Raw genomic sequence first — 57,671 nt, forward strand, 5'->3', positions numbered from 1 at the left:
ATAGGAGATTACCGGGATATTGAAACCCTTAATTATTTCCGTGAAGCGACAGAAGCGGGAGTGCCGGCAGGGAAAGCAATGGAAAGCATATACGCAAAAGGAAGGGATAACGCCAGAACCCCTATGCAATGGGATTCCTCGGAAAATGCCGGTTTTACAAAAGGAACTCCCTGGATTGGCATGAACCCGAACTATAGTGATATAAATGCGGCGGAAGCCCTGGAAGATAAAAATTCCATTTTTTATTATTATCAGAGCCTGATCAGGCTAAGAAAAGAGCATGACATTATTGTCCATGGAAAATATGAACTGATATTGGAAGAAGATCCGGAAATTTATGCATACACACGGACCCTGGGCAGCCAGGTGCTTGTAGTTCTGTGTAATTTTTACGATAATACGCGGAGACTGGTATTGCCCGAGGAGCTCAAAGAACTGAAATATTCCTGGCTGACAGGAAACTATAGCCCGGAAGGCAGGGAGGACATAGTGCCTCAACAGCTTAAGCCGTATGAGGCGCTAGTCTTGATTGGCGAAAAATAAGCAGACCAAACGAAAAAATATATGGCAGGTGGCAAAGATGAAACAACCTTGGTGGAAAAAAGCGACAGTATATCAAATCTATCCGAAAAGCTTTAATGATACAACCGGCAGCGGTGTTGGCGACCTGCAGGGCATCATTGAAAAGCTCGATTATTTAAAGGAACTTGGCATTGATGTCATCTGGCTTACGCCGATCTACCGTTCTCCCCAGCGGGATAACGGCTATGATATCAGTGATTACTTCAGCATCCATGAAGAATATGGAACTATGGAGGAATTCGATTCACTGCTTAATGAAGCACACAGCAGAGGGATCAAGGTCATCATGGATATTGTAGTAAACCATACCTCCACAGATCATCACTGGTTCCAGGAGGCCAGAAAATCAAAAGATAGTCCTTATCGGGATTTTTACATCTGGAAGGACGCAAAAGAGGATGGAAGCGCCCCGACTAACTGGGAATCCAAGTTCGGCGGTAATGCATGGGAGCTTGATGAGAAGACCGGCCAGTATTATCTCCATCTATTTGACGTTACCCAGGCAGATCTTAATTGGGAAAATGAAAAGCTCCGCCAGGAAGTATATAGTATGATGGACTACTGGTTTGACAAAGGAGTAGACGGGTTCCGCCTGGATGTCATCAACTTGATATCCAAAGATCAGCGGTTCCCGGATGATGACGGATCGGTCCCGCCGGGAGACGGCAGAAAGTTTTATACTGATGGGCCGAGAGTACATGAATACATGCATGAAATGAACCAGGAGGTATTTTCAAAGCATGACAGCATGACTGTAGGAGAGATGTCTTCTACAAGCATCGGCCATTGCGTTAAATATTCTAATCCGGAGCGGGAAGAGCTGAGCATGACGTTCAACTTCCATCACTTGAAGGTAGACTACCCTGGCGGCGAAAAATGGGCGCTTGCAGACTTCAATTTTCTGGCTCTGAAGGAGATCTTGTCAAAATGGCAGGTGGAAATGCACAAAGGCGGCGGCTGGAATGCCCTGTTCTGGTGCAATCATGACCAGCCCCGAATTGTTTCGAGGTACGGAGATGATGGGGAATACCACAATAAATCAGCCAAGATGCTTGCCTCTGCCATCCATATGATGCAAGGCACCCCTTATATTTATCAAGGTGAAGAGTTTGGGATGACCAACCCTTATTTTGAAAAAATCAGCCAATACCGGGATGTTGAATCCTTGAACATTTTTGAAATCAAGAAGAAGGAAGGCATGCCTGAGGAAGAAATCCTTAAGATCCTCCAAAGCAAATCAAGAGATAATTCGAGGACGCCTGTCCAATGGAATGACAGCAGAAATGCCGGCTTTACAGATGGAACTCCATGGATCGGCATCTCCGGCAATTATCAGGAAATAAATGCAGAAAATGCGGTGAAAGATCCATATTCAATTTTTCATCACTATAAAAGGCTGATTGCCCTCCGCAAAGAATATGATATCGTCACTTACGGGAATTATGAGCTTCTTCTGGAAGATCATTCTGAGATTTTTGCATACCTCCGGAATGGGGAGGACGAAAAGCTCCTTGTCATTAATAACTTTTATGGAAGAGAAACGGTCTTTAATCTTCCTGACAGCAAGATTGCCGATGAATTCAATGCAGAGCTCTTGCTTTCGAACTATGAAGAAGGACCGGCTGACATCAGGGAAATCACCTTAAGGCCATATGAATCGCTCATTTTCCATTTGACTAAATAAGGGAAAAGACAGGCTGCCGGCCTGTCTTTTTCCCGTTCTAGAAAAGCATCCCTGCAATGGCAGCGCTGAGGAGCGATGCGAGTGCTCCTGCAATGACGGATCTAATCCCAAGCCTTGCGATATCTGCCCGTCGATTCGGAGCAAGGTTTCCCAGGCCGCCAAGCAGTATGGCAAGGGATGAAATATTGGCAAATCCGCAGAGAGCAAAACTGATGATGGCAACGGTCTTATCCGTCAGCTCCGGGATTTCCGGGGCGAAGGAGGAATAGGCAACAAATTCATTCAGAATCAGCTTTTGTCCGATAAAGTTTCCTGCCTCCACAGCCTCTGCCCAGGGGACCCCGATAGCAAAAGCAAGCGGGGAGAATATATAGCCGAGAATGAGCTGAAGTGTCAGATCCCCAAATCCGAACCAGCTGCCGATCCAGCCAAGCAAGCCATTCAGCAGTGCAACGAGCGCGATGAACGCGAGAAGCATGGCACCGATATTGAGCGCCAGCTGCAGGCCGACACTGGCGCCTTTTGCGGCTGCATCAATAACATTTGTCGAATCGCTGTCATTTTCCATTTCCAATTCTTTTGGCTCTTCCTTCTGCTCTGTTTCCGGAAAAATGATCTTAGCCATGATCAGCCCTGCCGGAGCAGCCATGAAACTGGCGGCGAGAAGGTATTCAAGCGGGACGCCCAAAAGAGAATAGCCGACCAGGACAGATCCTGCTACAGAAGCAAGCCCTCCTGTCATGACGGCAAACAGTTCAGAATTTGTCATTTGGCCGATATAAGGCCGGATAACTAGGGGAGCCTCTGTCTGTCCTACAAAAATATTTGCCGCCGCCGACATGGATTCCGCCTTTCGGGTGCCGAGAAGCCAGGACAAACCCCCGCCAAGGATTTTGATGATGAACTGCATGATCCTCAAGTAGTACAGAACAGATATAAGCGCCGAGAAGAAGATGACAATCGGCAATACCTGAAAAGCGAAAACATATGTAACACCGGATCCTTCAGCAAAGAGTCCGCCAAATAAAAAGTTTATTCCTTCGTTGGCATAATTGATGATGTTGTTGACTCCCATAGTCAGCCAGTTCAGCGCCTTGCGCCCTGCTTCCCATTTGAGGACAGCAAAAGCGAACAGGATCTGGATGGCCAGGCCTCCCAGGATTGTACGCGGATTGATTGCCCGCCTGTTGTTGGAAAGCAGCAAAGCGATGACCAGTACGGTCAATATTCCGGCAATTCCCCAGATAAAATTCATAATAGCACTCCATTCTATGTTAATAGACGAATCCAATTTAGTGCTATTTTGCCCGACAATAAAAAAAGTATGGGCTCTATTTTCTCTGCCCATACTTTTTTGCCTATTGTCCTGCTTCTTTTTTTATCGCTTCAAATAAAAAGGATTGGCCATTAATGTAGAATCGGGGATCGTAAAGCCCCAGCTGTTCGTCATCATCTACTATCACAACAAATGGAGACCATTCGTAAAGAGTCTTTGCTTTCGGGTTTTCTTGGAAAAGCCTGTCCATGTCTGCATCCTCCGCAGATTGGAGTGTATAAGTTTTTTCCCTGCCGGTGAAGACTCCATCTTTATAAATGGAGACCTCAGGGCCATTTTTCGCAATAACAGTAAAATGCCATGGCACAAAATCGGCTGAGAGGGCAACCTCGCTGTATTCGCTGCTGTATTCCTCATAAAGTATATACCCCTGGATGCTTTGGCTGGCCAGATGAAGGAGCATCAGCACCCATGCCGCCCTGAAATAAATATGCTTCCTCCATCTTTTTCTTTTCCGGACAGAGAGGAGAAAAGCTGCAAGCATGATTGCCCAAAAGACAAGATCTACAATCGGGATGGTTCCGAATGTGATCCTTCTGTCAGAAAAAGGTTCAAGGTAACCGGTTCCCCATGCATTGAACAGGTCACTCGTATCATGGATAATGACGGCAATCCAGCTTAAGAAAAAGAGTTTGGGATCTTTTGTCATGAAAACCCAGCGGCATGCCATGTAAATCAGCAGGGCCCATAGCGGCGTAAGGAAAACAGAATGAGTGATGCCCCGGTGCCACATCTGATAGAGTCCCTGTGTATCCCATAGCTGTGAGATCACATCGATATCAGGTATTTGGCTCGCCGCAACAGCAGCTGTCAAATAGGCGGCCTTTTCTTTTTTCTCAAGCAGGCCTTTATCAACTGAAGCATAAAGGGCAAGCCCGAATAATGTATGTGTAATGGTATCCATTTTTCCCCCGTTCCTGTCCTGGCTGTCTGAAGCCCAGCCTGGCAGTTTGTGCTTTTAATAAATCGTAGCAAAATTTGTTCAGAAGAGCCATTCTGAATGCTGGAAGTTGATTTCACTGATTGCAAACTTTCCTGCAGGAAGATAAGATAGATGTTATGATAATAAACGAAGTTAATTAAGAGAGGAATACAACATGTCTAACAATTTTTTAGATGAAGTTCTTTCACGGCGCACGTTTGCGATCATTTCCCACCCGGATGCCGGAAAGACTACGTTAACAGAAAAGCTGCTCCTGTTTGGCGGAGCGATACGCGATGCCGGTACCGTTAAAGGAAAGAAAACCGGCAAATTTGCCACGAGCGACTGGATGGAAATCGAAAAGCAGCGCGGCATCTCCGTTACATCAAGTGTTATGCAATTTGACTATAAAGGCGCCCGTGTAAACATTCTGGATACACCGGGGCACCAGGATTTCAGTGAAGACACCTATCGTACCCTGACTGCGGTTGACAGTGCAGTCATGATTATCGATTCGGCCAAAGGTATAGAAGCCCAGACATTGAAACTGTTCAAGGTCTGCCGGATGAGGGGCATACCGATCTTCACATTCATGAACAAGCTGGACCGCCAGGGGAAAAGCCCATTGGAGCTTCTTGCCGAGCTGGAAGAAGTTATGGAAATCGAATCATATCCGATGAATTGGCCGATCGGGATGGGCAAGGAATTCCTCGGCATCTATGACCGCCATCATAACCGGATTGAACAGTTCCGTGTAGATGATTCCGAGCGTTTCCTCGATCTGAATGAAGATGGGGAAATAGATGGGGACCACCCTATGAAGCAGTCTTCCCTGTACGACCAGACGCTTGAGGAAATCATGCTCCTGAATGAAGCTGGAAATGAATTCTCACGCGAAAAGGTGGCAAATGGGACACTGACGCCTGTTTTCTTCGGCAGTGCCCTGGCCAATTTCGGTGTACAGACCTTCCTTGAATCTTATCTTGAATTTGCGCCGTCTCCACAGGCCCGCAATTCCACTGAAGGTAAAATCGATCCGCTTTCCGAGGATTTCTCTGGCTTTATCTTCAAGATTCAGGCAAACATGAATCCTGCCCACCGTGACCGGATAGCGTTCCTCAGGATCTGCTCCGGTAAATTCGAGCGCGGGATGACCATCAATATCCCTCGTACAGGCAAGCAGCTGAAGCTGAGCCAGTCGACACAATTCATGGCAGATGACCGCAGTACGGTCGATGAGGCAGTAAGCGGCGATATTATAGGCCTGTATGATCCGGGCCTCTATCAGATTGGAGATACCCTGACCGTTGGGAAAAACAAGTTCCAATATGAGAAGCTGCCTCAGTTCACTCCCGAGCTGTTTGTAAGGGTCACTGCAAAGAACGTGATGAAGCAGAAGCACTTCCATAAAGGGGTCCAGCAGCTCGTCCAGGAGGGCGCCATCCAGCTGTACAAGACAGTTAAAACAGATGAATACCTTCTTGGTGCAGTCGGGCAGCTTCAATTCGAAGTTTTTGAGCACCGCATGAAGAATGAGTACAATGCGGAAGTCAGGATGGAAGGGCAGGGAAGCAAGATTGCCCGCTGGATTGAGGGAGAAGTGGATGAGAGTCTATCAAGCTCCCGGAGCCTTCTGGTAACTGACCGTTATGATAAAAAAGTATTCTTATTTGAAAATGATTTTGCCCTGAGATGGTTCCAGGACAAAAACCCGGATGTAAAACTTTATAATCCGATGGACATGGAACAATAAGATGTAGAAAGCGATTCCTGTACAGGAATCGTTTTTTTTGCTCTTTTCTAGGTGGAAAGGACTAGCATATGAAGTGACGAAATTGTATTAGTTTGCTAAAATAGGAAAAAAAGACGAGGAAGAAGGGATCTGCTATTCGACACCTATGCGCACAGTGCGGCCTGCCTTTCCAGCTGGCAGAAGAGGGCTTCCTCTTTCATCAGAACGAAAATGCAGGGCAAAAACAAGAGAGCTGGATTAAAGCTCCCTACCAAAGCCTTGATGAACTTGAAACAAAGCTAGAAGCCATATGCAGGCAATTAGGGGAAAGAGCCAAAAAATTAAAAGCCGGCATTTCACAATATGGCACCAAGCCAGCACAGCTACTGAATGCATCTGAGCTTTTTTCCAGGGTCAGCCATCGGGAAATGGTCCATACCATCCAGCATGGCGAGTTCCACAGCTATCAGCAGCCGATCATAAACCTGAAAGAGGGCGACAGGATTTATGCTTTTGAATCTTTGCTGAGAACAGCAGGCCGCAATCAAATACCGCCTGGCGTCCTTTTCAAGACAGCCGAGGAAACAGGCCTGATGTCCATGCTTGACCAAAAGGCGAGGGAAGCGGCAATCAAAGCAAGAAAAAATATCATCCCGCCGGGCATCAAAAGCTTTATCAACTTCCTTCCTTCCACGATTTACAATCCGGATTTCTGTCTTCAGCATACTTTCCAGATTGTCGAGAAATATGAAATTGATCCGGCGGATCTTGTTTTTGAAGTAGTAGAGACAGAAAAAATCAGTGATGTCGACCATTTAAAAAAGGTATTGAATACATATAAGAAAAGGGGTATGAAAGTGGCGCTGGATGATGTCGGGGCCGGTTTCTCAACCCTCGAAATGCTTGAAGCGCTCCAGCCCGACTATTTAAAAATAGACAGGAGCTTCATAGATCACTGCGACCAAAAGCCTGAAAGCCAGCAGTTCCTGTCCAAGGTCATGAATATTGCAGACGGGCTTGGAATCATTGTCCTTGCAGAAGGAATTGAGAGGAAGGAAGAGCTGGAATTTTGCAGATCGATTGGCGCCGATCTTGCCCAAGGCTATTATATTGGGCGCCCAGCCAAGGATGTAGAGGCAGCCTTGCTTGTGAATTCTTAATGAAGATCATCCGCATCGATCAGCTTAACAAAGAAAAGGCAGCAGCCTATTTTCAAGAAAACTGGGGCAGCCCGCAGATGGTCATTTCTACTGGCATATATCATTGTGATGAGCTCCCCGGATTCGCGGCCATAGACTGGAATAATAATATAGTTGGCCTTATCACTTTTGTAGACCGGCCGGGTGAACGGGAAATCATTTCCCTGGATGCAAGCATCGAAGGACAGGGTGCCGGATCAGGTCTGCTGAATGCCGCTGAAGCCGATGCAAAAGAAAAAGGCATCAGCAGAATGGCACTGATAACGACCAATGATAATTTGCATGCTTTGAGATTTTATCAGAAAAGGGGATATCAGTTAACGAAAGTCCTTCGGAACGCCGTGGAAGAGGCGCGAAAAATAAAACCGGAGATTCCTTTATTAGGATATGATGGCATACCGATCAGGGATGAACTGATTCTGGAGAAAGAAATCTAAATTTGTGGCAGGTCCTGAGGTCTTCAGGGCCTGTTTTTTAGTGAAATGATAATTTTTGCTGTTAATTGGTGCTTTATCTGAACGGATTGTATCCATAACGGTGTTTTACGGTGAGGGAGGCAGCCGCATTAAGGGGCTGTGTCAGCATGATTTTTCGTTTATTAGCAAATCGGGATATTAGCAACTTTTTCATTTTATTAGCAACTTTTCAATTTTATTGATGGTGTATAAAAGTATGTGTAAGACCTTTTTCTAGACAAATAAAAAAGGACAAAGTACCCTCTGAGTTATCACCACAATAACCTTAGGAGAGGAGCACTTTATCCATGCCCCATTTTAACATAGACGACCTTGATTTTGCCAATATCCTTAAACTTTCTATGCAGGACCTCCTTAAAGAGAAAGCAGAAAATATTTTGCGTGAAGAGATAAAGAATGTCCTAGAAAATGAACCTGTCGGCGAAGAAAACTCCCGTAATGGGTACTATTCCCGGACTCTTGACACCATTTATGGCCGGATTGAGGATCTGGCAGTCCCCCGTGATCGTAAGGGCGATTTTACTACCCAAATGTTCGAACCCTACCAAAGACGTATGGTGGCCGTAGATGAACTCGTTGTCCAGCTCTATCAACATGGGGTTGGTGTTCGGCAGGTTGGGCTGATCATGAAAAGTCTGCTTGGTGAACAATATTCCCCAGGGACAATCTCCAATATCACTTCGGCTGTTATGGAGGACGTCATTAAATGGCAGAATCGGCCTCTAAAGAAACGTTATTGTGCTTTGTTTCTTGATGCGCTATTCGTAAAAGTCCGCAGGGATACTGTAGGCAAAGAGGCTGTTTATATCGTTTTGGGTATTACTCCAGAAGGACATCGGGAAATCCTTGGATTTTATGTGGGTGGAGTGGAATCATCCAACGGCTGGCAGGAAATCCTTCTGGATTTGCGTAAAAGAGGCGTCCAGGAAGTGTTAGTTGGCGTATTTGACGGACTTCCAGGTCTTGAAGATGCCTTTAAATCCATTTTTCCAAAGGCTGATGTTCAACGCTGCGTTGTTCATAAGGTACGTTCCACCATGAATAAAGCACGAAAAAAGGACCAGGCAGAGCTAAGCTTGGATTTAAAAAGAGTATACACTTCAAGCACATTCGAAGAAGCAGAAAAAGTGTTGAAAGAGCTTAAGGAGAAATGGAAAAAGACGTATAGCCGGGAACTGGCTTCATGGGAAGAGGACCTCCCAGTCCTCCTAACTTTTTTACACTACCCTGAAGAAATACGAAAATATATATACACGACAAACCTAATTGAGCGTACCAATAAGGAAGTGCGTAAGAGGTTAAAGACTATGAACAGCTTACCTAATATTGAAGCAGCCGAGAAGATTATATACCTTACTTCTATCGATTATAATGAGCGATGGGCAAGAAGGAAGCTGGGTGGGTTTGGCTTGGCCTATGAAACAATATTGAATATGTTTGATAAGCGATATCCAAAGTCGTAAAAAGCATAGTCAGGGAGTCAGGCAGCCTAGGCTGCCTGACTCCCCCTAAACTAAATAACGATAACTCATGAAGTGCGTATGCTTACACATAATTCTTGACGGAACCATTTTATTAGCAACTTTTCAATTTTATTAGCAACTTTCCAATTATATTAGTAACTTTCCAATTATATTAGTAACTTTCCAATTATATTAGCAACTTCCTGGATATATTAGCAACTTCGACTTCCCAATTATATTTGCAACCCTCTCCAATGAGCAGCCCCATATCCTGCCGCATCAAAAAGATATTTGACAAAAATCCTGATTGAGATTATAGTAATATTACAAATAGACGCTTTAACGCTAAAAAGCGTTTAAGTATAATAGTTTTGCCGGATAGACAAAAGTAGAATCGACAGATGCAGCATGAAGAGACTGGGTGGCTGGTGTAAGCCCAGGCGGTGACGGTTTGAATTACAGCTATCGATACCAGGGCAAATGTGTTAAGAGAGGGAAGGCCGTGTGCCTTTCAATTAGGGTGGTACCGCGGAGCTCCTCCGTCCCTAGCCGGCGAGAGGGCTTTTTGTGCTGTCTGAAAGTCTCAAAACATTCCCGCCGACCGGAGCCAGTCATACAACAGGAGGAAGTAAAATGCATCAGGATCAAGCGGTTATCAAAATCAGTACAGCGGAGGCTGTGATTATATCCCTTCTTTTGCTCGGGGGGATCAGTTTCACAATCATAGGCGCAGGGGCGGTTCCCCATGTTCCGATCATAGGGGCGGTCATTGCCCTGCTAGTATATGGACTATTAAAAAAGGTGCGGATGAAGGATCTGGAGGAAGGTATGGCAGAGGGTGCCAGATCAGGATTGGGCGCTGTATTCATCTTCTTTTTTATCGGCATGCTGATCAGCAGCTGGATGGCCAGCGGTACGATTCCGACATTTATCCATTTGGCCCTGACGGCAGTCAGCGGAAAGTATTTTTTCGCAATTGCTTTTGCAGTCACCGCAGTCATCGGAATCAGCATCGGCAGCTCGCTGACGACAGCGGCAACGCTTGGAGCGGCCTTTGTCAGCGCAGCCGCTGCACTCGATCTCAGCACAGCCGCTGCAGCAGGTGCCGTTATCTCAGGGGCGTTCTTCGGCGACAAAATGTCCCCTTTGTCAGATACAACCAATCTCGCTTCTATGACAGTGAAAGTCGATCTGTTTGACCATATTAAAAATATGGCTTGGACGACCATTCCGGCTTTTGTCATTTCTATCATTCTATTTGCCATCATTTCGCCGGCAGCAGCAGAGACTGATTTCAAAAAAATCGCTGCAATTAAAAATAGCCTTGAGGAACTTAATCTCGTCAGCTGGCAGTCTTTAATCCCATTTGCAGTGCTCGCTGTCCTGGCTGTACGAAAGGTTCCAGCTATTCTCACCCTGTCTGCCAGTACAGTGTCCGCCTTGATTCTGGCTCCTTTTATTCAGAGCAGCTTTGGTTTCAATGATATGGTCAATATACTGTACTCCGGCTACAAATCCAATACCGGGATGGAGGAGCTCGACTCCCTGCTGACAAGGGGAGGGATTGAAAGCATGCTGTTTTCGGTATCACTGGTCCTCCTTGCCCTCTCAATGGGCGGACTGCTCTTCAAGCTCGGCATATTGCCGGCACTTCTGGATGGCATCAAAGGACTGATTGTAAAGGCACCTGCGCTTATAAGTGCCACAGCTGCCTCTGCCATCGGGATCAACTTCCTCCTTGGCGAGCAGTATTTGTCCATCCTGCTCACAGGAAATGCATTCGCAGAGTCTTATAAAAAGGCCGGGCTGCATCTGAAGAATCTCTCAAGAGTCCTTGAGGATGCAGGGACAGTCATCAATCCCCTTGTTCCCTGGAGCGTCTGCGGGGTATTCCTGACAGGGGTGCTGAATGTGCCGACTGCCGAATATATCCCATTCACCTTTTTTTGCCTGCTATCTCCGATCATCACTTTGCTGTTTGGATGGACAGGAATAACTATCACGAAGGCTTCAGGTAAATGATTTGAAATACGAGGAGCGGCAATTGCCGCTCCTCGTATTTTTTACAGGTGATTTCTCTTTCACTCTTCCAGCAAATGATGAAGCATCCTCTCGCGGTTTTCAAAAAACTGCTTCATAAATTGATAGTGCCCGGTATCTTCAAGCCGGACCTCCTGGACCCCTTTCTCGGTCAGCTCTATGATTTTGGCGAAAGGATACGACATGATGATGGGGGAATGGGTCGCGATAATGAATTGTGAGCGGTCTTTGGCAAGTTCATGGATACGCGAAACCATTGAAAGCTGCCTTAGTGGTGAAAGGGCTGCTTCAGGCTCGTCAAGGATATAGATCCCTTTTCCGCGAAAGCGATTCAGGAAAGTGGCAAAAAAAGCCTCGCCGTGCGACTGTTCATGGAGGGATAGACCCCCAAAGGAATCTCTCAAAGGCGGACGATCCATATTGTCCTCTTTGTCAAGATCATCAATATAAGAAGCCACATTATAAAAGCTCTCGGCTCTTAGAAAAAAACCATCTTCAGGCCGATCTGATCCCCTTGAAAGCCTGATGTACTGCTCGAGCTCCGAATGGGAGTTATGTGTAGAAAAGCTGAAATTGAGCGATCCTCCTTCCGGATTAAAGCCTGCAGCGATTGCAATAGCTTCCAGGAGAGTGGATTTTCCCATTCCATTCTCGCCGACTATAAAGGTTACATCAGGATGAAGGGGCAGGTCGCCGAGGTTCTTGACGGCAGGAAGGTTAAAGGGATACCTGGAATATGAAGGAATATCGCTTCTTCTGAGTTTAATGCTTTTAAAATAATGGCCGTTATCAAAATCCATCTTCTATGCCTCCAATTCATTCTTCTTTCTTATCATAACAGCTTTTGGGAGAACCAACACTTACATTCCAGATGTCGTTCGCTGAACCCCGGATACAGGGCTCGACTTTGAAAAAGGTAAAGATGTATCCCGACGGGAATCCGGGATACATAACACGGCTGAGAAAAGAGAGGTCATGTATCCCAACAGGCATCTGGGATACATAACCATGCTGAGAAAAGAGAAGTCATGTCGCCCACCGGGCATCTGGGATACATAACACGGCTGAGAAAAGAGAGGTCATGTATCCCAACAGGCATCTGGGATACATAACCATGCTGAGAAAAGAGAAGTCATGTCGCCCACCGGGCATCTGGGATACATAACACGGCTGAGAAAAGAGAGGTCATGTATCCCAACAAGCATCTGGGATACATAACACGGCTGAGAAAAGAGAAGTCATGTCGCCCACCGGGCATCTGGGATACATAACCAGGCGTGAAAAATGGCAGTCACACAGCCTATGTTAAGGGAGCATATTCACAGACTCCTCCACACTTGCATCCCGTTTTTGCCTCTTATATAGTTAAACTATTGCACAATGTTGAATGCCGGCACGGGTCCGGCTCTGCAGATGAAAGGAGCAGCATAAGTGAAGATAAGCAATTTTTCGATCCGAAGGCCGATTTTTACACTTGTTACGATGGTTCTGGTTCTCGTTTTAGGGGTGGTTTCCCTTTTGAATATCCCTTTGAAGCTGATACCGGACATTAATCCGCCGGTCGGTGTTGTAGTAACGAATTACCAGGGAGCAAGCCCGGAAGAGGTTTCTGAAAAGGTGACCAAACCTTTGGAGCAGAGCCTGGCCACTCTCCCTGGTTTAAAAACAATGACGGCAACGTCACAGGAAAGCGCCAACCTTGTACTGCTTGAATTTTCCTGGACGACTGATATTGACGAAGTGCAGTCGGAAATCATCCAGCGGCTGGACCAGACTCCGCTGCCGGACGATGTGGACAAACCGCGCTTCCTGAAATTTGATCCTTCCCAGTTTCCGATCATCCAGCTTTCTTTGAGCTCTGACAGTGATGAGGAATCATTAAGGAGCATTGCCGAACAGCTGGAGCTGGAGCTAACAAAGGTAGATGGTGTGGCCAGCGTCAATCTATCCGGTACAAGCGTCAAGGAAGTCAGGGTTGAACTGGATCAGGGCAAGCTGAGGGATTACCGGCTCAGCCAGTCTGATATCGTAGATACCATTCAGGCAAACGATATTTCCCTTCCGGGTGATACCATTTTAACAGGCGGCAAGGAGCTGACTACAAGGGTAATCAGCAGTATTGATTCAGTCGATATCTTAAAAAAACTTGTGGTAGCCGCAAATCCGTCTAATGGAAATGAAGTGCTCCTTCAGGATGTGGCCAGCGTCCAGCTGGTCAACCAGAACGACCGGACAATAACAAGGACGAATCAGGAGCCTTCCGTCCTCTTAAGCGTCCTGCAGCAGTCTGATTCAAACACTGCAGAGGTGTCGAAGGAGTTTATAAGTCAGCTCGATGAACTGCTTGAAAAAGATCAATATGAGGGAATTGAGTCTGATATCCTGTTTGATCAGGGAGATTATATCCAGCAGGCGATCGGAAATATCTCAACTTCCCTTCTCTTAGGCGGCCTGTTCGCCATGATCGTTTTATTTTTCTTTTTGAGGAATGTCAAAAGCCCGCTGATCATCGGGATTGCCATCCCATATTCCGTCATCTTCACCTTTGTGCTGATGTATTTTTCAAATTTCACCCTCAATATCATGACCCTTGGCGGATTGGCGCTGGGGATCGGGATGCTCGTTGATAACTCAATTGTCGTGATCGAGAATATTTACAGGCATTTATCGATGGGGAAAGAGCCAAAAGAAGCGGCAAGGGACGGTGCAGGAGAAGTAGGCGCTGCAATCACAGCCTCCACCCTCACCACTGTGGCGGTGTTCCTGCCTGTCGTCTTTATTACAGGTATCATTGGCCAGCTTTTCACTGAATTTGCTTTGACCATTTCATTCAGTCTTTTTGCTTCGCTTGTCGTTGCTTTGACTGTTGTGCCGATGCTTGCCAGCAGGCTGCTGAAAGCGCCGAAAAACAATCTGGAAGCAAAGCGCCAGGAGTCGGCCATCATGAAGGGGCTTGAGCGCTCCGTCAAATGGGCCCTGCGCAACAGGCTGGCTGTCCTGGTTATCATGCTAGTTCTTCTTGCCGGCGGGGGATATGGGATCACGACGGTCGGCACCCAGTTCCTGCCTAATTCAGACGAAGGTTTCTTCAGCGTGAGGGTCAATCTTGAGAATGGCTCTGCGCTTACAGAAACAGAAAAGGTCATGGCTGCACTTGAAGAGCAGCTGAAGGAAGAAGACGATGTCGAGACATATGTCAGCCTGATCGGTACAACGCAGGAATCTTCTTTCAGAGGCTCCGGAAATCCGAATGTGGCTGAGCTTTATGTAAAGATGAAGAATCTGGAGGAGAGGGAACGCTCGACATTTGAGTTTGTGGACGATGTGAAGCGGGATTTGGAGAGAGCGGCAGATAAGGCCAACAGCACGGCAGAGGTCTCATTCAATCTGCAGTCTTCCGCTGGATCTGCGCCGAATACCCTTTCGTTCAGCGTCCGTGATACGAACGAACAGCGGCTGAATGAGTCGGTAGACAAAATTTACAATTCACTCAAAGATCTTGATGATGTGAACGAACTCTCTACAGACCTGATGGATACGGTAGAGGAAATCCAAATTACGGTCGATCGTGAAAAAGCACGTGCAGCAGGGCTGGCGCCTGCCCAGGTTGCCATGATTGTCAATGATGTGACAAGAGGAAACCAGGCAACCCAGATCATTGATGAAAACTCCAATATTTATGGCGTTTTTGTAGAATATGATCCAGAAGTCACTCAAAACCTTGATAATCTAAAGAAACTTTTGCTGCGTAAGCCTGATGGCAGCTATACAACCCTTGACCAGGTAGCGGCTATTGAAAGAGGCGAAGGGCCGGTCAATATCCAGCGGATCAACCAGCAGGACGCTGTCCAGTTTACCCTGAAATATAAGACCTCAACAAACCTCGGGGCTATTTCTAATCTGGTTGATGATGAGATTGCTGATCTGGATCTGCCGGAAGAAACAGAAATTGTCTTCGGCGGTGACCGGGAGCTCCTGGAATCATCCATTGATGATATGCTCCTGGCATTCATCCTGGCGGTTGTCTTCATCTATCTGGTGATGGCGGCCCAATTCGAATCACTGAAATATCCGTTCGTCATTATGTTCACAGTTCCGCTGATGGTCATTGGCGTAGCTATTGCATTGACCGTGACACGCACTCCTGTCAGCCTGACCGCTATCATCGGCATCATTGTCCTTGCCGGCATAGTGGTCAATAATGCCATAGTCATTGTAGATTATATCAATCAGAAAAAGGCAAGCGGCATGAAAACCTATGACAGCATTGTCGTTTCTGTAAAAGATAGGGCAAGACCTATCCTCATGACAGCACTTACGACAATCCTCGGACTGATCCCGCTTGCGCTGGGGATTGGCGAGGGGGCTGAGATCAACCAGCCGATGGGCATCACGGTAATCGGCGGCCTGATCAGCAGCACCTTCCTGACGCTGTTCGTCATCCCTGTCGTCTACAGCTTCTTTGATAAAGATACAAGGAAGCTCAACAAGATGTATGCTACACCTGACGGCCACTTGATTCCTGCTTATCTCCTTGAAGAAAAGTACGAAGACCAAAAGAGTCAAAGCGAAGCGCCCCAGGTTCCTGCAGAAAGCAATAAAAATTACAGCCGTGAAGACATGGCTGCCATGCTTGAGGACCTGCTGAAGGCAGTAAAAGATGAGGAAAGAAAACAGCAGGACGGGGATCATAGAGACAAATAAAATTTTTAACTGCATGACTGAAAAGCCTTTCTCTCCGGAGAGAGGCTTTTTTTTTGAGGGGGTTATATTTTGAATTGTCAGAAATATGTTGTTGCAGCCGGTATGACCGGTTACAATTTGAGTAAATCTATTATAGAAAGAGGCGGTCAAATGGAAGAGAGGCATTATTTTTTCACAGGATTTCCTGGTTTCATCTGCTCCCGGCTAATCAGGGAGGTTCTCAATAAAGAGCCAGGGAATGTACATATCAGCGTTTTAAGCCTGCGGGAAATGGAAGCGGCTGCAAAGGCTGAAATCAGGCAGATCTGTGAGGAGACCGGTGCAAGCAGCGGGTGTTTTTCAATCATTACTGGAGATATCACAAGGGCTGGGCTTGATATCACGCACCAGGACTCAGCATTGCTCAGGGAAAACATTACCCATCTTTTTCATTTAGCCGCCATTTATGATTTGGCTGTGCCTATGGATATTGCGTATAAGGTGAATGTGGAAGGGACGGGGCAGGTCACAGAATTTGCAGGAACGTTAAAGAAGCTTGAACGATACGTTTACTTCAGTACTGCTTATGTGGCTGGAAAAAGGGATGGGCTGCTGAAGGAGGATGAGCTGTTAGAGCCTCCTGGATTCAAAAATCATTATGAAGAAACAAAGTATCTCGCCGAGGTCATTGTTGAAAATGCTAAGGCAGAACTGCCGGTTACCATCCTCAGGCCTGGAATTGTAAAAGGCCATTCTGTAACAGGGGAAACAATCAAGTTCGACGGGCCGTATTTTATCCTGAATTTTATGGATCGTCTAAGCAGGCTGCCATTTCTCCCCATGCTCGGGAAAGGGGAAGCCTATATCAACCTGGTGCCGGTGGATTATATCATTGAAGCAGCCGTATTTCTTGGGACATCTGCTGTTGGGCGGAATAAAACCTATCATCTTACAGATCCGAACCCATATAAAGTTTCCGATTTGTACGAACTGCTGATGGTGGAGCTCTGCGGGAAAAGGCCGGCCGGCAGCTTCCCTTTGAGTGCTGCCAAAGGGGCGCTGCGCATCAAAAAGCTGAGGAATTACCTTGGTGTGGAGAAGGAGGCGCTTGACTATTTTACCTGGCAGGGACGCTTCGATTGTTCAATAGCACAGACCGATCTGGAGGGATCAGGAATCTGCTGTCCGGATCTCAAAGAAGGCATACCGTCAATGGTTTCTTTTTTCAGGCAGCATAAATCGGACCCCCGGTTCCAGGTGCATAAGAGTTATTCTTAGCATGCATTTTGAAGCATATATAGGTATTTGTGATAAAAGAGAGATCTTTAGTGCATGATACCACTATAGAAATATAGCTGGTGATAATGAATGAAAAAAGTCGGAAAGCTAGAAGCCATTTTTTGGAGTATTGCATTGCCCGGGTTCAGCCAGCTGCTGACGGGCCAGTATGTAAAAGGTGTTCTTTTTGTGGCGCTTGAAGTTCTTATCAACGTTTTCAGCAACTTTAATCTGGCTATCATGCACAGTTTCCTGTGGGAAATCGATAAGGCGGCGGCAGTGCTCGATTATCAGTGGCTGATGTTTTACCCTTGTCTCTACATGTTTGCTATGTGGGACGCTTATAAAGAAGCAATGCCTGCAAAGGAAGAGTTATCTTTCCTGCCCTTTGTCTTTGGAGCCTATTTTGTAACCGTGGGTCTTATGTATTCTGTGAGGCTCAAACTTTTTGGCGTCTTGTTTGGCCCGGTCTTTTTGCCGATGATTTTCCTCATTCCCGGGCTTATGACGGGCTTCGCACTAAGGGCCCTGCTCTTGTTCCTGCGAAGAAAAGCAGCATAGAATGCATATAGGGCCAAACGGTCAACAAACAAACCTTTGCTGAATCGGCAAAGGTTTTCCGCCGTTCATGAGCAATCTTTAAACCACCCCCATAAGCTCCACTTTCCTGTCGAAGCTTTATGTTAGCAGTGAAAATCTTCCTTATTTCTCTCTTCAATCCTCCCCTGCCGGCTGTTAGTTGGCATATGGTATAATGAGCTGGTGAAGAGGTGAGGGGATGCTCGGTTATTTATTCATCACTAAGAAGAGACAAACATTAGAAAAAACCGTAATGAAAATCCAGCAGGGCGACAGCCAGCTGCTTAATGAACTGATAGAGTCATACAAACCTTTTATAGCCAAAACCGTATCCTCCGTCTGCAGACGCTATATCCATGAGTCTGATGATGAGTACAGCATCGGCCTGATTGCCTTTGATGAAGCGGTCCATAAGTACAGTCCCGGGAAGGGCAGTTCCCTCCTTGGCTTTGCCGAAATCATAATTAAGCGAAGGGTCATTGATTATATCCGGCAGCAGGCAAGGCACAGGAATGTCAGCTATGACGGCAGCAGTGGAAGTGCTGATGAGCAAACTTCAGCCAGTCTTGTGGAAGACAGGCTGTCGATTGAAGAGTTCGTTAAAAAAACAGAGCAGGAGCTGAGGCGGGATGAAATCATTCACTTTTCAGCTCTTCTTAAAGAATATGGACTAACCTTTGCTGAAATTGCAGACCAGTCTCCCAAACATGCAGATGCGCGGAAAAATGCGATGGAAATAGCTTCGGCACTTGTTAGCGACAAAGAGCTGGCTGCTTATTTGCAGGAAAAGAAGCGCCTTCCCATCAAGCAGCTGGAAGGCACTGCAGCAGTGAGCAGAAAAACGATTGAAAGGAACAGGAAGTATATCATTGCTGTTTCACTTATTCTAATGGGAGATTATGTGTTTTTACAGGAGTATATAAAAGGGGTGCTGAAAACGTGAAAAAAGGAGTAATCCTTGAAATTGAGGGCCGTTTTATGACGATGCTTACTCCCGAAGGCGAATTTCTTCGTGCCCTTTATACGGAAGGACGCCATCAGATAGGGGAAGAAATCTACTTCTACCCTGTTGAAACTGCAGAAAAAGTCGGGAAAGGGCTCATTTCACGCCTGGGGGCAAGGAAGAAGCTGATTGCCGCTGCCGCCCTGGCCTGCCTTCTTGTTCTGTCTCTTGTCATGCCTTTTAATAACAACAGCGAAGTTTACGCCTATATGACTATTGATGTAAACCCGAGCATCGAGTTGGCAGTCGACAAGGAACTGTCTGTAGTGGAGCTTCATTCTTATAATCAGGAGGGCAGGGAGCTGCTCAATCTGATGGAGAATTGGAAGGGAAAAAGCGCCGGCTATGTAACACGGAAGATCCTTAGTCTGGCACAGCAGCAGGGATATCTGAAAGAGCATGAAGAAATGATTATCGCTTCTGTACTGAAGAAAGAAGTCAGCAAGGATTCCTCTGAAAGCAAGAAGCTTAACAATCAGGTTGAAGCAATCAAAGAAACTGCAGAAGCAGAGAATCTTGAGGTCAAAGTAGTCGAAGCAACTGAAGGTGAACGGGAGAAGGCGAAAGAAAAAGGGCTGACTGCCGGAAAATTTAAAGAAGAGGAAATAGAAAGGAAGCAGCAGCTAGAGGAAAGGGAACGTGAAAAAGAAGAAAATGCCAGGGAGAAAGCGGAAAATATAAAAAGGAAACAAGAGCATCAGAGCAGCGGGACCGCCGATGAGGCGAAAGATAAAAAAGGAGCCGGCTATATAAAATCTTCGTCTCAGCTTCCAAAAGGTTCTGTCCAAAAGCAGGAAGGAAAGAACAGGGAAGCAGATCGGAAAAATGATGCCCGCAAAGCAAAGCCGGAAAAAAGGCAGGATGAAAACAAGGGGCGGGACAAACAGGAAAATAAAAAGGAAGAACAAAGAAAACAAGAACAAGGAAAGCAAGAAAGACACGAGAAGCACGAAAAGAAGGAGAATAATGGTAATGGCAAGAAAGGGTCCCCTTCGCCGGGCAATAACGGACAGGGAAATGGCAATAAAGGACATGATAAGGGGCAAAAAGGGAATAATGGAAAATCCGGCTGAAGGCAGCCGGATTTTTTGCCATTTATATTTTGTTTTTATTGTTCGTTCCGACCAGCAAGCTGGGATTGGGCTTGTTGTACAAGACGCTTTGTAATTTCTCCGCCAACAGAACCATTTGAACGGGAAACTGTATCTGAACCCAGATTAACGCCAAATTCCTGAGCAATTTCATATTTGACTTGATCAAGATACTGCTCAATGCCGGGAACTAGCAGTTTATTGCTGCTTCTTGCCATATTGAATTTCAGCTCCTTCCATATTGATGCAGAGCTTAAGGCCCTGTATCTGTAGTATGGAATTCTGGAGCCGTTTCATGTTTGGTAATGTTATCTTGCAGCCAGTTCTCCTGCTGAAGCATATTCAGCAGCTTCCAGGAGCAGATCTGCAATATGGACTGCCTTAACATGGTCAGATGCCCCTTCACGCTCAATCCCAAGCTTCATCTGAAGAAGGCAGCCCGGGTTTGAAGTGACAATGACTGCCGCTTCTGTTGTTCTGGCCCGGCCCATTTTGTGATCCAGAATCTGCATGGACATTTCTGATTCAACAATATTATAAATGCCCGCGGAGCCGCAGCATCTGTCTGCGTCCTTCATTTCCCGGTACTCTGCACCGGTGATGGAGCCAAGGAGCATGCGCGGGGCTGCTGCCGTCTTCATCACATTGCGGAGGTGACAGGAATCCTGGTACGTAATGATCTGATGGGGGAGGGCCATCTTATGGATTTTATGGAAATCCATTTCAAAGAGGATCTGGGTAATGTCCTTGATTTTATTTTTAAAGCTCTCAGCGCGGATTTTCCATTCTGGCTCATCTTTCAGGAGATGATCGTAATCCACAAGAAAAGCGCCGCAGCCGCCTGCATTTGTTATGATATAATCCGCTCCCGTATCCTCAAAGGCAGCGATGTTCCGTTTTGCCAGTTCCTTGGCTTTTTCTTTTTCCCCGCTGTGTCCATGGAGGGCGCCGCAGCAAGCCTGTGATTTCGGTATGACGATTTCACAGCCGGCCATTTGCAGCAGCTTCATGGTTGCGTCATTTGTCCCCATAAAAATGGTGTCCATCAGGCAGCCGGAGAAAAACGCTGCCCTTTTCACTGGCTTCCCATGAGCTGGCAGCTCTTCGGGACGGTTCTTCATGCTCTTGTAGGAAGGCACGGCTGGAAGTACTTTTTCCATTGCTGCAAGGCTGTCAGGGAAAAGCTTCATAAAACCTATTTTCCTTACAGCGGTTTGCAGTCCGGACCGCTGATACAGGGAAAGGAGGCCAGCGGCTGCTGTCATTCTTTCCTGATAGGGGAACAGTCCATGAAAAACAGTCTTCCTGATCGCCTTGACCGGGAGTGAGTATTTTTTGTTCTGGCTGATAATATCCCTTGCTTCTTCGAGAAGGTGGCCATAATTCACACCCGAGGGACAGACAGGCTCACATGCCCTGCAGCCCAGACACAGATCCAGGGACCGCTCTACATCGCTGTCCGGCTCGATCAGGCCATCCGCTACAGCTTTCATAAGCGCAATCCTGCCTCTGGGCGAATGCTCCTCCTTAAATCCCGAAGTGATGTAAGTGGGACAGGAGGGGAGGCAGAATCCGCACCGCATGCAATTCAGAAGTTCATCTTCATCCATTCTGCTGCTGAATCCATGCTGGATTTTTTCCCGTTCGGCTGCTGTACTCATTTAGATATCACCACACGTTTCCTGCTGTCTTTAGCAAATATTTTCCCGGGATTCATGATATTCTTCGGATCAAGTGCAGTTTTGACGGCCTGCATCGCCGCAATGCCTTCCTGTCCTAATTTAAGCTCAAGATACGGAGCTTTCATGACACCAACGCCATGCTCACCGGTAATGGTCCCTCCAAGCTCGATGGCTTTTGCAAAAATCTCGGCAAAAGCTTTTTCCACCCGGTCCATCTCTTCTTTATTTCTTGCATCCGTCGGACAGGTAGGATGGAGATTTCCATCTCCGGCATGGCCGAAAGTACAGATTTTCAGATCATATTTGCTGGCAATCTCATTGATGCTTCTTACCATATTGGCAATTTCAGAGCGCGGAACCGTTGCATCTTCAAGAATAGTGGTAGGCTTGAGCCTTGCAAGGGCTGAAAGGGCGGCTCTCCTTGCAGCCGTCAGCGCCTCTGCCTCGGCGGCCGTTTTGGCGACCTGGACAGAAACTGCGCGCTCTTCCCGGCAAATTTTCTCCATCTTTGCCATATCACGCTCGACAACTTCACGAGGGCCGTCCTGCTCAATCAGCAAAACTGCTTTTACATCTGTAGGCAGGCCGATTTGTGCGAACTCTTCCACGACCTCGAGTGTCGGCTGATCCAGGAATTCTAATGTTGCAGGGATGATTTTATTGGCTATGATTTTTGAAACAGTCTTCGCTGCCGCTTCAAGATCCTGGTATAGGGCAAGCATCGTCTTTTTTGTTTCCGGCATCGGGATCAGCTTCAATGTTGCTTCGGTTATAATCCCAAGCGTACCCTCTGAGCCTGTAAAAAGCCGGGTGAAGTCATAGCCTGCCACATCCTTTGCGAGCTTGCCTCCCGTCCTGATGATATCCCCATTGGCCAGGACTGCTTCCAGGCCCATGACATAATCTCTGGTCACACCATATTTCAAGCCGCGCAATCCGCCGGAGTTTTCGTTTATATTACCTCCGATGGTAGATATTTTCATCGAGCTTGGATCAGGAGGGTAAAAAAGTCCTTTTGCTTCTGCCTCGTGTATTAAGTCAAGTGTGACAAGCCCGGGCTGGACAGTTATGGTAAGATTCTCTTCATCGAGCTCGAGAATTCTGTTCATATGCTTGAATAGGATAACAAGCCCGCCCTCTGTAGGGCATGTGCCGGCGCACAAATTTGTGCCCGATCCTCTAGGGACGATGGGGATCGAATACTCGTTGCATACTTTTACTATTTCAGATACTTGACCCGTATTTCGCGGGCTGATGACTGCATCAGGGAGGGATTGGAAATTCGGGGTGGCATCGTAGGAATAAACCAGGCGCACCGCATTGGAATCATCATAATGTTGTATGCCTGTAATTGCTGTCAGTTTTTCTTTAGCAGCTATAGGTATCATAACAGGAGCCTCCAGTTGCCGCCGGCTGATGCCGGCAGAGCTTTTAGCTTCATTATAATGGTGGCGATTTTAGTTTTCTATAGATGTTAGTACGAATTTTATTCATATGAAGGGTGATTATTTGTATGTTCATCTAACAACAGGCATGCCATATAAAGGATGAACAGCTGCTGTGCATTCCCGGTGCTAAGCCCTGTAAAATCCTCAATCTTTTTAAGGCGGTAGTGGAGTGTATTGATATGTATATGCATGCTTTCTGCTGTTTTTTTTAATGAATGGTTCTGCCTGAACAGTTCTTTGAGCGTTTCAAGAACTTCAGGGTGCTCCTTAAGGGGGCCGATGGTTCTTTTTATATAATCTGATTTGGTTTCAGGCTTGATTTCATCCATCAGCATCTCCAAGGTAAGGTTTTTATCAAATCTTAATTCCCCGGCTTTGTTTGCAGCCTTCAAAGCCCTTTCCGCCTGCCTGAAGGAACGGGAAAGTGAGGATGATGCAGACGGCTGCCCAGCCCCTCCAGAAAGCGCAGAACCGGAACTCCTGCCAAGATAGCTGTAATACCGGGCTATTCTGTCCTCGAGCCTTTGTATCTGCTCTTCCGGCTGATGTGCGAAGAGCGCAACAATTCGATTATGTCCCCAGCGAATAAAAAGGTCATTCCCGTTTTTTTCCGGCCAGGAGAGAAGCCTCTGCCATATTTCTCTTGAAGGAATTTTTTCAGGTTCAAGAAATTCTGCTATAAACACCAGCCGGTCAAGCCTGGTGTCGACCTTGAGCACAAGAGCCCTGTCTATAAATGAACTTCCCTGCCCCCGCTCCTGCAGCCAATCAAAGACAAAGCCTTCAAGGGCCCTTGACTGCCAGTCGATTTGTTCGCTGTAAAAATTTTCGCTGATTAAAAGCTCTGTCATTTTCCGGATGATCTCTCCGTAAGGAGCAACCTTTTCCGGATCACCTGTGATTCCTATCACTGCGGCGACTTCTTTCTGAAAGAAAACAGGAAGATTTATCCCGGCTTTTACGCCTTTCAGCTTTTTCTCATCTTCTGTTGTGATTATTCTTTTATCCCGGTTTTTAACAGACTGGAATGCGCCTTCATGGAAGGCTCCAACTCTATCTGGAGAGGTGCTTGAAACAATGATTCCATCTGTATTGACCACGATGATTTCTTCTTTCAGGACCCCCCTGACCTCGCGAAGGATCTTTTCGGCAAGTGCAGGCAAAAGCATGGTCGAGCCTCCTAATTCTGTTGAAGTAAATTTATGTCTTTATACTTAATTATATAAAAATAAAAAAAAACCTGCTAATAGCCTCATAATCCTTTTAAATACTGCTGTTTTTCTTTATGATAGGGGATAGGCAATTTAGGAGGGAAAGATTTCAATGTGGGATGAAATAAAAGAAAGGCTGGATAGATTATCCCCTGCCCAGGTTATCACCGGCTACTATTTGCTTGCTGTCACCATTTCGGTGCTGCTGCTGCGCATTCCTGCAGTCCATCAGCCCGGGGTTGAGGTTTCCTGGCTTGATTCGGCCTTTACGGCTGTCAGTGCCGTCAGTGTAACGGGGCTTTCAGTTTTAAATATATCTGAAACTTACAGCACCTTTGGGGTCTTTATGCTGATGTTCGTCCTGCAATTCGGGGGAATCGGCATTATGACGCTGGGGACTTTTTTCTGGATGTTGCTTGGCAAGAAGATCGGCTTAAGGGGAAGAAGGCTCATCATGGTGGACCATAACCAGTCGAACCTGTCGGGTCTGGTCAATTTGATCAGGGAAATACTGAAGCTGATCCTGATTATTGAAGCGGCGGGTGCGCTTATACTTGGTGTTCATTTCCTCAGTTATTATGATACATTCCAGGAAGCCATGCTGCACGGCCTGTTCGCTTCGGTCAGTGCAACGACAAACGGTGGCTTTGATATTACGGGAGCTTCCTTGATCCCTTATGCGGATGATTATTTTGTCCAGCTTATACATATAATCCTGATCACACTTGGGGCAATCGGCTTTCCTGTTCTTATAGAAGTTAAGCATTACCTTTTTGACCGGAGAGATTATAAAAACTTCCGCTTTTCCTTGTTCACAAAGCTGACGAGCACCACCTTTGCCGTGCTGCTGGTGGTTGGGACAGTTCTAATCCTTCTCTTGGAAGGAAGACATTATTTCAGCGGAATGAGCTGGCATAAAACGTTCTTTTATGCTTTCTTCCAATCTGCCACAACAAGGAGCGGAGGCCTGTCTACGTTGAATGTCAATGATTTTGCTGAATCTACCCAGCTGCTTTTGAGCGGGCTTATGTTCATCGGAGCTTCCCCAAGCTCGGTGGGGGGAGGGATCAGGACCACGACTTTTGCCCTGAATGTCCTCTTCCTTTATCAGTTCGCCCATGGGAACAGAGATATTAAAGTGTTTAAAAGGGAAATCCATCAGGATGATGTATTAAAATCACTGGTCATCACCATCTTGGCTGTCGGCATGTGTTTCTTCGCAGTCATTGTGCTGAGTCTGACTGAGAACCACACGGTAACGGCCATCATCTTTGAAGTGTGTTCTGCTTTCGGGACGACAGGATTGTCAATGGGGATAACCTCTGATCTGTCAGCGGTCGGGAAGTGCGTGATCATCATACTGATGTTCATTGGCAGAATAGGTCTTACTTCTTTTTTATTCATCATTGGAGGCAGAGAAAAGAAATCAATATATCATTATCCAAAGGAAAGAGTCATCATTGGGTAAGAGCATATAACAGTGTGTTATATGCTTTTTTTCTGGGCAGAAGCTATAGGTGCCGGGTTTAAGCCTTCCGCACTTCGATTTGTCCAGCTCCAAAGCCAAGCCCCTCGAGTCTTAAGCCAATCAGATCAGAAGGTTAAAGAACAACCTTCCGCTCTGCTCGTCTTAAGCTTGATTTCCGCACTTCATTTAATCCGTTCCTCTGCTTACGTCTTTTTCTGGATGCATGAAGGGGGAGCTTTGGGGTTTTTGCTGTTTTTCTAGGAGTTCTCTATTTTCATCTGTGTTCCAGCCGATGTCGTTTGTCGGGTGGATCCATTGCTCCCCTGACATGACAGCAGGGTCGGTTTCATCAGTCCATTGCTCCAGAGGGGAGTTTTTAGAAGCGTAGAAGCTGTCGCCGATCGTAACCCCAAAAGAATTCTTGAATGGCTCTTCCAGCTTTAGATGCGTCCCTTTTAAGCTGGGGGCGGATATTTGATGGGGAAGTGTGCCGTCAATGCCAATCTGTTTCCCTTTTTTCATCTGTTATGTGCACATCCTTTCTTTATGAGAAATGGAAGGGGCTAGACTATAGAGCTGGACAAGTATTATTTTTTCAAGCTGGCTTCTATTTTATAAAGAAGCAGGACCTGCAAATAAAGGAAGGAGCAAGAGAGAATTCTTTCGGGGGAGAACGAAGAAAATATAGGAGAAAGAATGACTTAGGAGGAATTAAAATGGCGAAGCGAAAAGCTGAACATGATGCTGTAGAAAAATATTCTAAAACGCCGAAGAAAAATGTTGCAGAATCAGAATTCTCCGCAGAGTTCACACATGGGGAAGAGGCTGCTAAAGGAGCCAACCGGAATTCCAAGCAGGGAAGAAAGGGGAGGGGCTGATGAAAAGGAAACCTGAGGGTAACTTGAAGCAGGAGACCTCCAATGTTGAGTTCGGCCTTGAATTTGGGGACATGAACGCAAGCAAATTCTACGAACATCCAGATGCCTACAGGGAGAAGAACCAGAAGGAAAGAAACAGTAAATAAGATAAGACCGACCAGCCACTTTGGACCCGTTTTGAGGATTTGGTAGAAAAAAGCTGGAAATGATTAAAATAATCAGGGAAATAACTAAAAAAATTCTGTCTTTAAACAAAAAAAGGCTTTAATTGGTAAATAACATCTCCACGCCAGTACAAAATCCTAAATTCAGTCGGTTTTAAGGAAAGCGTACGGCTTAAACCGGTCATTTTGAGCAAAAAAGCCTGAAACTGCAGCAGTTTCAGGCTTTTTTTAGGAGTTAAGCTGGTTTAAGTGTATTTTTGGTGCAGGAAAAAATTTTAGTCTGTTCATTTGAAGCATCGAAAAAGGCGATGATACTGGAAGCTTCCGGTATAATTTCTCCTGTTTCCAGATACGCGCTGATATCAAATTCAACCTGGTCAAGAAGTGTATGTTTGTGAAGGTCCTTCTCGCTCAGGCGCAGGTTTTCAAATTGGCTGCCCAGAGAAGAGGGGTTCCTGGCGATTTCCTGATAAATAGCGGATCGCTCGCTCTTTTCATATTCCGCTTCCCACCATGGCTTTCTTGGCTTATACTTCTGGTTTGCAAGATAATCCAATTTCATAAGTCCCTCAATGACCCTCAGATCTTCCAGCTGTTTGTATTCAATGAATTGATGCAGCCTGCGGAACAGATCCTCGAGCTGATGGCCGATCCTGGACCAGCCCATATCTTCCCAATAGCCTCCAAACTCCTGGAAAAAATCAAAAGGCGTCGGAAACGAGCGGGTAGTCAAGTACTCAATTGTATGGTCCATGCGGTGGTCATTCCAGTATTTTTCCAGAACATCTTCAACCTGTTTGATCCTGATGATATCTTCAAAGGGCAAAACATTATTGCCGAGGATTTCATATGGCGAATGATCCATATAAGTATATCCATGCTTTTCCGCACTCAGTCTCAGGCCGGTGCCGCGCAGCATTTTGAGGAAACCGAGCTGAAGCTCCTCTGGCCTCATGGCAAATACATCGTTGAATGTCTTCTTAAACGAATCATAATCTTCCTCAGGCAGACCCGCAATCAAATCCAGGTGCTGATCGATTTTTCCGCCTTCTTTGACCATAGTGACCGTCCTAGTCAGCTTGGCAAAGTTCTGTTTTCTCATGACCAGCTCATTGGTTGCATCATTGGTCGACTGGACGCCGATCTCAAAACGGAATAACCCCGGAGGTGCTTCCTTATTAAGAAAATCAATGACTTCCGGCCTCATGATATCAGCTGTAATCTCAAATTGAAATACTGTCCCCGGCCGATGCTCATCAATCAGAAAACGGAACATCTCCAGTGCATAGCTCCTGCTGATATTAAAGGTACGGTCCACAAACTTAATTGTCCTGGCTCCATTATCCATTAAATAGCGGATATCTTCTTTAATCTTTTCTCTGTCAAAATAACGGACGCCGACTTCGATTGAGGAAAGGCAGAACTGGCAGGAGAATGGGCACCCTCTGCTCGTTTCGATATAAGTGACGCGCTTGGAAAGATGGGCTTTGTCTTCTTCAAATCGGAAAGGGGAAGGAAGATCACGCAAATTTAGCTTGTTTCGCTGCGGATTAAACTTCACCATGCCATTTTCCCTGTAGGCAATCCCGTGGACATTTTCCATTTTTTTATCACCATTAAGCTCTGAAAGGAGCTGCTTGAAGGTTTCTTCGCCTTCGCCGATGACAATATAGTCAAATGCTTCTACCCTTTCCATCCAATCCGGCACATCGTAGGAAACCTCCGGACCGCCGGCAACAATCTGGATGGCAGGATTGATTTTTTTGATGATATTGATGACCTTGATTGTTTCTTCAATATTCCATATATAACAGCTGAATCCGATAACATCCGGTTTTTTTCTGATCAGGTCGGTCACGATATTCATGACAGGATCCTTAATGGTGTACTCTGCCAGCTGAATGTCATACTCAGGCTCGGCATAAGATTTCAAATACCTGATGGCAATATTGGTATGGATATATTTAGCGTTCAGTGTAGTGCAAACGATATTCATAATGGTAGAACTCCTTTAAAGAGTAGTGCAATTCAGAACAACTTATTATTATACGTTATTGTAGACAAAAAAAGTAGCTGTAAATCATCTAATTCCGCTTAGGCAAATTTCTTTGCTGCCAGGGGAACCTCGATCCCGGGCTGCTGAAAGTAAAAAGCCCGCCGTCCGGCGGGCTTTCAATCAGCTTAACAATTTGCTTCTGTAAAATTCCAGCCATGATTTACCCCGCAGCTGAAGCTGCTTCAGCCTGGAGGTGTTGAGCTCTATGAGCGGCTGGGCAAAGGAAGTTGCAATCCTGCTTGACAGGACAAGCGTAAGAATCAGGGATATTCCGGCCAGCAGCAGGAAATTCTCGGGCTCATGGAAGTAATCCTGGACCCCGCTCTCCCTGAAGATTCTCACAAAGAATCCATGCAGAAGATAGACATATAAAGTGTTTTTTCCAAGGTTCGTAAAGAAATATTTTTTTCTTGGTACAAAAGCCAGGAACGAGAACACCATGATGAGGCTGAGAATATAAAAGGACAGCCTGGTCAGCAATGCCTTGAAAGAAGCTGCGCCCATTTCAGCGTATGGCTTTGATCCAAGCAGCCATTTATAATTGATATCCGGATAAAAATAGAAGCCGATGAACACGATTGCGAAAATGCCTAATGCAGCAAGCCTGAATTTGGGCCTGAACAGCATATATAGCTGTTCTTTCCGCAAAAAGTATCCAATCAGGAAAAGCGGAAAGAATACAAACGTCCTGGATAGGCTTAAATAGTTGGATACCATGTCAGCATAGCCGATCAGCAGCCCTATCAATATGGCAGCGCCGATGGAATAGGCAGGCTTGAATTTTGCAAACAAAAGCAGCATGATATTCCAGCAGAACAAGCTCAGCAGAAACCATAGTGACCAGTGCGGCGTAAATGGATCGAGAGAGATTGTTGATTTGTTATAAAGATAATAATAGAACACAGAATAAATTGCCTGGAAAATTAAATAAGGCAGAATCAGTTTTTTGGCAATTTTCTTCACATAGCCCTGTTTCCAAATACCTCTTGCAAAAAAGCCTGAAACCAGAATGAAAGCCGGCATATGGAAGGTATAAATGACCTTGTACAGCGTGTAGATTGTTTCATTATCTTCAATAAAGGAACGTAGCAAATGCCCAAAGACAACAAAAAATATCAAAATGAATTTGGCGTTGTCGAAGTAATAGTCTCGCTGTTTCATAACTCCTCCTTGATTAAAGACCCCCATAAAACTTTTATCTATAATACCCAGCCTAACATGCTGCTAAACAGTTGTGCCGTGTTAATTAGAGGAGGGAATTCCAGTAAATTCTAATCGGGAATTTGCTGTTTTTTTCAGAAACTTTGGAAAGTATTTCTTCAAAATCAAAAATCTATATATTATAATGAATGTTAATAGTCAAAAAGTTACATAGTATATTCATCTTATTAGGACAAAAGTTTGGTTCAGCGAAGAAGGAATAGGGGGAATAGATGTGAAAGGGGAAAAAAAGGCAGCAGTTAAAAAGGCTAAAGCCAAAAAGCCGAAAGTAAAAAAGGAAAAAGGCCGGAAAGGATCCGTCTTGGCTGCAAAGCTGATGAATACAAAATTCTGGAGAAAGCTTAAGCTGGGACAGAAATATGGGGCGGCCCTATTTATTACCATTGGCCTTTTTGCTGTTTCGACCATCATTACGTTTGTATTGCTGACGATGGTTAATGTAAAGATGAACACAGTTGAAGAAACAGGGGATAAAACGATCCAGACAACAGAAATTGCAGCCCTGTTCAATAATAAAGGAAGCACGATTGGAAATTACATCATTGATTCAAATCCTAAGCATCTGAATAATTTCAAAGATCTTGAAGAAAGCATGGACAAGCTAAAAAAACAGGTGCAGCCTTCACTTAGGAATGATGAGACAAAAAGCCTCTATAAACGGATCGATCAAAATGACAAGCAGATAACAAAGATTTTCAATGATGTTATCATCCCTGAAGTAAAGCTTCAGAATGTCAGGGGCTACCGCCTGGGCAAATTGCAGGTGGATAATATTATCACAGAAACAGTCGGCCAGCTGGACGAGCTGCGCACCATTCTGAAGGAAGACCAAAAAAGTGCTGTTGCTTCAGCCAAAGCAGGAACCATCCTGACGATGATAGTATTGGCTGTCTCTGTCGTTGTTTCTTCTGTTCTGGGGGTGGCGAGCATCCTCCTTATCGGGCGTATGATTTCCGGCAAGCTGAGCCAGATTGTAACCTTATCGAATGAGGTAGCGGCAGGAAACCTTAATGTAGAATCGGTGGAAATGGAAGGGGAGGACGAACTGGCAGAGCTGAGCCGGGCCTCCAACTCCATGAAAGAAAAGCTTCAGGCTATGATACAGGAGATTTCAGCCGTGTCCACTTATGTGACTGACAGAAGCGGGGAATTAAATATCTCGGCGAATGAAGTCAGGTCGGCAAGCCAGCAGGCTGCATCCACCATGCAGGAGCTTTCAGGAGGGGCAGAGGAGCAGGCCAATTCTGCAACAAGCCTTGCTGAAATGATGGAAGATTATCTTGGTAAAGTCGAGTATGCCAATAAGAGCGGCGCTGCCATCAGGAAAGACTCAGGCGAAGTTCTGAATATGACGAAAAACGGCGACGGGCTTATGAAAGAATCACAGCAGCAGATGCTGCGCATCAATGAGATCATGAAGTCTTCTGTACAAAAAGTGCAGGGGCTGGATGAGCAGACTAAGCAAATCTCGAAGCTAGTGCAGGTTATTCATGATATCGCAAACCAAACCAATCTGCTTGCCCTTAATGCTGCCATAGAAGCTGCAAGGGCTGGTGAGCACGGAAGAGGCTTTGCCGTGGTGGCAGATGAGGTAAGGAAGCTGGCTGAACAGGTATCTTTCTCTGTGTCAGACATCACCAGGATTGTAAAAGGGATTCAGGCAGAATCCAATGATGTTGTTCTTTCTCTTAAGCATGGATATGAGCAGGTAGAAGAGGGGACCGGCCAGATTGAGCATACAGGCCAGACATTCCAAAATATCTATCAGTCTGTCAACAGGATGTCTGAAAACATCAATGAAATCTCCAGGAGCCTCGAACAAATTTCGAGCAGTTCTGCGGTAATGAACGACTCAATTGAAAATATCGCATCCGTTTCCGAGGAATCTGCAGCAGGGATTGAACAGACGAGTGCTTCTATCAGCCAGACAAACCACTCGATGGAGGAAATTTCTGATAATGCACAGTCATTGTCCGAACTAGCAGATCAGCTGAACGAGATGATTTCTAAATTCAGGCTATAGATGGATATAACAGGCTGCCGGCGTAACTCTTTTGCCGCAGCCTGTTTTTGATGGAGTCTGTAGCAGGAAAGGGAAAAATTGCTGGTAATTGTCTAAAAATTGTTTTTTTTTAACCCGAACAGTAATAAAATGTAAGTGTTATAGTATACAGCCATAAAAGCCGATAGATTTTTCCAGCGCAGATGGAAAGGTATATGATAGATGTCAGGCAAGTCTATGTCTTCAAGGAGGAAAAAAGGTGGGGGCTTTATCAGATATAGCAAGAAAACAAATGGAGGAAAAGATAGCCGAGCTGGAACTGGAGAATGAAAGGCTGAAACAGGCCGCCGGGCATAAGGGAAAGCCTGCTCAGGTATATCATGTTTTTGATTCCGCAGCAGATGGGATGATTATCTATACTGAACAGCGGGAGATTATTGCGGTTAACTCTGCCATGTCCCGGTTTTTAGGTACTGAGAAGGGACAGCTCGAGGGATCCTGGCTGGATGATCTGGTTCCGGGAGATTATCATTTTAAGCTGGAAAAGCAGAAAAAGCTGCTGCAGTCCCAGGAAAAAGTCAAAGGTGTTCTGCCTATGGCATATGACGGCAGCCTTGCCTACTTTGAATTTACAACGAGCCGCCTTCCTGATAGCAGCCTGCTTTTGTCCATTTTCCGGGATGTAACTGAGAAAAGGCGGCTTGAACAGAAAATACGCAAACATGAGGACTTATATAAAGACCTTTTTGTGGAAGCACTTGATGGGATCGTTTACTGGAGGGATAAAGGGACAATCATCAATGCAAACCAGGCAGCCTGCAGAATTTTTGAAAGCACCCATGATGAGCTTCTTGCCAGGAAGGTGGATGATTTCGTTCTTCATAAGGATGAATGCTATTTCCAAATTCTCGAGGAGCTGTATAAAGAGGGACAGGTGAGGAATGAGCTGTTTTTTCTGATGCCAAATGGGCAAAAGAAACTGCTTGAATTCACCGTCAAGCTGAACGCCGTTGAAGGCTATCATATGACGATTTTCAGGAATGTAAGTGAGAGGCATAAAATGGAAGAAGAACTCCGCGAAAGCGAAAGGAAGTTTCGCAGCATTTTTGAAGGGGCCCTGGAGGGGCTGATTCTTTGGGATGAAAACTTTACCATCGTCGATATCAATGCTTCGGGCGAAAGAATGCTGCAGATGCCGCAGCATGAAATTGTGGGACAGTCCCTGCTTGCCTTGCTGAATGATTGTAATATTACGGAAGAGGAGCTGCGCCTGCATCTGGAGGAATTGTCAGGCAGCGGCCAATCCAACGGGACGATTTCTTATATTCTGAAATCCGGCAGAAAAATGCATTTTGAATTCTCTTTGAAGCAGAATGTCTTCTCAGGGCTCAGCCTGACGACTTTTAAGGATATTACAGAGAAGCTGGAGATGGAGGAACAGCTGAAGAAGTCGGATACACTGAATGTAATTGGGCAATTGGCAGCGGGTATTGCTCATGAAATCAGGAATCCGATGACGGCTTTGAAAGGATTCATCCAGCTTCTGGAGGATAGTGCCGGGAGCGGAAATTCCATGTATTTTAATATTATTACCTCTGAACTTCAGAGAATCGACTCCATCATAAATGAATTCCTGATTCTGGCTAAGCCCCAGGCAATTCAGTATGTCGAGAAAGATATCATCCAGCTGATGAAAGAGACAGTTGAATTCCTGACAGCCCAGGCAGTTCTCCATAATATACAGTTCAGGACAGATTATGCCAAGAACCTCCCCCTGGTCTTCTGTGAGCCGAACCAGCTGAAAAAAGTGTTCATAAATATTATTAAAAATGCGATTGAAGTGATGCCAAAGGGCGGCATTATTACCATCTGCGTTCAAAAAACAAAGACAGGCAGCGTCCGGATCTCCATAAGGGATGAGGGATCGGGCATTCCGCCGGAAAAATTGCGCAAGCTGGGAGAACCGTTTTATACAACAAAAGAACGGGGAACAGGGCTGGGCTTAATGGTCACATATAAGATAATAGAAGAGCATGAAGGTAATATTGAAGTGGAAAGCAAACTGGGGGAAGGAACCGTTTTTCATATAGACCTCCCGATGAAGCGGAGCAGGTACCAGGATCCGGGCAGCATTTTTACTATCTAGCAAAAAGAAGATCGGTTGTTCAAATTTGTATCATTCAGCGGAATGGTGCAATTTTTTTTGCAAAAAATAATTGACTGCCGTTCACTGATTTGATATAAATCTAATTAGATAAACATCAAATTTGGAGGCTGATCTTATGCAGTTAGACAGACTGGTGGCATTTCATAAAACGATGGGCGACCCGGCCAGAATACGGATTATAGCACTATTATCGAATGGGCCTCTGCATGGCCAGGCAATTGCGGGCAAACTGGGCCTGACTCCCCCGACAATCACCCATCATTTAAACAAGCTAAAAGCTATCAATAGCATCTATCAGCGCCGTGATAAAAACACCATCTATTATTATGTGAATGAATCTGTTATCAAGCAGCAGGCAGAGGTGCTCATTAACCTGTTTGATAAAAAAGAAGGAGAGATGGAAAAGATGCTGGAAATGCACAATGAGAAACAGAAGGTTATCGAAAATTTCATCACAAAAGAAGGAAAGCTCAAGAATATACCGGCACAGCGCAAGAAAAAGCTGTTTATCTTTGAACATATTGCGTCAGGACTGAAAATGGGAAAGAAATATCCTGAAAAAGAACTTAATGAGTATATAAAGAAATTCCATGAAGACTATGCGACGATCAGGAGAGAATTCATCATCAATCATTTCATGTACAGGGAAAACGGCATATATGAACTTAATCCCAGTGAAATGTGGGCAAAGCCGGAGTAGCTGGAAATGGCTTATAAGTATGACCGTATACCAGGAATGGATTTTATCCCTGTTTTTGCCTCAGCAGTTCTTGATGGCTTCATACCCGGAGAGGTACAGGGAAGACTAGGCTGTCTGCTTATATCCCTCAGCAGCGGCATCCACTATGCTGCTGGGCGCACGGAAGCCGGTTTAGGTGACCTTATTGCCGGGAAATTGGAGGAGGCAGAGAGAAGCAGAAGACGATTTACGCTTTTTTCCGGCTCAGCAGGCTGGGACCAATTGCTTTCAAGGCGGTTTGGAGAAAGGCTGAAGATGCATCGGCGCATTTCCTTTCAGCAGTTTTTGCCGGTTTCTGGACAGTCTTCCAAAAACAGTGCAGTCTCCTTTCTTGAGCTGGACAGGCAATCAGCAGGTAAGTATCCTGAGTTCCAGATGGATTATTTCAGCACATACTGGGGATCCATCGAGCATTTTCTGGAGTCCGGTTTTGGCATCAGGGCGCTGATGGGGGAGCAGGCAGCCGGTGAATGTGTTTCTATATTCAGAAGCAGTGCATATGCCGAGATGGATATCCATATAGCAGAGTGGGCCAGGGGCAATGGGCTTGGAGCCATGCTTGCTGAGAGATTCATAAAAGCCGCCCTGGAAAACAATCTTCAGCCGCGCTGGGATTGCAGCGCGGCCAATCTGGCAAGTATAAGGCTGGCAGAAAAACTGGGTTTTTCAGAACCGGCTGAATACCATATTTTTACCCAGCAGAAATGAGGCTGACAATATTGGATAATTCCTTTGCATCAGCAATATCGCTGCGCTGTAGAATCAGGTTTCTCCCTGCAGCCAGTGCGGCTCTTTTGGCAGACAGGCGCGCCTTTTTGTCCTCTATCCCGTCAAGGTCGGCAACATGGGCCAGTCCGATTGTTCTTCTTATCAGCTCGCAGCCCGCAAAGCCGACTGCATCTTCCCAATATTTCTGAAGGACAGCGGATAGGAAACCATCTGTTCCTGCAAAAGGATCTTTATTATCCTTCTGCCATAAACGGGAGAACTCGTCTGAGAAAGTTCCCCAGAATGTTTCAATATGATTTTCTATAAGTCCCGTTTTCTCAGGATTGGCGATCGACTGGAATAACAGGTTGGCAATCACCTGGCCGATATCAAAACCTGCAGGGCCATAGAAAGCAAATTCCGGGTCGATGACCTGGGTCTCAGCATCAGAAGCAAAAATGCTGCCTGTGTGCAGGTCCCCGTGAAGCAGGGCTTCCGCTTCATTCAAGAAAATTTTCCTGAGGCCCGCTGCCGCAAGCTTTAATGCCGAATCTGCCCACAAAGCTTCTGCATCTTCTCTCAGCTCGTCTTCGAAATCATTTGTCTGGCTATCAAAATATGGGTCAGCAAATATTAGGTCTTCCGTAATTTTGCACAGCTCCGGGTTGTAAAAGTCTTTAGCCAGCTTTTTTTTATCTGCCTGCAAAAGGCCGTAATCAGAGGTGAAGTATAATGTCCTTGCCAGATAATTTCCAAGATGGGCGGAAAGCAGCGGATATTCTTTTCCAGTGATCAGCCCGGTACGGCTTATCTCCAGGTGTGAAAGGTCTTCCATCACAGTCACAGCGAGCTCTTCATCATTGTAGAACACCTCTGGCACAAACTCCGGAGCAAGCTTTTTAAAAATTTTAAGTGCTTCTGCTTCAATCGCGGCCCTTTTCAAAGTCAGCGGCCAGCTTTCGCCTACTACCTTGGCAAAAGGGAGAGCCTGTTTGATGATCAGGCTTTTTCCTGTGCCGTTTTCCTTGATCCTGAAGACAAGGTTAAGGTTGCCGTCGCCTATTTCTTCCGTGGTTAAAGGTGCAGTGCCGGAAAACAGGCTGAGGCTTACAGCGAGTTCTGCGGCTGTCTTTTCTGTCAGCGGTGCATATTTATTTTTTACGAGTGTCATTGTCGTTCCCTCCTGAATTTGGAGGCTTTTTTTATTCTTCAGGACATAAAAAAGCCTCTTTCTCATGCTGAAAGAGGCTTGAAGTATTGAGCTTCGCACCTCTTATCTGCCAGAAAGCCAAGCTTTCTGCTGGAATTAGCACCGTGCCTTATGGAGAATACTCCGGCGCATGGATTGCGCCCCATCTCACGATGGAATTACGGTCGGTTGCTGGGCATCATCGGGCCAAGTCCCTCTGCCTGCTCTTGATAAGAGAATATAAGTTTGTAAAACCGGCTGCCGCCAGCCGTTTGAAAAAATAGTAACAGCGGCTCATGTTTTCTGTCAATAAAAAATTTAAAAATTCTAATAGAATTCAGGCCTGCGGTCCGTAAAAACTGGTATGCGCCCCCTCACTTCCTCTACAAGCCTGAGGTCGATTTCTGCTGATAGGATTTCTTCATGTTCTGAAGCCTCTGCAACAACTTCTCCCCAGGGGTCAATGATGATAGAGTGGCCCGCAAATTGATTGGACGGATCAGATCCAGCCCTGTTGCAGGCAACCACAAAGCATTGATTTTCAATGGCTCTCGCAATCAGCAGGGCACGCCAGTGGGCGAGGCGGGGCATCGGCCATTCAGCCACGGCGAAAATGGCTTCCGCTCCTTCAAGTGCATGCTTGCGGATCCATTCAGGAAAACGGATATCATAACAGATAAAGCCGGCCAGCGAATGGCCATCCAGCTTGAAAGACGCATCCCCGCTCCCTGGTGACAGGTGGAGATGTTCATCCATCAATTTAAAGAGGTGGAGCTTGCTGTATTGGTGCACAAGTTCACCAGTGCTGCTGACTGCAAGCAGGGTGTTGAAAACGCCATCGGCTGTCTTATTTGCAACGCTTCCTCCAATGAAGGCGGCATTATGCTTTTGGGCCATAGTCTGCAAAAACTGGATGCTTGATTCTGCGTTTCTGTCCCCGATTTCTTCCAGCCGGGTCAGATCATAGCCTGTTGTCCACAGCTCAGGCAGCACGATGATATCGGGTTTGTCCTTGCTTGCGCGCTCAATCAGTGTTTCAGCTTTTTCGAAATTTCTCTCAGGGCTGCCAAAGGAGATGTCCATTTGGATGCAGGATATTTTCATAGGGTAAACCTCCGTATGCAAAGGATATTATGTTAAAATTGCAGAATATTTCTTTACTTTCTACCTTTTACGTTATATCATTTGTCATTGGTTTTTCAAACAAAAAAATTAATCCACATGTAAAGCAGGTGACTATGTGATGAAAATATTTCCTCAATCAGAACTCTTGCAAAGTCTGCCAAAGCAGTTCTTTGCGACATTGGTGCAAAAAGCAGCCAGGTATGCCGGGCAGGGGCATGATGTCATCAATCTTGGCCAGGGAAACCCTGACAGACCCACTCCTCCGCATATCGTCAGGAAGCTGCAGGAAGCAGCCGAAATTCCCCTTAATCACAAATATTCCCCTTTTCGCGGGCAGCACAGCCTGAAAGCTGCAGCAGCTGAATTTTACAAAAGGGAATATGGTGTGGACCTTGATCCTGAAAAGGAAATAGCCATTTTATTCGGCGGGAAGGCTGGCCTGGTTGAAATCCCACAATGCCTTTTGGATCCTGGGGAAACGATCCTTGTACCAGACCCTGGCTATCCTGATTATTGGTCTGGGGTGGCTCTTGCGAAAGCTTCCATGGCTGTCATGCCTCTGAAAGAAAAGAATCATTTTCTGCCGGATTATAGTGAGCTTTCTGAGCAGGACATCCAGTCAGCGCGGATGATGTTCCTCAATTATCCGAACAATCCGACCGGCGCAACGGCTACCAAGGAATTCTTTGAAGAAACGGTCCGCTTTGCATCGGAAAATGATATTTGCGTCGTCCATGACTTTGCATACGGTGCAATCGGATTTGACAGCAAAAAGCCAGTCAGCTTCCTGCAGGCAGAAGGGGCGAAAGAGACAGGCATAGAAATATATACACTCTCGAAAACTTACAATATGGCAGGCTGGAGAGTGGGGTTTGCGGCAGGGAATGAAAGTGTGATTGAAGCCATCAATATTATGCAGGATCATCTGTATGTAAGCCTTTTTGGTGCAGTACAGGAAGCGGCAGCCGAGGCTCTGGCCGGTCCGCAGGACTGTGTGGATGAACTGGTGCGGATCTATGCTTCCAGGCGGAAGGCTTTTATTGAAGGCCTTAAGGAGATAGGCTGGGATGTCAAGGCCCCGCAGGGATCCTTTTTTGCCTGGCTTAAAGTTCCCGAAGGATGGACGTCTGAGCGATTTGCAGATGTACTGCTCGAAAAAGCTCATGTTGTGGTGGCTCCCGGCATCGGATTTGGCGAATATGGGGAAGGTTATGTCCGAGCAGGCCTGCTAGCAAGTGAAGAGAGGCTTAAAGAGGCTGCAGCCAGAATCGGAAAGTTGAATATTTTTTGAAAAATCAATTGACATGTTTTTGTAATCATGGCATAATCCAAATGAATTATTGATTATCTGAAAACTTTTTAATCTCATATACATTTCGTTTTCTTATCAAGAGCAGGCGGAGGGACTAGCCCTATGAAGCCCGGCAACCGACTTTGTAAAAAGCACGGTGCTAATTCTTGCAGCGTTTTGAGCTGATAGATGAGAAGATGTTGGACACAGCGCTGACCTCTTCTTTCTGAAGGGGTCTTTTTTTATTGAATTAATAAAAGCATTGTCACTATATGGACATTCGCAAGTGAGAAATCAGCATGAACTATACATAAATGGCAGGGGGAAAACGCTAATGAGTGAAATTATCGCTTCGTATTTGCTGAAAGGATCCAGCGGGAATCTGGAGAAAAAGGCAGAAGAAATCGCATTGGGATTGACAGTGGGGTCCTGGACAGAACTGCCGGATCTTGAGAGGGAGCAGCTTAAGAAGCATAAAGGGAGAGTCGTTTCTGTTGAAGGATCGTATGGAGGGCAGGATGGAAATGAAGATGGGGCACTCATTAAAATCGCCTACCCGTCTGCCAATTTCAGCGCAGACCTTCCTGCAGTCCTGACGACTGTATTTGGAAAGCTCTCGCTCGACGGAAAAATCAAGCTTCTGGATCTGCATGCAGCAGAAGACTTCAAACGGAATTTCCCGGGACCGCGCTTTGGCATTGAAGGAATCCGCAGCAAGCTTGATGTTCATGGGCGGCCATTGTTAATGAGCATCTTCAAAGGGGTTATTGGAAGGGATCTCGCGTATCTTTTGAAGCAGCTGAAGGAACAGGCACGCGGCGGAATTGATATCGTCAAGGACGATGAAATTTTCTTTGATAATGAGCTCGCCCCCTTCACCAGCAGGATTACAGAAGGCAAGAGGGTGCTGAGGGAAGCCTTCGAAGAAACCGGGCACAGGACACTTTATGCAGTGAATCTGACAGGCCGTACATTTGAACTGAAAGAAAAAGCAAAAAGAGCGGCAGAGCTTGGTGCTGATATGCTGCTGTTCAATGCCTTTGCCTACGGCCTGGATGTTCTTCAGGCGTTAAGGGAGGACGGGGAAATCGGCCTTCCGGTCATGGTCCACCCGGCAGTGAGCGGTGCAATGACTTCTTCTCCTGTTTACGGCTTAAGCCACAGCTTACTGCTTGGAAAACTGGCACGCATGGCCGGTGCGGACTTATCGCTGTTCCCTTCGCCATATGGCTCCGTGGCACTGGAGCGGAACCAGGCATTATCCATCAGCGCCGCGCTGACAGAGGATGATATTTATAAAAAAAGCTTACCTGTTCCTTCAGCCGGGATCCACCCTGGCCTGGTCCCTCTGCTTGTCAGGGACTTCGGGGTTGACAGCGTCATAAATGCCGGAGGCGGCGTCCATGGCCACCCTGACGGTGCAAGAGGCGGGGGAGCAGCATTCCGGCAGGCGATCAGCCTTGTGCTGGAAGGAAAGACATTGCACCAGCCCCAGCAGGAATATCCGGAGCTGGCAAAAGCGATAGCTCTCTGGGGAAGCAAAGAGGTGCTGCAGAATGGATAGGCTTGCAGTGTTCTGCGATTTTGATGGGACGATAACAGAATCAGATAATATCATCAGCATCATGAAGCAATTCTCCCCTCCTGAGTGGGAATCACTGAAGGACAAGGTCCTTGCTGAAGAAATTTCCATTCAGGAAGGCGTCGGCCGGATGTTTGCACTTTTACCGAGCAGCCTGAAGGAGGAAATCACCGCATATGTCCTTAGTCAGGCAAAGATCCGTGAAGGATTTGAAGAGTTCATTGCGTATCTGAAAACAGAGAGTATCCCTTTATACATCGTCAGCGGCGGCATCGACTTTTTCATTCACCCGCTGCTTGACAAATTCGGCCCTTTTGAAGCCATCTACTGCAACCATTCCGATTTCAGCGGGGATGCGATTAAAATCATCTGGCCGCATGAATGTGATGAAGAATGTGAAAATGGCTGCGGCTGCTGCAAGCCTTCCATCATGAGATCGCGGGACGAAGAAGGTTTATATAAGATTGTCATCGGCGACAGCATTACAGATCTGCAGGCCGCGAAGAAGGCCGATTTTGTACTGGCAAGAGATCTGCTCCTGCAGAAGAGCAGGGAGCTTGGCCTGAATCACAGGCCGTTCACCGACTTTTTTGATTGCATCTCAGAATTAAAGAGATTGATAGGGGTGGTGAAACTATGAGCCTCATCCAGGAAAAATGGGACCAGCTGGCAAACATAAAGGAAGAACTTGCAGGCCGGGACTGGTTTATGGGAACAAGCGGGAACCTTGCGATTAAGGTTGCTGCCGAACCGCTGCAATTCCTTGTTACGGCAAGCGGAAAAGACAAGCGAAAGCGGACAGAAAAGGATTTCCTGCTGGTTGACCATGAGGGAAGACCTGCAGATGAAACCGGACTGAGACCCTCTGCAGAAACGCTTCTTCATGTAGAAATTTATAAAAGAACCAATGCAGGATGCAGCCTGCATGTCCATACGGTTGACAATAATGTGATATCTGAATTGTATGGGGATGCAGGATCTGTTGCCTTCAAAGGCCAGGAGCTTATCAAGGCTTTTGATATGTGGGATGAGGATGCAATCCTTACGATCCCGATTATTCCTAACCATGCTCATATCCCGAAGCTTGCTGAGTCTTTTTCAGAGCATATCCTTGCTGATTCAGGTGCTGTTCTGATCCGCAATCATGGAATTACAGTATGGGGGCGCACTCCCTTTGAAGCCAAAAAGCTTTTGGAGGCTTCAGAGTTTTTATTCCGCTATCAGCTGAAGCTGCTGCAGCATAAGCCGCTTCAAGCCTTTATATAAATGTTGAAGGGAGATTAAAAAGATGGCATATATTGTATTGCGGGACACAAAAGAAGAAATCAGAAACCAGGAAGAGGTTGCCTCTTTCCTTGACAGCCAGGAAGTCATTTATGAAAACTGGGACATTCAGAAGCTGCCGGAGGATTTGAGGGAAAAGTATAATCTTTCAGATGAAGAAAAGGAAAGGATCCTTGAAAGCTTTGCAGCTGAAATCAAAGATATCTCTGAACGAAGGGGCTATCAGGCGCAGGACGTTATTTCCCTGTCTGAAAGCACGCCGAATCTTGATCAGCTGCTGAATAATTTCCAGCAGGAGCACCACCATACAGACGATGAGGTGAGGTTTATTGTCAGCGGACACGGTGTTTTTATTATCCAGGGGAAAGACGGCGGCTTTTTTGAAGTATTCCTTGATCCGGGAGACCTGATTTCTGTTCCTGAAAATATCAGGCATTATTTCACCCTCCAGGAAGATCGCAAGGTTGTCGCCGTGCGTATCTTCGTCACCTCTGAAGGCTGGGTTCCAATCTATGAAAAAGAAGGCGCAGAAGCTTAATTGAAGAGAATAGAGGCAGCCAGAATTTTTGAAGTCTGTTAACTAAGGATCGGTATATGCCGATCCTTTTTTATCGGTTTCTGACATACTATAGGCTTTTAAATGGAGTCTGTAGATTTCCGTTCCAGGCACTTCGCTTTCCGCGGGGCGGCGCTGAGCCTCCTCGTCGTACCTCCTGCGGGGTCTCAGCTCTGCCGCTGCAATCCCGCAGGAGTCTGCGTGCCTTCCACTCCAATAAACAGGGTTTTATACTTTTTTTTGCAGTTCGTATTTTAAATTATGTAGTTAAAACAGCCGCTCTTGTTTCTCTTAATAAAAATTCATATGCGGTTTTTCCTCACGGTAATAATCAAGACGATTCTGCAGGGTTCCGGTGTGGTATTCGAATTTATGCCCATCCGGATCCTCAAAATAGATGGACCGGCCGTCTTTTTCATGCCTGCCTCTCCCTGCCAGAATGACAGCCCCGGCTTTTATAAGCCTTTTTTCCAGCTCTGCCAATTCTCCTTCTTCTGCATGAAAGGCGATATGAGTGCAGGAATCTTTGATTTCTCTTCTCGGAATATCTTTTTCTTCATTTAGAGCAATCCATAGCCCATTTAAATCAAAGTAGGCAGTTGTCCTGCCGGAAACAAGCAATTTTGCCTTGAATGCCTCCTGATAGAAAGAAATGGATTTTTGGAGATTTGAAACTGAAAAACAAAAATGGTTAATTAGCTGCATTCTTTTTCCCTCTCTCTTTATTATACAGTCAGATTCAATCTGCAAAACAAAAAGAAATCTGTCGAAATAACATATTTCGAATTATGAAAGAACATTTTTTCTTGAAGAATTTGTCTAATATTGCGAATCTATTTACTTTTATAGAAATTCTTGTAATAATGCTTCAAGTGGCCTATTATTTCTCATCATTCCAGGAATGGTACTGAATAGAGAAGGGATGACTGGGGAAATCGCCGCTGTTTTTATTATTATATAAAGAGAGAAACATTTAAAGAGGGAAAATAGAATGATTGGATTATAAAAAAAGGAATGGGACACGGATTAGGAGGAAAAGAAAGTTGTGCCAGTCAAATGAATATTTAATGAAAGAAATCCAGGTGAAAAGGGAAGCGATGATTAAGATTGCAGAGAGAGAAGGGATTTCCAGTGCGGCAACGATCCGCTGCAGCCAGGAGCTTGACAAGCTCATTTTGGAATTTCAGCAAAGTATGAAGAAAGAAAGCAGAAATCAGGAAGCTGTTAAGGGACCCTATAAAGAGATGATCCTTTGGCCGAGGGAGCTGGCAAAAGTCTAAGATGCAGTTATAGCGGCATGTTTGACAGTTGTCAGCTTTAAAAAGGATTATCCGGGATTTCGGCCCGAACATTATTGCATATTTTATTACTTCAGCCAAAATACTCGCAAATCACACTTCACAGCTATTCTCCTCATAGAAGAAAACAGCACAGCATAACCACATCACTTTTGGATAAGCATAGGCTCTGCTGCGGGATCTCCCGAAGCTGATCCAAATCCGTTGAAGAGGGGGCCTGTTTTATCAGGCCCCCAATTCTATTTGACAGGCTAAAAAATATTGATCAGAAAGATCATAAACAGAAGGCCAATGATAAAGGAATAAGTGGCAGTACGTTCATTTCCGTCTCCGTGGCTCTCAGGGATCAGCTCTTTATAGATAATGAAGAGCATGGCGCCTGCGGCGAAGGCAAGGCCATAAGGAACGAGAGTGCTGATAAATGATGTAAGATAGAATCCGAGAAGCCCTGTGACAATCTCTATCGCACCTGTCAGGGTGGCAATAATAAATGCCTTGAATTTGTGTATTTTCTGGTTTACCAGAAATAAAGCTACAAGGAATCCTTCAGGGGCATTTTGCAACCCGATGGCAAAGGCGATCAGGTTGCCTGTATCTTCTGTGCTTGAAGCGTAGCTGACCCCTACGGATAAACCCTCCGGGATATTATGCAGTGTGATGGCTGCGATGATCAGCATTGCCTTTTCATCAAATTCGATCCCTTTCTTCGAATGCTGAAGGTCAATATGGGGTATATTCTTCTCCAGCAGCGTTAAGGAGAGAACACCGAGGAAAACACCTGCAGCCAGCGGAAGAAACCCTCCCGCAGCCAGTGCCTCAGGTATAAGTCCCATCATGGAGGCTGCCATCATAATGCCCGCTGTAAATGCCAATAAGATGTCTCTCCAGCGGTGGGTGATGCTCCCGTGCATAAACAGTATGATCAAAGCCCCGAGGCCTGTTGAAAGGGCAGACAGTACGCTCCCGATAATTACTTCGCTCATGGTATAAAGCTCCCCGCCTTTCCTTTGAAGCATGATGAGCACCATGCAATCTAGACTAACCGTATTTATGGGCTTAACGCGCAATACTAATATATACAGCAGAAAGAAAAAAGTTCCCCGTAAAATCAATGTGCGGCAGAAAAGAATGAATATGAAATAGGCTGTCCAAACCGGTACGCGGGTTCGGACAGCCTATTTCAAAAGCTGAGCTTATAAATCTTTGGCCTGCATGTCTGCAAGCTGACCGTCTGAAGGCAGAATAGCCGATAAAAGGCCTAATAGAGGAAGGAAGCCGGTGACAGCCAAAGTCAGCGGGAGGCCGATCATATCTGCCAGCCATCCGAGTGCTACTGATCCGATTGCTCCCATCCCAAAGGCCAGGCCGACTGTTAGCCCGGACATGGTGCCGATTTTTCCAGGCACCAGCTCCTGCGCATAGACTACTGTAACCGAAAAGCTCGCCATTAGTATGAAGCCGGTTAACAGCAAAAAGATAAAAGCAAGTTCTTTTGGCATATACGGCAGCAGGATTGAGAATGGTGCAGATGCAGCCATAGAGACAAAGATGATTCTCTTTTTTCCAAAACGGTCAGATAATGGGCCGCCAAAAAAAGTTCCTGCAGCGCCTGCTGCCAGGAATGCAAACAAAAATACTTGTGCCTGCGTAATTGTGAAGGAATATTCTGATATCGCATAAAAAGCATAAAAATTAGTGATGGCTGAGATATACCAGGATCGCGCAAAAATCAGGAAGAGGATAACCGCCAATGAAAGTGCTATCTTGCTTTTAAAAGCACTTTGCCTTTTTTTGCCGGTCCTGGATTTTTTCAAACCCAGCTGCCTTTCATCCTTCAGTTGTCCGGAATACCAGAAGGCGATATAGACTAGAAGGCCGGAAGCAAGGGCTGCAGCCAATGTAAACCAGGAAGCTCCTCTTTGCCCCAGCGGCACGAGCACTAGGGCTGTAATGAGCGGTGCAAGCGCCTGTCCTGTATTGCCCCCCACCTGGTAAATCGACTGTGCCAGTCCCCTTTTTGTCCCTGCAGCCATATAGGCGACACGCGACCCTTCAGGGTGGAAAATTGCTGAACCGAGGCCAATCAGCACAACCGATAGTACTATTGAAAGAAAACTTCCGGCCAAAGCGATGCCGAGCACTCCGGCCAGTGAAATGGCCAGCCCGGCTGGAAGTGCAAATGGCATGGGCTTCCGGTCAGTCAGCATGCCGGTAACCGGCTGTAGGACCGAAGAAACGATGTTAAGGGAAAAAGCTATGAAGCCCAGCTCGGTATAAGTCAGCCCCATCGACTTCTCGAGGATGGGAAACATTGCAGGCACTACAGCCTGGATCGTATCATTCAACAGATGGCAGAGCCCGATGATAAATAAAACTTTATAGGCTGTCCCTTCATTATAATTTTGCTTTTGGACCGCTGCAGGATGTCCCATTGATTTACCTCCTGGTGTTTATTATCGATAGAGTTCTTTAATGAAATAAGACATAATAAAATAGCATAATATATTTTAGTAGTTTTATCCATGATTCATTTACAATGGAGCTGTGTGGAAATCAAATCTGGAGGCAAATATGGAAAAATATATTCAGGAATTGCTGGACGGCAGTTCAATTCTTCAAGACATGAAGGATATGTACGGACTTGAAGAGGATTGCAGGCTGCTTGGGGATTTTGAGAATTTTGTTTATGAAGTGAGAAAGGGGGAAACGCCGTATATCCTCCGGCTTACTCACCAATCGCATCGGTCTTTTCGCGATATTGCAGCCGAGATCGATTGGCTCAGCCATTTATTCTCTGAGGGAATTCAGGTTCCTGAGGTGATAGCAGCTTCAGGGGAAAGAATTTTAACCGCTGGTTGCAGGGATGGCAGCAAGTTCTATGCGTGTCTGTTTTCGAAAGCTCCGGGCAGGCCAATAGCAGTAACTGATAGAGAGTTTGACAAAGATCTTTTCAAATCGTGGGGCAGGATCATTGCCCAGATGCATGATGCAACAGCCATTTATAAAGCAAATGCTGGAATTGGAACAAGGCCGGGGTGGGATGAGGAGGATGTCCTTTTTCCTGAAAGGTATGTACCTGCTGAGGGGCATGCAGGTGTAATCGCAAACAGCAGGGAACTCATCAGCATCATTGGAGAACTGCCTGCAGGAAAAGACAGCTTTGGGCTTGTGCATACAGATCTTCATTCAGGCAATTTCTTTTTTGATGGAAATAAGGTCTATCCGTTTGACTTTGATGACTGCGCCTACCACTGGTTTTCCTCAGATATAGCCATCCCGGTGTATTACTCGGTCCTTTACCGCTGCAAAAACAATACACAGCAGGAGAAAAATACTTTTGCAGCAGGATTTCTGAAAGAATTTGCCTCAGGCTATGAAGAAATCAGGCCTCTTCCTCCCGGGTGGCTGGACCAGCTCCCGCTGTTTCTGAGACTCAGGGATGTTGTCCTCTATACTGTCCTCCATAAAAAGATTGCACCGGAGGACAGAAGCAGCAGCCTTCTTTCAATGATGGCTGAACTGAAGGGCAGGATCGAGGAGAAACAGCCGATTTTTACCCTTGAATGATGTAAAGCAGAGCACCGTATGGTGCTCTGCTTTACATTTGGTGAATGGGTGCCTGCCCCCTTACTCTTTTACAGGCAGCAGGATCTCAGCTTTTGTACCTTCATTCAATCTGCTTGATATGCTGATGCTGCCTCCGAAGGACTCAATGATCCTTTGGCATACAACAAGGCCAAGCCCAGTTCCCATATCCTTTGATGTGAAAAATGGCGTGAATACCTTCTCAAGGTCTTCCTCACGTATGCCAGAGCCTGTGTCTTCCAGAATGATGCTGTGCCATTCGCCGACAGTGTGCAGGGAGATGGAGAGCCGCCCCCCGTCCTGCATTGCTTCAAAAGCGTTCTTTGCAAGGTTGAGAAGCACCTGCTTCAGCTGATCCTGTGTACCTTCGGCAATTGCTGGGTTATCCGGCAGATGGTAGGTGCACTGCACATTTGCCAGTGAAGCCTCGGATTCGAAAAGGGGAATCAGATCAAAAATGATGTCTTTTAGATTTATTTTTTCCATGTTCAGGGCTGCAGGTTTTCCAAGGATCAGGAACTCACTCACAATTTCATTAATTCTGCTTATCTCTGTGTCAATCACTTTAAAAAAGTATTGATCCTCGGAATGTGTGTATTTTTCACTGAGAAGCTGGACAAGCCCTTTAATTCCGGTCAGAGGATTCCGGATTTCATGTGCTGTGCTTGCTGCAAGGGTGCCGACCAGTTCAAGCTTCTGCAATTCGTTTTTCTTCTTTTCCTCTGCCGCCTGCCTTTTAAGCATGATATATTTGATAAAAAAGAAGATGATATGGAAGATGATCAGCAGCCTTGCGATAAATCCCGCTGCCTCTTTGAAGATTGCTCCGTTATCCCTGTCAGGGACGGCTGTTTTGATTGTCCAGGGGAGCCTCTCGATCGGGATCATGACTGTCTGCATATTGCCAAATGAATCGGAATCCGCCATATTAAAGCTCATGATCGGCGTATCCTCCTGGTTGTAGACAACCAGCCTGGCATCGGGCGTCAGCATGGTCAATATATTTTCAATATGGTCTACCCTGATCTGTGCTATGGCAATACCGGCAATCTCCCGGTTCTCTTTAAGCACCGGCGCTGCCAGGCCAATGACCTTCTGGCCATTTTCAAGCGTTTCCTGCCTGGAGGAAATGACGATATCCTTGGCATCCATTGCTTCCTGTATATAATCTTTTTCAAGCATACTTTTGTTGTCAAACAGAGAGTTAGATCCTGCGATGACTTCTCCGCGGGCATCGGCTACATATAATCCGCCATAGCGTGAATCCATCAGATGGATGCGCTGAAGCAGCGGTGCGATTTTAGCAGGATCCTGCATTTCCGCTGAGGCTGAAACAGAAAGAACCTCAAGGGTAGAAACAGTTTCCGAGATAAAGTCATCCCAGTGCCGCTGGTGGATGGCTGCCGTCCACCTGGCTGCTTCCTGGCGGTCGCTGATATTCTGATCCAGCAGCTTGTTCATATAAAAGAGGCTGGAAATGACCGCAGGGATCATAACGGCTGCGAGATACAAAATATAGTTCTTTGATTTTTTCATTTGTATTTACCTCAATAGAAATTTGTATAATTGAGAAGAGCGCCTCGTACCCGGCCTGGCTCTTTTGTTATTATACCACTTATGAACATTTCAAGTTTAACAGCAGCCTAGAATGATAAATAGGTACTAAAGGGAGGAGTTAGATGAAAAATAAAGAGACAGTATCGTTCCTGATTACATCTGATTTGCACGGCAGCATTTATCCTTACGATTACAGCACGGGAAAAGAACAGGAGGCGGGGCTTGCCAAACTCGCATCAGTGATCAGGCAGGAGAAAGGGAAAACAGAACATGCACTCCTTCTGGACAACGGCGACCTGATCCAGGGCACGCCGCTTATGTACCATTATTCCCGGTTCTTAAAGCACCGTGTCAATCCCATGGTCCAGGTCCTGAATAAGCTGGAGTATGATGCTGCTGTAATCGGCAACCATGAATTCAATTATGGGATCGAAATGATCAAAAGTGCTGCCAGTGAATCCAATTTCCCCTGGCTGAGCGCCAATGTGCTGCACCGGACAACGAAGGAGCCGTATTTTGGAGTTCCATATGTAATTAAGGAGATGAATGAGCTTAAGATAGCGGTCCTTGGGATTACAACAAGCCATATCCCGAATTGGGAGAGACCTGATCATATTCAGGAACTTTTCTTCGACTCGGCAATTGAGGCTCTTTCACGCTGGATTCCTTATATAGAAGAAACTGAAAACCCCGACTTCCTTGCGGTCGCATATCATGGGGGTTTTGAACGGGATTTGGAAACAGGCGCCAAAGCGGAGGCGGAAACAGGAGAAAATGAGGCTTACAGGATTTGCATGGAATTTCCGGAAATCGATCTGCTGATCACCGGCCATCAGCATAGGATGATTGCAGGCAAAGAAGTGAATGGGGTGCCGGTCATCATGCCGGGAGCCCATGGAAGTCATCTGGGCAAAGTAGAAGTGACCTTTGAAAAGGTGCGCCATGAGTGGACGATCGCCGGCCTGGAGACATCTTTGATCAGCAATGAAGGGGAATGTGACAAGGAGATCATCCATGATGCAAGCTTTTACGAAAATGAAACGCAAAAATGGCTAGATGAAGAAATAGGCTCTCTGACGGAAAATATGCTGATCTCAGATCCGCTGGAAGCCAGAATCAGGGAGCATCCATTGATTGAGCTGGTCAACCGCGTCCAGATGGACGCATCCGGTGCAAATATTTCCTGCACTGCCCTTTTCAATGAAGGTGCCCCGGGATTCAGCAGCACGGTGACCATGAGGGATATCATGACCAATTATATTTATCCGAACACACTCTCTGTACTGCAGGTAACAGGCCAGGACATCAAAGATGCACTGGAAAGGTCTGCCTCCTACTTCTGCGTCGGTGAAAATGGGGAAATTGAAGTGAATCCTTCCTTTTCAAAGCCAAAACCCCAGCATTACAGTTATGATATGTGGGAAGGGATCGAGTATGAGCTGAACCTCTCGATGCCTGAAGGAAGCCGTGTCACTGTCTTGGAGCGCAGAGGAGAGGCAATGAAAATGGACGAAGTGTTCGAGGTGGTCATGAACCATTACCGGGCAGGAGGAGGCGGCGGCTACTGGATGTTTAAGAATAAACCTGTCATCCGGGAAATCCATAAGGATATGACAGAACTGCTGGCTGAATATATCATGAGGGAACAGCCTGTGAAGGCAGAAGTGAATGAAAATTGGAAGGTTACAGCTAATTCTCCATCATTACAGCCCAAAAATTGACACAAGAGACAAGCTTCCTTATAATAATGCTGAATTTGAGATAAAATAATGTGTTAAAGGATCTGTTTAAAAATGGGGAACGAACAGGTAAATCAATCATTAAAGCTTTTTATCGTTTTATCAAGGGCCTGCAGGGCTGTTAATGAGAATGTCAATAAGCTGATTCAGACATACGGATTGAATCCGACTGAATTTGCGGTGCTTGAGCTGCTCTATCACAAAGGAGATCAGCCGCTGCAGCAAATCGGCGGGAAAATCCTGCTTGCAAGCGGCAGTATTACCTATGTAGTGGACAAGCTTGAAGAAAAAGGGTATCTTCGCCGTGTGGCCTGCCCGACAGACCGGCGCGTGACATTTGCCCAGATTACAGAGAAAGGCAAAGCGTTCATCGAGGAGATCTTTCCGTCTCATGAGCAGTTCATCCATGAATTGATGTCAGAGCTCTCTAATGAAGAAAAGCAGACAGCAATCGATCTTTTAAAGAAGCTCGGCTTATCTGTCGGAAGATTCTAAAGCAAAGCACAGTGAACCTGCTGTGTTTTTTGTTTTATCAGGAGGATTTTCCTGCTGGATGTCGAATCTTTAGTATGGTTTTTGAAAATAAAGATATTTGGGGGGAAAAGAATGAAATTCAGTGAATATACATATGTCCGTCCAGACATGGACGAAGCGGGCAGGAAATTTGAAGCTGCCCTGGAGAGGTTCAGGGGGGCAGCAAGTGCCGATGAACAGAATGAAGCGATGAAAGAGTTCAATCAGATTCGCAATGATATTGGGACAATGTTCAACTTATGCTATATCCGCCATTCGATTGACACAAATGACGAATTTTATAAAAATGAACAGGGCTATATGGATGATGTACAGCCGCAGCTGGAAGGGTTTGTAACGGATTATTATAAAGAGCTGGTAGGCTCCAAGTTTCGTTCAGAGCTTGAAGAAAAATGGGGCAAGCAGCTTTTTGCACTGGCTGATGCACAGCTGAAGGTGTTCAAGCCGGAAATCCTTCCCCTTATGCAGAAGGAGAATAAGCTATCTTCTGAATATACGAAGCTGATGGCTTCCGCCAAGATAGATTTTGAAGGTGAAGAGCGTACGCTGGCCCAAATGGAGCCTTTTACTGAATCAACCGACAGGGAAATGAGGAAAAGGGCACAGGAGGCACGTTTCGGATTCCTTGCTGACAATGAAGAGGAACTTGACCGGATCTATGACGACCTTGTAAAAGTCAGGACCGAAATTGCACAGAAGCTTGGCTACAATAACTTTGTAGAGCTGGCGTACTACAGAATGTACCGGACGGATTATAATGCAGAAATGGTTGCCAAATTCCGCGGCCAGGTCAAAGAGCATATCGTCCCGATCGCGACAAAGCTAAAGCAGCGCCAGCAGGAAAGAATCGGCCTAGATGAATTGAAATACTATGATGAGCCTTTCCAATATAAGACCGGCAATGCAGTACCGAAGGGAAGCCCTGAGTGGATCATTGAAAACGGCCAGAAAATGTATGACGAACTTTCAGAAGAAACAGGCAGATTCTTTTCTTTTATGAATGAAAATCAGCTGATGGATCTTGTGGCGAAAAAGGGGAAAGCTGGAGGGGGCTACTGCACTTATATTGAGAACCATAAAGCACCATTCATTTTCTCCAATTTCAATGGAACTTCAGGTGATATCGATGTGCTCACACACGAAGCCGGCCATGCCTTCCAGGTATATTCAAGCAGCCATTTTGAAATTCCTGAATACAACTGGCCGACGTATGAAGCAGCAGAAATCCATTCCATGAGCATGGAGTTCTTCACATGGCCATGGATGGAGAATTTCTTTAAGGAAGATACAGACAAGTACAAGTTCTCCCACTTAAGCTCGGCATTGCTTTTCCTTCCTTACGGAGTAAGCGTCGATGAATTCCAGCATTGGGTATACGAAAACCACACTGCTACTCCACAGGAGCGTAAGCAGGCCTGGAGGGAAATTGAAAGGAAATACCAGCCGCATAAAGACTATGAAGGAAATGAGTATCTGGAGAACGGCGGTTTCTGGCAGCGCCAGGGGCATATCTTTAATTCGCCTTTCTATTATATTGACTATACGCTTGCACAGATTTGCGCTTTCCAGTTCTGGAAGCGTTCAAGGGAAAACCAGGAAGAGGCATGGAGCGATTATGTCAAGCTGTGCGGATTGGGCGGAAGCCTTCCTTTCACAGAGCTGGTCAAGGAAGCTAATCTTCTTTCGCCATTTGAGGAAGGCTGTGTAGAATCCGTAATCGGTGAAATTGAAAGCTGGCTGAATTCTGTAGATGACAAAAGCCTGTAAAATAAGAAGAGCCGGGGATTCCCCGGCTCTTTTTTGTATTTAGGAATGTAAGGATTGAAAGTTTTGTGGATCATTATATATTCCTGATCAGCGTCCAGCAGCTGCCCCGGAGTCACAAGCCAAAATCTCCCGAAAAGGCAAAGAACACCTAACCGGTTCGTCTTGAGGCCCCCAGGAAGTGAGCATGCAGACGCTGCCACAGGGCGTGGCGTTCTTAGTCTGTTTTCTTAAGGGGTGATCAAGGCGCTTGTGCTTTTGTTCTGCATAATATCTATTCTGACTGACTGCCGTCCAGATCTTCTGTTAAAAGGGGGAGATGGATTTCGGCTGTTGTGCCTGCCCCCACCATGCTGGTGATCGAGAGCCTGCCTTTATGCTGCTGGATAATCTGCTCTGTAATCATCAGCCCTAGGCCAGTGCCTGATTCCTTAGTGGTAAAGAAAGGCTTTTTGATATTTTGCAAAAGTTCGTCGGGCATACCGCATCCGCTGTCTTCGATTAGAATGCTTGCTTCACCGCTGCTGGTCTGTCTGCATGAGATCTTTACAACACCGCCTTCCTGCATAGCGTCAATGCTGTTTTGAACCAGATTGATGCAGGCCTGCTTCAGCTTGCCGGGATCGCAAAGGACAGTTCCGCAGCCAGGAGGAATATCCTTAACAACACGCACATTTCTATAATGTGCCTCAGTTTCAAACAGGAGCGCTGCTTCACTTAGCAGCGGTTCGAGCGGCTGGGGTTTCATAATTGGTGTGTGCGGTTTGGATAGATACAGAAATTCATTGATGATCCCGTTCATCCGCTCCAGTTCAGAATGAATGATCGAAATATATTGCCCATAATCGTTATCTTTTTCACCGATCATTTGGATAAAGCCTGATATGACCGTTAATGGATTTTTTATTTCGTGGGCGACGCTCGCCGCCATTTCACCGGTGACCTTCAATTTTTCAGAATTCCGCAGATACTCTTCAAGCTTTTTCTTTTCAGTAACATCCCTTATGACCATTGATACTGCAAAAATCTTATGTTGAGAACTATAGACAGGGGATACGGTCGCCTCTAGCACGATTGGCTCATCACTGACACCCGGAAAAGAAAGTTCAGCTCCGGAAATACTGCGGCCAAGAAGCGCCGAATCAAGCATAGCGGAAATTTCACCATTTTCATCCGCTATGATGGCTTCAAGGCTGTCCCCAAGCTCCGGGGCTGCCGAGTGAAACAGCAGGAAGAAACTGCCATTCATTCTTAAGATCCTTTTTTCTGCATCTGCGATTACGATGGAATCGCTGGTATTGTCAAAAAAAGCATCAATATAGGACCTGGTCGATTCCAGGTCCTTCCTGGCATCCATTTCATTTCTCTCAGCTTTTTCCCACAGCCTGTTTGCATGCTTGATCATGAAAAACAGCAGAATGCTTGTGAGAATGGCAAACAGGAGGATATAAGGCAAGTCCTCGGGGCCTGACATTTCTGCGATTATTTGGCCATTGGCCATATTCAGGGTTATGAGGGATACGGCAGCCAGCGAGGTGGAAATGCCCAGGGCAAGATAGCTCTGGTAAAAGGCCGATAAAATGATACCGAACACCAGAAAAATGTAATTGACCAAATAAGGAAGCTGCAGGTTCAGGTAAAACAGATAACTGTATATACTGGCCAGGATTACAATCATCATAAAGTGCGGCTTTGGCTTAAAATAATTGAGCCCGGTGAGCAGCAGGCAAAAGCCAAGGCCGACAGGCGGCCACAGCAAATCATAGCGCTGATCAACCAATGTGTAAAAAGCTGTATCAATTATGTAAAACAGCCAGAGCAGCTGTATCAGAAGCAGATTCCGGCTTTCTATCAGGCTTGTTTTGTTCATAGCTTCTGTTGCCTTTCGGATGGTTTATTAACCAATTTTATCACATTTTGTCAAAAATTGTTGAATAACCTGCGAGTGTTAAAGAAAAAAGACATACAGTAAGCCTGGATTAAGCTTCTGTATGTCTTTCATAGTTGTACTGCATCTTTATTTTCCAGTAACCACAATATTTCCATCCAGAAGGTCTGCATGCAGCTGCCTGCATGATGGATCTTCCAGAATAAAGTCCGCGATTTTGTCTTCAAGCTGCTCCTGGATTGCCCTTCTAAGCGGACGGGCTCCAAAAGCCGGATGATAACCGAGCTCGGCCAGTTTTTCAACCGCTTCTTCAGTGAAAGTCAGTCGCATTTCCTGTTCTTTCAGTGCCGTATTCAGCTCCACAAGCATCAGCTGCACGATTTTCAGCAGGCTGTCTTTTTCCAGCTGTTTGAACTCAATGATGCTGTCGAATCTGTTCAGGAACTCAGGCTTGAAGAAACTGCCCAGAGAATCAAGGATGCCTGATTCCTTCACTGCCCCGCTGCTGCCGAAACCGACCTTGATTTCCCTTTGGCCTGCACCGGCGTTGCTTGTCATGATGATAACAGAATCCTTAAAGCTGACGGTCCTGCCCTGGCTGTCTGTCAGGCGGCCGTCTTCAAGAATCTGCAGGAACATATGCTGTACGTCAGGGTGGGCTTTTTCTATCTCATCCAGCAGGATGATGCTGTATGGATTTCTCCGCACCTTTTCAGTCAGCTGGCCCGCTTCATCATGGCCGACATATCCAGGAGGGGAACCGATTATTTTTGATATGCTGTGTTTTTCCATATATTCACTCATATCAAGCCTGATCATGCTTTCTTTAGAGCCGAAGAGCTCTTCAGCAAGCGTTTTTGTCAGTTCGGTTTTACCAACACCGGTTGGACCGACAAATAAGAAAGAACCGATTGGGCGGTTTTTGGATTTTAATCCAGCCCTGCTTCTGCGTACTGCCTTGGCGACCTTTTTAACGGCTTCTTCCTGGCCGATCACTTTTTCAGAAAGGGATTTTTCCAGGTTCTTCATCTTGGATTGTTCGTCCTGCTGTATTTTGCCGACTGGGATGCCGGTTTTTCTTTCAATGATTTCCTGGATATGTCCCACTTCCACAACCGGCCTTTTGGCGGAATCATTATTTAATGCCTTTTCAAGCTTGATTTCCTGTTCGCGGAGCTTGGCTGCTTCTTCATAGTCTTCTTTCTTCAAGACTTCTTCTTTGGCTGCTGCTATTTCAGCCAGCCTGCGCTCAATTTCTTCTCCAGGTGTATATTCTGCTGTCAGATTGATTTTTGATCCCGCTTCATCCAATAGATCTATGGCTTTATCCGGAAGGAATCTGTCCTGGATATACCTGCTTGACAGAGTGACGCATGCTGACAGCGCCTCTTCAGAATAGATGACTTCATGGAAGTCCTCATATTTGGACTGAAGGCCTTTCAGGATTTCTAAGGCCTGTTCCTGTGTTGGCTCCTGAATGTGAACAGGCTGGAAGCGCCTTTCAAGCGCCGGGTCTTTTTCAATCTGGCGATACTCCTTCAAAGTAGTCGCACCGATCACCTGAAGTTCGCCGCGTGCAAGGGCAGGCTTCAGGATGTTGCCAGCGTCCATGGAGCCTTCCGCGGATCCTGCTCCGACAAGAAGATGAATTTCATCAATGAACAGGATAATATTTTTCCTCTCCTGCAGCTCTGTGATAAGCTGTTTCATCCGTTCTTCAAACTGTCCGCGAATGCCGGTATTGGCAACAAGCGAAGCGACATCAAGAAGATAAACTTCTTTATTCAGCAGCTTGCGGGGCGCTTTCTTTTCAGATATCTTCAGTGCCAGTCCTTCTGCAATGGCAGTTTTCCCGACACCGGGCTCCCCGATCAGTACTGGATTATTTTTATTTCTCCGATTCAGGATTTCAATGACACGGTCAATCTCTTCATCCCTGCCAATCACAGGATCTATTAAGCCTGCATTGGCAGCATTGCTCAGGTTCTTGCCGAACTGGTCAATAAAGCCGTTCTGCTTATTGCCTTTTGGCTGCTGTTTCATTCCCTTGCCGGCACTGCCTTCACCGGCTCCCATTTGTTTGAACAAATCTTCCATGCCGGAAGCTTCAAAGGGGTTCTGATACCCGAAAGAAGCGTTCATTTTTTGCTTTTCGGTCTGATAGCAGCTGCTGCAGAGATGTGTTTCCATTTTATTTCCATTTATATTAAACCTTAATTGGATCGTTGCCTGGTTTTGTTGACATTTTTCACAGTTCATAAATCAATGCCTCCTATATGTTGACTTTGACTATATTTGACTAACTTTGATTTTATTATACTTTGACCTAATTTGACTTTCAAGCAATAAGACTTGGAAATTTGAGCCAAAGAAATCAATTGTTTTGAAAAGCTCGTCTTTGTTGGAAAAGCCGGTCATATACATGAAGGGAGGAGGCGGTTTCGTGAAAAACTGGACTGGAGCCCTG

General features: G+C 46.0%; 48 protein-coding genes, 1 pseudogene and 2 riboswitches (2 of these 51 running past the window's edge). Of the genes and pseudogenes, 31 read left to right on the forward strand and 18 right to left on the reverse strand.

Translation table 11 applies throughout. The annotated features are described in order from the left end of the window. Together LCM00_RS09060 and treC are read left to right on the forward strand one after the other, a co-directional pair. Positions 1–543, forward strand: the 3' portion of a protein-coding gene (locus tag LCM00_RS09060; protein WP_224900436.1) for a glycoside hydrolase family 13 protein. It extends 1,140 nt beyond the left edge of the window; the window shows 543 of its 1,683 coding nt (coding positions 1,141–1,683); the start codon falls outside the window, past its left edge; its stop codon occupies positions 541–543. A 37-nt stretch (positions 544–580) separates the two neighbouring features. After that, entirely contained in the window at positions 581–2,266 is a 1,686-nt protein-coding gene (treC, locus tag LCM00_RS09065; protein WP_224900437.1) for an alpha,alpha-phosphotrehalase, read from the forward strand. Between the two features lie 37 nt (positions 2,267–2,303). Here treC and LCM00_RS09070 read toward each other — a convergent pair whose 3' ends face one another. Together LCM00_RS09070 and LCM00_RS09075 are read right to left on the reverse strand one after the other, a co-directional pair. Then, on the reverse strand, positions 2,304–3,521 hold the full coding sequence (locus LCM00_RS09070) for a NupC/NupG family nucleoside CNT transporter (protein WP_224900440.1): 1,218 nt from the start codon (positions 3,519–3,521) through the stop codon (positions 2,304–2,306). Between the two features lie 103 nt (positions 3,522–3,624). Continuing rightward, positions 3,625–4,506: a metal-dependent hydrolase gene (locus tag LCM00_RS09075; protein WP_224900442.1), complete on the reverse strand. Its 882-nt coding sequence runs from the start codon at positions 4,504–4,506 to the stop codon at positions 3,625–3,627. A gap of 193 nt (positions 4,507–4,699) precedes the next feature. Here LCM00_RS09075 and LCM00_RS09080 point away from each other — a divergent pair, with 193 nt between their 5' ends. From LCM00_RS09080 to nhaC, 5 genes are all read left to right on the forward strand, one after another. Then, the gene (locus tag LCM00_RS09080) at positions 4,700–6,277 is read left to right on the forward strand and encodes a peptide chain release factor 3 (protein WP_224900444.1); all 1,578 of its coding nucleotides are present in this window, start codon (positions 4,700–4,702) and stop codon (positions 6,275–6,277) included. A gap of 407 nt (positions 6,278–6,684) precedes the next feature. Continuing rightward, positions 6,685–7,416: an EAL domain-containing protein gene (locus tag LCM00_RS09085; RefSeq protein ID WP_318247603.1), complete on the forward strand. Its 732-nt coding sequence runs from the start codon at positions 6,685–6,687 to the stop codon at positions 7,414–7,416. Further along, positions 7,416–7,892 carry a GNAT family N-acetyltransferase gene (locus LCM00_RS09090; RefSeq protein ID WP_224900446.1) on the forward strand — a complete coding sequence of 159 codons (477 nt, stop codon included), beginning with the start codon at positions 7,416–7,418 and terminating at the stop codon, positions 7,890–7,892. Before LCM00_RS09085 ends, LCM00_RS09090 begins: the two co-directional genes overlap by 1 nt. Positions 7,893–8,218: 326 nt before the next feature. Further along, a complete protein-coding gene (locus LCM00_RS09095; protein WP_224900447.1) occupies positions 8,219–9,394 on the forward strand; it encodes an IS256 family transposase in 1,176 nt (391 codons plus the stop codon). Between the two features lie 633 nt (positions 9,395–10,027). Continuing rightward, a complete protein-coding gene (gene nhaC / locus LCM00_RS09100; protein WP_224900448.1) occupies positions 10,028–11,416 on the forward strand; it encodes a Na+/H+ antiporter NhaC in 1,389 nt (462 codons plus the stop codon). 59 nt (positions 11,417–11,475) lie between these two features. On the opposite strand, the gene LCM00_RS09105 is transcribed toward nhaC, so the two are convergent. Continuing rightward, positions 11,476–12,234: an AAA family ATPase gene (locus LCM00_RS09105; RefSeq protein WP_224900449.1), complete on the reverse strand. Its 759-nt coding sequence runs from the start codon at positions 12,232–12,234 to the stop codon at positions 11,476–11,478. Between the two features lie 631 nt (positions 12,235–12,865). On the opposite strand from LCM00_RS09105, the gene LCM00_RS09110 reads away from it, so the two are divergent. From LCM00_RS09110 to LCM00_RS09130, 5 genes are all read left to right on the forward strand, one after another. Then, complete coding sequence (locus LCM00_RS09110) at positions 12,866–16,138, forward strand: efflux RND transporter permease subunit (protein WP_224900450.1); 3,273 nt, start codon at positions 12,866–12,868, stop codon at positions 16,136–16,138. A 69-nt stretch (positions 16,139–16,207) separates the two neighbouring features. Beyond that, on the forward strand, positions 16,208–17,395 hold the full coding sequence (locus LCM00_RS09115; protein ID WP_318247604.1) for an SDR family oxidoreductase: 1,188 nt from the start codon (positions 16,208–16,210) through the stop codon (positions 17,393–17,395). Positions 17,396–17,485: 90 nt separating this feature from the next. Beyond that, on the forward strand, positions 17,486–17,956 hold the full coding sequence (locus LCM00_RS09120; RefSeq protein ID WP_224900451.1) for a hypothetical protein: 471 nt from the start codon (positions 17,486–17,488) through the stop codon (positions 17,954–17,956). A gap of 217 nt (positions 17,957–18,173) precedes the next feature. Beyond that, positions 18,174–18,917, forward strand: a complete 744-nt coding sequence (sigI, locus tag LCM00_RS09125; protein ID WP_224900453.1) for an RNA polymerase sigma factor SigI — start codon at positions 18,174–18,176, stop codon at positions 18,915–18,917. Then, the gene (locus LCM00_RS09130; protein ID WP_224900455.1) at positions 18,914–20,050 is read left to right on the forward strand and encodes an anti-sigma factor domain-containing protein; all 1,137 of its coding nucleotides are present in this window, start codon (positions 18,914–18,916) and stop codon (positions 20,048–20,050) included. The genes sigI and LCM00_RS09130 overlap by 4 nt, the downstream gene beginning before the upstream one ends. A gap of 35 nt (positions 20,051–20,085) precedes the next feature. On the opposite strand, the gene LCM00_RS09135 is transcribed toward LCM00_RS09130, so the two are convergent. The 4 genes from LCM00_RS09135 to LCM00_RS09150 form a co-directional block, all read right to left on the reverse strand. Continuing rightward, positions 20,086–20,286 carry an alpha/beta-type small acid-soluble spore protein gene (locus LCM00_RS09135; RefSeq protein WP_009794241.1) on the reverse strand — a complete coding sequence of 67 codons (201 nt, stop codon included), beginning with the start codon at positions 20,284–20,286 and terminating at the stop codon, positions 20,086–20,088. A 90-nt stretch (positions 20,287–20,376) separates the two neighbouring features. Further along, on the reverse strand, positions 20,377–21,729 hold the full coding sequence (locus LCM00_RS09140) for a (Fe-S)-binding protein (protein WP_224900458.1): 1,353 nt from the start codon (positions 21,727–21,729) through the stop codon (positions 20,377–20,379). After that, positions 21,726–23,138 (reverse strand): glycolate oxidase subunit GlcD, encoded by a 1,413-nt coding sequence (gene glcD, locus LCM00_RS09145; protein WP_224900461.1) that lies wholly within the window; start codon positions 23,136–23,138, stop codon positions 21,726–21,728. The genes LCM00_RS09140 and glcD overlap by 4 nt, the downstream gene beginning before the upstream one ends. Positions 23,139–23,236: 98 nt before the next feature. Further along, on the reverse strand, positions 23,237–24,367 hold the full coding sequence (locus tag LCM00_RS09150) for a CdaR family transcriptional regulator (RefSeq protein ID WP_224900465.1): 1,131 nt from the start codon (positions 24,365–24,367) through the stop codon (positions 23,237–23,239). A gap of 154 nt (positions 24,368–24,521) precedes the next feature. On the opposite strand from LCM00_RS09150, the gene LCM00_RS09155 reads away from it, so the two are divergent. Then, a complete protein-coding gene (locus LCM00_RS09155) occupies positions 24,522–25,877 on the forward strand; it encodes a TrkH family potassium uptake protein (protein ID WP_224900468.1) in 1,356 nt (451 codons plus the stop codon). A gap of 186 nt (positions 25,878–26,063) precedes the next feature. Here LCM00_RS09155 and LCM00_RS09160 read toward each other — a convergent pair whose 3' ends face one another. After that, positions 26,064–26,399 carry a DUF3905 domain-containing protein gene (locus LCM00_RS09160; RefSeq protein WP_224900471.1) on the reverse strand — a complete coding sequence of 112 codons (336 nt, stop codon included), beginning with the start codon at positions 26,397–26,399 and terminating at the stop codon, positions 26,064–26,066. 194 nt (positions 26,400–26,593) lie between these two features. Here LCM00_RS09160 and LCM00_RS09165 point away from each other — a divergent pair, with 194 nt between their 5' ends. Next, positions 26,594–26,755 (forward strand): hypothetical protein, encoded by a 162-nt coding sequence (locus tag LCM00_RS09165; RefSeq protein WP_187445804.1) that lies wholly within the window; start codon positions 26,594–26,596, stop codon positions 26,753–26,755. Beyond that, positions 26,755–26,901 (forward strand): hypothetical protein, encoded by a 147-nt coding sequence (locus LCM00_RS09170; RefSeq protein WP_224900474.1) that lies wholly within the window; start codon positions 26,755–26,757, stop codon positions 26,899–26,901. The genes LCM00_RS09165 and LCM00_RS09170 overlap by 1 nt, the downstream gene beginning before the upstream one ends. Positions 26,902–27,154: 253 nt before the next feature. Here LCM00_RS09170 and LCM00_RS09175 read toward each other — a convergent pair whose 3' ends face one another. Both LCM00_RS09175 and LCM00_RS09180 read right to left on the reverse strand, forming a co-directional pair. Continuing rightward, a complete protein-coding gene (locus tag LCM00_RS09175) occupies positions 27,155–28,915 on the reverse strand; it encodes a B12-binding domain-containing radical SAM protein (protein ID WP_224900476.1) in 1,761 nt (586 codons plus the stop codon). Positions 28,916–29,095: 180 nt separating this feature from the next. Then, a complete protein-coding gene (locus tag LCM00_RS09180; protein ID WP_224900479.1) occupies positions 29,096–30,136 on the reverse strand; it encodes an acyltransferase family protein in 1,041 nt (346 codons plus the stop codon). Between the two features lie 1,006 nt (positions 30,137–31,142). Here LCM00_RS09180 and LCM00_RS24865 point away from each other — a divergent pair. The 5 genes and pseudogenes from LCM00_RS24865 to LCM00_RS09200 all read left to right on the forward strand — a co-directional run. Continuing rightward, positions 31,143–31,280: pseudogene (locus LCM00_RS24865) on the forward strand (HAMP domain-containing protein); the annotation flags it as partial. Between the two features lie 120 nt (positions 31,281–31,400). Beyond that, complete coding sequence (locus LCM00_RS24870; protein ID WP_404802149.1) at positions 31,401–32,219, forward strand: methyl-accepting chemotaxis protein; 819 nt, start codon at positions 31,401–31,403, stop codon at positions 32,217–32,219. A 238-nt stretch (positions 32,220–32,457) separates the two neighbouring features. Further along, entirely contained in the window at positions 32,458–34,344 is a 1,887-nt protein-coding gene (locus LCM00_RS09190; RefSeq protein ID WP_224900485.1) for a PAS domain S-box protein, read from the forward strand. Between the two features lie 136 nt (positions 34,345–34,480). Further along, positions 34,481–35,065, forward strand: a complete 585-nt coding sequence (locus tag LCM00_RS09195) for a DUF2087 domain-containing protein (protein WP_224900488.1) — start codon at positions 34,481–34,483, stop codon at positions 35,063–35,065. 6 nt (positions 35,066–35,071) lie between these two features. Beyond that, positions 35,072–35,812: a GNAT family N-acetyltransferase gene (locus tag LCM00_RS09200; RefSeq protein WP_224900491.1), complete on the forward strand. Its 741-nt coding sequence runs from the start codon at positions 35,072–35,074 to the stop codon at positions 35,810–35,812. Here LCM00_RS09200 and mtnK read toward each other — a convergent pair. Together mtnK and LCM00_RS09210 are read right to left on the reverse strand one after the other, a co-directional pair. Further along, on the reverse strand, positions 35,796–36,983 hold the full coding sequence (gene mtnK / locus LCM00_RS09205; RefSeq protein ID WP_224900494.1) for an S-methyl-5-thioribose kinase: 1,188 nt from the start codon (positions 36,981–36,983) through the stop codon (positions 35,796–35,798). The two genes, LCM00_RS09200 and mtnK, sit on opposite strands and share 17 nt — an antisense overlap. A 99-nt stretch (positions 36,984–37,082) precedes the next feature. Next, positions 37,083–37,238, reverse strand: a riboswitch (SAM riboswitch). Positions 37,239–37,328: 90 nt separating this feature from the next. Next, on the reverse strand, positions 37,329–38,105 hold the full coding sequence (locus LCM00_RS09210; RefSeq protein WP_224900497.1) for a carbon-nitrogen family hydrolase: 777 nt from the start codon (positions 38,103–38,105) through the stop codon (positions 37,329–37,331). Positions 38,106–38,244: 139 nt separating this feature from the next. On the opposite strand from LCM00_RS09210, the gene LCM00_RS09215 reads away from it, so the two are divergent. The 5 genes from LCM00_RS09215 (at position 38,245) to LCM00_RS09235 (ending at position 42,821) form a co-directional block, all read left to right on the forward strand. After that, positions 38,245–39,417, forward strand: a complete 1,173-nt coding sequence (locus tag LCM00_RS09215; protein WP_224900500.1) for a pyridoxal phosphate-dependent aminotransferase — start codon at positions 38,245–38,247, stop codon at positions 39,415–39,417. Positions 39,418–39,507: 90 nt separating this feature from the next. Beyond that, a riboswitch (SAM riboswitch) is annotated at positions 39,508–39,613 on the forward strand. A 138-nt stretch (positions 39,614–39,751) separates the two neighbouring features. Then, positions 39,752–40,981, forward strand: a complete 1,230-nt coding sequence (gene mtnW / locus LCM00_RS09220; protein ID WP_224900503.1) for a 2,3-diketo-5-methylthiopentyl-1-phosphate enolase — start codon at positions 39,752–39,754, stop codon at positions 40,979–40,981. Beyond that, positions 40,974–41,639, forward strand: a complete 666-nt coding sequence (locus LCM00_RS09225; RefSeq protein ID WP_224900506.1) for a 2-hydroxy-3-keto-5-methylthiopentenyl-1-phosphate phosphatase — start codon at positions 40,974–40,976, stop codon at positions 41,637–41,639. Before mtnW ends, LCM00_RS09225 begins: the two co-directional genes overlap by 8 nt. Then, on the forward strand, positions 41,636–42,265 hold the full coding sequence (locus LCM00_RS09230) for a methylthioribulose 1-phosphate dehydratase (RefSeq protein ID WP_224900508.1): 630 nt from the start codon (positions 41,636–41,638) through the stop codon (positions 42,263–42,265). The genes LCM00_RS09225 and LCM00_RS09230 overlap by 4 nt, the downstream gene beginning before the upstream one ends. 22 nt (positions 42,266–42,287) lie before the next feature. Beyond that, on the forward strand, positions 42,288–42,821 hold the full coding sequence (locus tag LCM00_RS09235; protein WP_224900511.1) for a 1,2-dihydroxy-3-keto-5-methylthiopentene dioxygenase: 534 nt from the start codon (positions 42,288–42,290) through the stop codon (positions 42,819–42,821). 309 nt (positions 42,822–43,130) lie between these two features. On the opposite strand, the gene fosB is transcribed toward LCM00_RS09235, so the two are convergent. Beyond that, entirely contained in the window at positions 43,131–43,544 is a 414-nt protein-coding gene (fosB, locus tag LCM00_RS09240) for a metallothiol transferase FosB (RefSeq protein WP_224900513.1), read from the reverse strand. A 338-nt stretch (positions 43,545–43,882) separates the two neighbouring features. On the opposite strand from fosB, the gene LCM00_RS09245 reads away from it, so the two are divergent. Then, positions 43,883–44,119, forward strand: a complete 237-nt coding sequence (locus tag LCM00_RS09245; RefSeq protein WP_224900515.1) for an aspartyl-phosphate phosphatase Spo0E family protein — start codon at positions 43,883–43,885, stop codon at positions 44,117–44,119. 269 nt (positions 44,120–44,388) lie between these two features. On the opposite strand, the gene LCM00_RS09250 is transcribed toward LCM00_RS09245, so the two are convergent. Next, positions 44,389–45,120, reverse strand: a complete 732-nt coding sequence (locus LCM00_RS09250) for a ZIP family metal transporter (protein WP_224900517.1) — start codon at positions 45,118–45,120, stop codon at positions 44,389–44,391. A 210-nt stretch (positions 45,121–45,330) separates the two neighbouring features. Next, positions 45,331–46,569, reverse strand: a complete 1,239-nt coding sequence (locus LCM00_RS09255) for an MFS transporter (protein WP_224900519.1) — start codon at positions 46,567–46,569, stop codon at positions 45,331–45,333. 139 nt (positions 46,570–46,708) lie between these two features. Here LCM00_RS09255 and LCM00_RS09260 point away from each other — a divergent pair, with 139 nt between their 5' ends. Then, positions 46,709–47,704, forward strand: coding sequence for a phosphotransferase enzyme family protein (locus LCM00_RS09260; protein WP_224900521.1), 996 nt, complete (start codon positions 46,709–46,711; stop codon positions 47,702–47,704). Positions 47,705–47,764: 60 nt separating this feature from the next. Here the strand turns inward: LCM00_RS09260 and LCM00_RS09265 are convergent, their stop codons facing one another. Continuing rightward, positions 47,765–49,258 carry an ATP-binding protein gene (locus LCM00_RS09265; protein ID WP_224900525.1) on the reverse strand — a complete coding sequence of 498 codons (1,494 nt, stop codon included), beginning with the start codon at positions 49,256–49,258 and terminating at the stop codon, positions 47,765–47,767. Between the two features lie 143 nt (positions 49,259–49,401). Here LCM00_RS09265 and LCM00_RS09270 point away from each other — a divergent pair, with 143 nt between their 5' ends. From LCM00_RS09270 to LCM00_RS09280, 3 genes are all read left to right on the forward strand, one after another. Then, entirely contained in the window at positions 49,402–51,000 is a 1,599-nt protein-coding gene (locus tag LCM00_RS09270; RefSeq protein ID WP_224900528.1) for a bifunctional metallophosphatase/5'-nucleotidase, read from the forward strand. Between the two features lie 72 nt (positions 51,001–51,072). Further along, positions 51,073–51,513, forward strand: coding sequence for a MarR family winged helix-turn-helix transcriptional regulator (locus tag LCM00_RS09275; protein WP_009794271.1), 441 nt, complete (start codon positions 51,073–51,075; stop codon positions 51,511–51,513). 111 nt (positions 51,514–51,624) lie between these two features. Continuing rightward, positions 51,625–53,319, forward strand: coding sequence for a M3 family oligoendopeptidase (locus LCM00_RS09280; protein ID WP_224900530.1), 1,695 nt, complete (start codon positions 51,625–51,627; stop codon positions 53,317–53,319). A 271-nt stretch (positions 53,320–53,590) separates the two neighbouring features. Here LCM00_RS09280 and LCM00_RS09285 read toward each other — a convergent pair whose 3' ends face one another. Next, entirely contained in the window at positions 53,591–55,186 is a 1,596-nt protein-coding gene (locus tag LCM00_RS09285; protein WP_224900532.1) for a two-component system sensor histidine kinase NtrB, read from the reverse strand. A gap of 147 nt (positions 55,187–55,333) precedes the next feature. Then, complete coding sequence (locus LCM00_RS09290) at positions 55,334–57,463, reverse strand: ATP-dependent Clp protease ATP-binding subunit (protein ID WP_224900535.1); 2,130 nt, start codon at positions 57,461–57,463, stop codon at positions 55,334–55,336. Between the two features lie 184 nt (positions 57,464–57,647). Here LCM00_RS09290 and LCM00_RS09295 point away from each other — a divergent pair, with 184 nt between their 5' ends. Next, positions 57,648–57,671: the start of a YkvI family membrane protein gene (locus tag LCM00_RS09295; protein ID WP_224900538.1), read on the forward strand. The gene runs 1,020 nt beyond the window's last position; the window shows 24 of its 1,044 coding nt (coding positions 1–24); the start codon lies at positions 57,648–57,650; its stop codon lies off the right edge, out of view.

Origin of the sequence: Bacillus infantis (assembly GCF_020171945.1) — a bacterium.
Classification (GTDB): Bacteria; Bacillota; Bacilli; order Bacillales; family Cytobacillaceae; genus Bacillus_AB; species Bacillus_AB infantis_A.

Bases quoted from the DNA above. Each gene is read 5' to 3' on its own strand.
- treC (WP_224900437.1), top strand. From the start codon at position 581: ATGAAACAACCTTGGTGGAAAAAAGCGACAGTATATCAAATCTATCCG.
- LCM00_RS09070 (WP_224900440.1), bottom strand. From the start codon at position 3,521: ATGAATTTTATCTGGGGAATTGCCGGAATATTGACCGTACTGGTCATC.
- LCM00_RS09075 (WP_224900442.1), bottom strand. From the start codon at position 4,506: ATGGATACCATTACACATACATTATTCGGGCTTGCCCTTTATGCTTCA.
- LCM00_RS09080 (WP_224900444.1), top strand. From the start codon at position 4,700: ATGTCTAACAATTTTTTAGATGAAGTTCTTTCACGGCGCACGTTTGCG.
- LCM00_RS09085 (WP_318247603.1), top strand. From the start codon at position 6,685: ATGGTCCATACCATCCAGCATGGCGAGTTCCACAGCTATCAGCAGCCG.
- LCM00_RS09090 (WP_224900446.1), top strand. From the start codon at position 7,416: ATGAAGATCATCCGCATCGATCAGCTTAACAAAGAAAAGGCAGCAGCC.
- LCM00_RS09095 (WP_224900447.1), top strand. From the start codon at position 8,219: ATGCCCCATTTTAACATAGACGACCTTGATTTTGCCAATATCCTTAAA.
- nhaC (WP_224900448.1), top strand. From the start codon at position 10,028: ATGCATCAGGATCAAGCGGTTATCAAAATCAGTACAGCGGAGGCTGTG.
- LCM00_RS09105 (WP_224900449.1), bottom strand. From the start codon at position 12,234: ATGGATTTTGATAACGGCCATTATTTTAAAAGCATTAAACTCAGAAGA.
- LCM00_RS09120 (WP_224900451.1), top strand. From the start codon at position 17,486: ATGAAAAAAGTCGGAAAGCTAGAAGCCATTTTTTGGAGTATTGCATTG.
- sigI (WP_224900453.1), top strand. From the start codon at position 18,174: ATGCTCGGTTATTTATTCATCACTAAGAAGAGACAAACATTAGAAAAA.
- LCM00_RS09135 (WP_009794241.1), bottom strand. From the start codon at position 20,286: ATGGCAAGAAGCAGCAATAAACTGCTAGTTCCCGGCATTGAGCAGTAT.
- LCM00_RS09140 (WP_224900458.1), bottom strand. From the start codon at position 21,729: ATGAGTACAGCAGCCGAACGGGAAAAAATCCAGCATGGATTCAGCAGC.
- glcD (WP_224900461.1), bottom strand. From the start codon at position 23,138: ATGATACCTATAGCTGCTAAAGAAAAACTGACAGCAATTACAGGCATA.
- LCM00_RS09150 (WP_224900465.1), bottom strand. From the start codon at position 24,367: ATGCTTTTGCCTGCACTTGCCGAAAAGATCCTTCGCGAGGTCAGGGGG.
- LCM00_RS09155 (WP_224900468.1), top strand. From the start codon at position 24,522: ATGTGGGATGAAATAAAAGAAAGGCTGGATAGATTATCCCCTGCCCAG.
- LCM00_RS09160 (WP_224900471.1), bottom strand. From the start codon at position 26,399: ATGAAAAAAGGGAAACAGATTGGCATTGACGGCACACTTCCCCATCAA.
- LCM00_RS09165 (WP_187445804.1), top strand. From the start codon at position 26,594: ATGGCGAAGCGAAAAGCTGAACATGATGCTGTAGAAAAATATTCTAAA.
- LCM00_RS09170 (WP_224900474.1), top strand. From the start codon at position 26,755: ATGAAAAGGAAACCTGAGGGTAACTTGAAGCAGGAGACCTCCAATGTT.
- LCM00_RS09175 (WP_224900476.1), bottom strand. From the start codon at position 28,915: ATGAATATCGTTTGCACTACACTGAACGCTAAATATATCCATACCAAT.
- LCM00_RS09180 (WP_224900479.1), bottom strand. From the start codon at position 30,136: ATGAAACAGCGAGACTATTACTTCGACAACGCCAAATTCATTTTGATA.
- LCM00_RS24870 (WP_404802149.1), top strand. From the start codon at position 31,401: ATGCAGGAGCTTTCAGGAGGGGCAGAGGAGCAGGCCAATTCTGCAACA.
- LCM00_RS09195 (WP_224900488.1), top strand. From the start codon at position 34,481: ATGCAGTTAGACAGACTGGTGGCATTTCATAAAACGATGGGCGACCCG.
- LCM00_RS09200 (WP_224900491.1), top strand. From the start codon at position 35,072: ATGGCTTATAAGTATGACCGTATACCAGGAATGGATTTTATCCCTGTT.
- mtnK (WP_224900494.1), bottom strand. From the start codon at position 36,983: ATGACACTCGTAAAAAATAAATATGCACCGCTGACAGAAAAGACAGCC.
- LCM00_RS09210 (WP_224900497.1), bottom strand. From the start codon at position 38,105: ATGAAAATATCCTGCATCCAAATGGACATCTCCTTTGGCAGCCCTGAG.
- LCM00_RS09215 (WP_224900500.1), top strand. From the start codon at position 38,245: ATGAAAATATTTCCTCAATCAGAACTCTTGCAAAGTCTGCCAAAGCAG.
- mtnW (WP_224900503.1), top strand. From the start codon at position 39,752: ATGAGTGAAATTATCGCTTCGTATTTGCTGAAAGGATCCAGCGGGAAT.
- LCM00_RS09225 (WP_224900506.1), top strand. From the start codon at position 40,974: ATGGATAGGCTTGCAGTGTTCTGCGATTTTGATGGGACGATAACAGAA.
- LCM00_RS09230 (WP_224900508.1), top strand. From the start codon at position 41,636: ATGAGCCTCATCCAGGAAAAATGGGACCAGCTGGCAAACATAAAGGAA.
- LCM00_RS09235 (WP_224900511.1), top strand. From the start codon at position 42,288: ATGGCATATATTGTATTGCGGGACACAAAAGAAGAAATCAGAAACCAG.
- fosB (WP_224900513.1), bottom strand. From the start codon at position 43,544: ATGCAGCTAATTAACCATTTTTGTTTTTCAGTTTCAAATCTCCAAAAA.
- LCM00_RS09250 (WP_224900517.1), bottom strand. From the start codon at position 45,120: ATGAGCGAAGTAATTATCGGGAGCGTACTGTCTGCCCTTTCAACAGGC.
- LCM00_RS09255 (WP_224900519.1), bottom strand. From the start codon at position 46,569: ATGGGACATCCTGCAGCGGTCCAAAAGCAAAATTATAATGAAGGGACA.
- LCM00_RS09260 (WP_224900521.1), top strand. From the start codon at position 46,709: ATGGAAAAATATATTCAGGAATTGCTGGACGGCAGTTCAATTCTTCAA.
- LCM00_RS09265 (WP_224900525.1), bottom strand. From the start codon at position 49,258: ATGAAAAAATCAAAGAACTATATTTTGTATCTCGCAGCCGTTATGATC.
- LCM00_RS09270 (WP_224900528.1), top strand. From the start codon at position 49,402: ATGAAAAATAAAGAGACAGTATCGTTCCTGATTACATCTGATTTGCAC.
- LCM00_RS09275 (WP_009794271.1), top strand. From the start codon at position 51,073: ATGGGGAACGAACAGGTAAATCAATCATTAAAGCTTTTTATCGTTTTA.
- LCM00_RS09280 (WP_224900530.1), top strand. From the start codon at position 51,625: ATGAAATTCAGTGAATATACATATGTCCGTCCAGACATGGACGAAGCG.
- LCM00_RS09285 (WP_224900532.1), bottom strand. From the start codon at position 55,186: ATGAACAAAACAAGCCTGATAGAAAGCCGGAATCTGCTTCTGATACAG.
- LCM00_RS09290 (WP_224900535.1), bottom strand. From the start codon at position 57,463: ATGAACTGTGAAAAATGTCAACAAAACCAGGCAACGATCCAATTAAGG.